Here is a 56,884-nt window from a genome sequence, read left to right on the forward strand (position 1 = left end):
GCTCACTGCCGCGCGCATAACTCCCAAAACTTGGCATGAGTTCCTCGACGACTTCGTCCATGACGCCGATCTCGTCGCCCGCATCAAGGCCCAATCGCCGCGGTAGCAACCGGCCGGTTACCGCTCTCCGGCGGCCTCGGTGGCGGATACAACTTCGCTCGCGCAGCGATGGGCAGCCAGCAGGCCTACAATCGCTACCTGATCGGCGGTGCCAGTGGTGCGGAATACGCAGCCCTCCGGGCGCGGCAGTTCTTTGGTGTACAGCAGATGCCCGCGAGGCAAGGCATGGGGCAGACGAGTTCCACAAGCGGCACAGGATCCACTGACACAGGGTCAAAAATGCTGGCACAGCTGGCGAGACTGGGACGACTTGGGCGACGGTGACGGCCCTAAACGACCATTCAAACTGGAGACTCTGTGTACCTTCTTCCGACACAGATTGTACATGTTTGAAAACGGTGCCAAAGCTTTTGAAATCATTTCCAAATCACTCAGAAAGTGCATCTGAGCGTTTTTTTCTCCCTGGCGGTTCCGGGATTTGGTCCTGCTCACTTCCTTCTATGATCCATTTTGCCCATTGCTTTAGTGCGTTTCCGGTCCGTGCTTTGGATGCGTCAGTCCAGTTCAACTTGAACTCCTCAGAAACGAACTCACCCAGCTCTGGACCAGAAATATCCCCCCTTCTTCTCAACGCCTCTATAGACTTGTTTATCGCAACTTCATTCTTCGCTGAACTCCAGACTGCCTCAGGAATGCCGCCGAACTTTCCAAGAGCTTCGGAATTTATTTTTGCAGCATTATTTTCCACCTCAACGAGGTTGAATCTCTTTAGCACCGAAACTGAGTTTCGATATCCTAATTTATTTGAATTTTCGACATCAGTATTCTTCTGTAGTACCTCGAAGGCATCGCAGACACTTGCAGGGGATGCCATAGCAGAGAACACTTCACTAGACCGTGAACGCCTCGACACCTTCGAAATAACACTCCCTGAATCTTGAACAGTAAATCTTGGCCCTGAACGGGCCAAGAAACCTACTTGAACAAGAATGTTTGCGAACCGGTTGGTGTAAATTTCCCAAGTCTTCTCAGTGAACTTCTCGCTAGGAAGGCAGTCCTTAAGTGTACTGGTGATTTCCGATCTAGAAATTGTTTGACCGGCATGGTTCCGATAAAGGTCAATCTTCAGAGAGTGTTTGTCGACCTTTACTCTGATTCGCGACAAAACACCTCTAACTGCTCCATCGGCCATGTCACGATGCAGCTTAAAAGATGTCCCCTGCCTTTCAGCCACCCCGAACAGCACCAAGTCGGCACCAATATTCCAGACAGTTCGTTCATTCAGATTTGTTTTCTCAGCAATACACTCGGAAGTTTGAAACCCGTCCTTGTTCAGCACCTCACCAACTTTTAACATAGCATTGATATCGGAAGAAGGGATGTAGTTGAATGGAACAACTGGTACGTTTCCAGACAGAAGATAGTCCCGGAAGATATCCCAGTATACGTTTAGACGATCACCACTTCTCACAATCAATCTTTTTGCAACTAGATTATTTACTGTTGCCACCCCTGAGATTTCTATTATCTCACTCCAGTCGGCTGGCGCTTTGCCTGCGATGAGCTTTAGACTTGAGGCTTCGCTTGGATTGAGTGTTTGGAGATCACTTTCAAATAAGTTCCTGACATCCAATTCGAGGAGAGTTGAGTTTGCTCCGTATTGCTGATTTTGGTTGTTATAAAGATGAATGCATAGCTTCTTGAGAAGCCACGGGAAGCCTTGGCAGGAATGGGAGATTTGATGCCTGATTTCTGCAGTTAGCTTAAAATCGGCCTGCTTTTCAAATGCTGTGATGGCTTTAGAAATTTCACCCTTGTTGAAGCTTGTTAGCTTGTACTCCCTTCTGTGATCAGACAACTCATGCCATATATGATAGGCGGGATGGTCGTGTTGTGTTGTACTGTCAGTCTTCCACGCAAAGCCCAATCCGATGGCCCCCTTGAAGGAGGCTATATCAATCATAAGATCTCTTGCAGCGGTAAAGACACTGAATAATTCGGGCTTCGAATAAAGCTCTTCGAACTGGTCGAAAATGAGGCAAATAAACTTACCTTCATTTTTTACACTTTCCAAGTAGTCCGATATGCTTGAAGAGGATAAGGGCGTGCTTGGATTTGTTAGTTGAATATCTATCTTCTTGCCAAAGCCTGCCTTTTGCGCCTGCTCTAAGCACTTGATCACGGACGCCGAGATATAGGCGGGGCTTCGAGCGCCTCTCATGTCTATCGCAAAGGTAAATAGTTTTTTCTTGTAATGCTTATTCTTGGTTCGATCCCGAACTTTGGCAACTAGCGAGCTTTTTCCCAAACCCGAATTCCCTGTAATAGCAAATATTCTGGTGGAATCTGTTGTCGTGCGAGCATTCTCTAAAAAATTAAGTATGTGTTTTTGTGTGTCATCTCGACCAATGAAGTCTTGTGGTCTGGCAGGGCGATAATCATCCCACGATTCACCAGTTTGCACCTCAACAACGTTTGGCGGCGTGTTGTCAGCTGAGCTTTTCGTTTCAGGCGGAATGTTCGCGCCAACTGTAACATCATAGTCACATAGGACGCTCTCCAAAGTGGCTATATTATTGAGGGTATCGATGTCTGAAATCCGTTGACCAGTCTTTGTGCTGAAGAAGATAACCCCGTGAGGAGCGCCTCCTAAAAGGGTATAGGCAGCCCAAAAACGTCCGAACGGAGAGAGTACAAGCGTCCATTCTCCTACAGATTCACTCGATCCCGCGAAATCTTCTGCCGATTCGATGGGTGGTTCACATATAACCGATGCCTTCTTAAGTGCTTTAACGATAAGCTCTGGTGTATAAAAGCTTAGTCGAGAAGCTTTCTCGGCGGGCTTCTTTTTCCACATTTCAGCGAAGCCCTTAGCCTCCTTTCCAAATTCAGCTGTGGAAACAAGCCATCCTTCAGCGTAGTCATATGCGTCAACCGTTCCATTAAGTTGACGAAGTATCGGCGCCCCGATATTTCCAGCTTGTGCCTTGCACTCGACGTAAATTTCTTTTCCGCTGACCTCATGCTTACAAAGAAGATCAAGTTCAGCTCCGGTAACGCGAATTTCTTCAATAACTTTGAAGCTTTGAGCCGAAAGAAGATCGGTTGCTAAACTCTCCAGTAAGTCGCCCTTCGCCTTGGTGCTGTCGTCCGCTCTACAAGCAACTTCGATTTTCATACTTCGCCTCTGTAGTTTGACGTGGCAACTTGCCGATATTGTTAAATGTGCCTCCAATTATGACCACAGCAACTCGGGAATTACCATGGGTGAGACCACGCGCTACAAAGCATTCGTCGGGACACGCCGCAGCAAATTCACACTTTTCGCCCTGCCTTACAGACAAGCCATGCCTCGCCACCCTATCGAGCAACCAGCTTTTCGCCATACCCCTCCTGCAGCATCGCTTCCATTTCATCCAATCCATCGACGGCGGAGCGCATCTGCGCCTCATCAACGACGTTCACAGCTTTAGCATCCACGACCTGACTCCCAAAATCCATCTCCATCTGTCGTTGTTCTTCGGCGATAACGGCTTGAACGACAGGCGCGGTCTTCTTTGGAACGCCGTTGGTTTGCGCTGACGGTTGACCGGCTGCAACCTGGCGTGCGCTCTCCACAACTACGTCAGTTTCAGATCCGTGTCCTCCACCCGTCGAAGGCGGAGTCATCGGCATGGCGCGCACACTCAGCGGCAGCGTGCCTTGCGATCCCCCTCCTCCCGGCTTCGGAAACGGCAACTCCCCCGTCTGTGCCGCGTGGATTGCCTTGAACAGCTGATCATCAAAATACTGGATCCGCTTCGCACGAATAGGCATTTGTGCATCGATCACCATGACGATTTCATCGAGGGGCAGACGGCGCGCTTCATCTTCTGGCAACAAAGAGCTTTCTTCGGTCCGCGTGGATTGGCTGCGACCCTCGAAGGGGTTTTTCCCGATGGACTGGGAGCGCGTGATGACGGTCTTCGTGGTCTTGCCGACCGCCTTGCTCAGCTCCTCGACGGTCTTCTCATCCGACGGCGTCAGGTAGAGTTTCACGCCCGCGTTGCCCTGCAGCGCACGGCGGGTGTTCTCGCCGTAGATTTCATCGAGGGCGGGGATGGTCTGGGTGACCACGGCGAGGTGACCACGATAGGTGCGCAGAGTCTCAATGCTCTCGACCACGATGGGCATTTTGCCGAGGCGATTGAACTCGTCTAGCATGATCATCACGGGCCAAGGCTCGTCAGGCCCGGGATCTTTTTCCTGCATGGCGGAGAGGAGATCAGAGAAGAAGAGGCGGATCAGTGGCGCCAGCGGCTTCACCATCAGCGGCTGGACGACGAGATAGACCGAAAAGGGCTTCTTGCGGATCGTCCGGAAATCAAAGTCCGAGACTGCCGTCGCTTCATCGATAGCCGGGTTCTGCCATTGGTCCAGCCCCGAGGTCATCAGGAGCGAGACGTAAGAGGTCAGCGTGTCGTTGTTGGTCGAGGCCAGCCGCGTGAAGATCAGCTTGGCGGCCCTGTTATCGACCTCATGGCCGCGCGCGAAATACTCCTTCTGCTTATTCCCGCCCGAGGCCGCGATGCGGTAGATCTCGCCCAAGGTCGGACGCTTGCGCTGGAACGCCAGCAGGCCTGCCGCCACGAAGAGATCGATCCCGCCCTTGAGGAGGCCCTGCACCCGGTCGTTGTCGCTTTGCAGAAAAAGCGTCGCCAGGAGCTGCAATTCCATTTGCTGGCGCGCGGGATCTTTCAGTTGATAGATGCGCAAGAGCGGGTTGTAGCGATGCGTGCGCTTGCCCTCCCAATCGGTGGGGGCAAACCGATAGACCTTGTCGCCTTGGGCTGCGCGGTGCCGGGCCGTGGCCTCAAAACACTCGCCCTTCACATCGAGCGTCACGGCGGAGCCTTGCCAGGTCAGCAGGTTCGGAATGACAAAGCCCGTGGTCTTGCCGCGCCCGGTGGGGGCCACGATCAGCGCATGGGGGAAGACCTTGGAGCAGATGTAGTTGGCGCGGGAGCCCGGCGGCCCCAGCTTGCCGAGGATGAACCCGGTGCCCGGCGCCCCGAAGAAGCCATTGGCCTTCATCTCGCGCGCACTTTGCCAATGGGTCTGGCCAAAGCGTGTGAGGGCCGAGCCCGACAAGGCGAGGCTCAGCATCAGGCCGGCGGCGGCGAAGCTGCCGATGATCAGGTGAATAAGTTGCGCGTCCTCCGGGCGGCGATCGAGGATCGCCAGATAGTTCTGCGCGATATAGGCAAAGTCGATCTCGGCCCCGAAGCCGAGATCCTGGTAGGTCAGCACCGCCGAGGCGATGGTATAGCCCATGGCCGCGGTCACCAGCGTCACCAGGAAGGCACCAGTGGCGATCCGGGCCTTGCCCATCGCGGCACTCAATGGACCTGGCCCCGCTCGGTCTCGCCATCCACGTCCGTCGCGCGGTGCCGTTCGTACTCGGTGTCGGCAAGATCATCGACCACCTGGCGCAAGGCCTCCGTGTTGGCCGTTGCTGCATCCGATTGCAGATAGACCTTGGCGACATAGAGCCGGTCGAGGCGGTCCTCGAGAACCTTGTCCAGCGCATCGGCATCGCCGGATGTGAGCCGCTCAAGTTGACGGTCATCAAGCACCCGCGCGATCTCGGTTCGGAAAGCGTCCCGCTCCGCTGCAGTCTCGAAAGGCGCGGACAACTCCCCCGCCCGCTCATGCTCCAGGACACGCGCAATCTCGTCTGCGAGGCGTTCGGTACGGTCAGACTGCGGCGCAGTTTCACCGCGGGCTGCGACGAGTGCGTCGCGCGTGCCAGACCCAAGCCCGTCGCGCATCTCGGTTTCGCGGCGGACCTGATTGATGACCTCCGTGTCGCGGATCTCGACGACGGCCGCGTAGGTCGCGCCGAGCCCGCGGGCGAGGTGGAACGGCATGTCCGGATAGCGCGCGCGCAAGTCATCCGTGACAGCATCTGCAACGGGCGTGCGGACGTCGCGTCCCTCCATGATCCGGTCGACTTCGCGGGTGATCTCGCTGGCGCGGGCCGCATCGGTGACGGTCTCCCTGTAGGGCTCAGACCGGTCAATCACATCGCCAGGACGTGCGAGCAGGTCTGGGTGTGCTTCGAGATACGCGCGTTGCTCCGTCTCGATCCGGCGCTCCGCCCGTGAGACAACCTCCCAGTCCCGGTCCTCGATCTGCTGCGCGGTCAGGCCGTCTGCGCGCATCTCCTGACGGATTGTCCCTTCCATGGCCCGGACCGCGCCCTCATGATAATGGAACCGCTCGCTGTCCGGTTCCGCTTCCATGACACCATCCCGGCGCAGCACGTTTTCCCGTTCCAGAAGCGTGCCGAGCGCGACATGCACATCGTTGAGAATGTCGCGCGCCTGTTCCAGATCGGCGCGGCGTTCAAGGTTCAGATCCCGCGCCTCAGCCACTTTGGAGAGATCATTGGCGATCCATTGATGCTCGAGCGCTGCATTTGAGGCGCCCGTCTCGATCCGGGCCACCACTTCCGATGTGCTGATCCCGGTGCCCCGTAGTGCCGCGTCAATGCGCGATCTCAGATCGGGCTCTGCCAGACGCTCGCGCTGGCTGGCGTCAATATTGGCTTCGGAATAGATCCCGCCCTCCGAGGGGGTCTCTGACAGCGCGGATGATCGCAAACCGAGAGGCTGCATGTGCTGGACCTGCGTCTGGATCTCGATGAGACGTTTTTCCAGCACGGGACGTTCCGCGTCAGACTTCTCGGCGATCATGCCCTGCACCCGCGCGAGCTTTTCCGCATAGAGGCTTCTCAGATCCTCAAAACTCTGATCCTCGGCCATATACACATCTCCTGTTCGGTCCACCTGCCCGCCGCGCGCCAGCACCTCGCCCGCGCGGAAGAGTGCCGCGGCGATGTCTTCCCGGGCCTCCCGGGAGGCCTCCGCGGCAAGCGAATGGTAGACGGTTCTGGTGTTGGCGATCTCCGCCAGCGTCCGGGTCAGGTCCTGCCCCACGCGTTCACGCTCGCGGGGCGCGCGACCCTCTTCTTTCGCCGCATAAACTTCGCTGGTGCGGGCTGGGTAATGCACGACCCCACGATCCACCCGGCGCGTGGCTTCCAGCCGCACGCCGTACTTCTCCGCCTCCTCGACCATGGCGAGGCGGAAATCGTCGTAGTTGAAGCGGTGGTTGCGCCCCAGAAAGAAGAACTCGCCTTCCTGCGAGCGGCGGTTCAGCACCAGATGCGCATGGGGGTGATCGCGGTCCTCATGCACCGCGATGATGTAGTCGAAATGGCCCGCGTCGGTCTGGAAGAACCGCTCGGCCACGTCCGTCGCGATGTCGCGCACATCCTCCCCACGCGTGCCCACGGGGAAGGACATGAGCATGTGGGTGGTCTGTCCGAGCTTGGGCTTGAAGCCCGCATCCCACCGCTTGGCAAAGCGCTCGGTCAGGTCCTTGATGTCACCCGCCTCGAGCTTCGCCTTGCCATCCAGGAACCCGCTGGAGTCGACGATATGCGTGGACTTGGTGGTAAGGTAGTCGAGCTGGTTTGAGAGCTGCGATTTGGTATGCGTACCCCCGCCCCGGATCGCCTTGAAGACCGCCGGCCGATGCCCCGCTGCCGCGCGCACAAGCTGGCTCTGCTTGGCGACATGCAACCCCTGCATCGAGCCCCGGATGCGGCTCCAGCCATCCCGGAAGACCTCGCCTGTAACGGCGTCCACGGCATCATTCAGCCGCATGGGCAAACTCCCTCAGCGCGGCCGTGGCCTGCAGCTGCATCGCGTCCCGACGGCGGCGCACAAGCAGATCGATCTCGTCAGCGGAATCCAGAATGAACCGCGCCAGCCCGCGCATCTGGGCAAGGCGCAATTCGGTGAACTCCGAGCCGGCCCCCTGCCCTTGCCGATTGGCCTGCGTCATCTGCTTGGCAATCTGCGCGACCCCATTGCCGACCTCGTGCAGCGAGGCGCGGTAGCGCGCCATCTCGGCTGCCATCTGCGCGTCCGGAACGAACACCCCGCCTGCCGCCTGAATGAGCCGCCGCAGCCCCTCGGCCCTGCTTTCGATCCCCGCCTTCGCCAGCACCTCGTCGAGCGCCGCAAGCTCCGCAGCCGTGACCTTCACACTGACCGCTGAGACCGGAATTGCGGCATCCGTCTGGCGCTCGACATCGGCTTTGAGCGTGTACTGAATCGCCCGCACCGACACGCCAAACCGTTCCGCCAGCACTGAAGTGGAAACGCCTTCCGCAGCTTCGCGAACGATCTCCATGCGGTCCGCATCTGTGAGACGTTTTGAGCGAGACATGCGAAGAAAGACCCCCTATTTCCTGCCACCTTCCACCAAGGCTGCCCCTACCTTACGATAATATACCTATCTGTCAATTATATACTTACGTCGCATTCAGGCTCAGGCAGCCTTGGTGTCCGCTTCACGCCGCGGCCCGCAGGGACGCGGCTCTGCCGCCCTCACCACCGGGCGACACTTGTCCTAGGGGTCCCGTCCACCAGCCCCGCCCGAGGCTCTGGCCGAACACCCATGTGTTCGGACGGAACCGCGGGCGGGCGCAAACCCCACCGACAGGGCGGACAGGCAGGGTCAAGGAGGGCCAGATTTGGGTCCCCAAATCTCTGCCGCAAAAACCGGGAGGCCCTGGCCGATAGGTTTTTGTGGATGGCCCCCTTGAGGCTGACTGGCCGGTCTGTCGCGGCCTGATCCTTCCGGGGGAGTGCGTCCGTTGAACGCGCAGGGACCGGCATCCCTGGAACAGGGATCGGGCCGCCCCAAGATCGTCCTGGGGCGGCCCATCCTCGTCAGAGGATTTAGTCCTGGGGATCTTTCGCGCTCGGTGGGAACATCACCAGCTCCGAGACCGCGACCGGGAAGTCGAGCTTGAGGCTGAAGAACTCCGATCCATCCCCGTTGCGGGTGTTGCGGAACATCGCACCCACGCGCTGAAAACGGGTGCGCTCCTGGCCATCGGTATCGGTGAACTTGACGGGGACGGTGGCGACGTAGTGGTTGGTCATTTGGGTTACTCCTTGTTGCGATGGGGATCACCCGGCACGGGGGCAAGAGGCCCGGTCGCAAGCGCAAATGCGGAGGGTCCGCGGCCAGCCGTGGAAGCCGTATTTGTGCTTGCCGAAGCGTGAGCTGAGGGCACGGACGGGCCGACCCCGTGCGATCCACATGCATAGCAAAAAGGAGTGACCCGGATGACCTCTGCCATCACGCGGCCGCCACGATCCGCGTCCGCGTCCCGCCGAGCCTGGCCGAGGTGCTCACGGAGCCCGCCCGCGTGGATGCGATGTTCCGAAACACGCCCTGAGGGACCTGCATGTCTTCAGCCTCAAGTGGGACGTCTCGACCCCTCGCGTCTTGCGCTGCTGACGATGTGCGTGAGGTGCGCACCATCCCCAGCCCGTACCGATGCGGATGGACCGCTCTCTGACGGACTGGGTAGAGGGATAACGGTGCTGGCCGCCGCAGACTGCCGATCACGCGTGACCGACCGCACGCGCCATGAGACATGACGAAAGGGCCGCGCCAAGCGCGACCCCCTCTCTTCAATCCTGCGCAGTCTTCTTCGCCGGGTCCGCAACCCGCATGACCGTCAGGCCTTTCGCTTCCGCCTTCTGCCCGAGGTTCAGCGCGACCCCGTTGCCTCCGAAGAGAACAACCCCCGTCGCCGCGAACTTGTCGTCCAGCATTTCGTCGTTGCACTTGAACGGTGCCGCCCGCCCGTGCGCGGACCAGCGCGGATCGAAGCGCGCCTGTGCTATCCCGCGTGCCCGGGCCCACCGAGCCGCAATCATCTCCGCCCCGTGCTTGCCACCCTTGTGGCAGAGGAAGATCTCCTGGTTACGGTTCTGCTTGATCCGTTCGCGAACCTTGTCGAGCGTGTTGAAGATCACATCGACATCGGTCCAGTCGGTGGCGCCTGAGACGATCAGGGGAACCCCCTCGACTTTCGATTTCTCGGCAGTCTCGCGGTCGTGCTGCTCCAGGAGCTGCCGCGCCTCGAAGACCGCCCCGGTCTCTTGCGCCCGGACGCTTGCGCGCGACCCGGCTGCCGGGATGAAGGCGTGGCCCGTCTCGATCTCGTAGCATTCTGCCGCTGCCTCGCTCATCACCTCGATGGCGCTGACAATCTCGCGCAGCTGCAGAAAGCGCGCCTGCGCCTCTTCGAGCGCGGTCTCGGCGATCTCCGATCCGTCGTGAGATTTTGCCAGCGCACCGATCTTGTCGGCGGTGCGGTCGACCTCCTTGCCAAGCGCCACCTTGCGGCGCTGCAGGATCGTGGCGAGCCCATGGGCCAGCGGTTCGATTTCGGCTTCAAGCCCGGTCCCGCGCAGCTGACCGAGCAAAGCCTCGAAGCTTTCGCGGATAATGTGGTCGGTCAGGATGTGATCTTCCGGGATCGGCAGCTGCGCGTCCTTCTCGGTCAGTCCGAAAAGCTCGATGGTCTCGTAGGTGTTTGCGGTGTCGTAAGCCATGTCTGGTCTCCAGTGTTCGGTTATAGAGCCACCACGTGAGTGTGGGGGCATGGCCGAATGCCTGGTTTCCGAATCTGCCCGGGTCAGGGACGGCGCAGCCGCCGGCTTGCCGGGCGCAAAAGTTTTCCGTGCGCAACACCCGACACACGCACACCCTCACGCACTGGACCGCCCCGCGCCACGGGCTCCGCCCTCGCCGAAAAGTTTTGCGATCCTTGACGCGGGCTGATTTGGGGGCCATCCGGAGGATATGCTTCCGCACTCATGTGTGTGTGTTTTGACGGTAGGTTTGCCCGACCCGAGCAGGCAAACGGCCCGACCGGACGCGGGAGACGGATGGAGCGGCGGGATCGTTTTGGCCTCAGGCCAAAACAGACCAGAGCGCAATCCGGCGGAGCGGCCGGGGAGGGACGTGCTCGCGAGGCGGGCAAACCGGGATGCCAGGCGCAACGCCGCGGTGAGGCCGGATGGCCGAATGCGCGACGGCCCGAAGGGCCGTTCTCCCCTGCGACACGCGAAGCCGAGCTGGGGAGGCCGCAAGGCTTATGCCAAGGTTGATGTGCAGGCGACTACGCGGTGATGCGGGCGCAGGTCATGTGGGTAGTCTGGCCTCACCAAGCGGCTCAGGAAACACTAGTGGGGCATGGCGATGAAGCCGCGAACACCCGCCAGCAAGATGATTTGCGTGCAGCGCGCAGATAGTTTGCGACCAATTGATTTTGAGGGTGCGTATTCCGCACGGCTTCTGGTCTGATTTTTAGGTCTCCTGCACCTGATCGAGTGCTTCGCCATGCACCACCAGATCAAAGCCTTCTTCGGCAGTCGGCGATGCGAAGTGACTGGAAAACTCGTGGAACTGTGCCTCCGTGACCGCGAAGGGGTGGTCTCCCGCCGCGTTGCGCGCGCGCAGCCGAGCCAAGCAGACTTCGTCTGGCACGTCAAACACATGAAGCTGGTGCGCGGCTTCAGTGCCGGCGATGATCTCCCTCATCCAGGCGCGTTGCGCGGCGGTGTTTGCCGGGAAGTCGAGGACGACCGACACACCCGCGTTCAGCAAGGCGACCACATGAGGCCCCATGACACTTTGGAGCTTCGATGAGCACCGCACGTAATCCTTCAACGAATGCAGCTCATCTGCGAAGAGCGCATCGAGCCAGGAGTCCTCAGCGACAACAACCGTTCCGGGCGTGGCCCCAAGCTGGGCGGCCATGGTGGACTTCCCGGATGCGATCTTACCGCACAGCATGTGCAGCGTCGGAGATTCAGACAACATTGTTATGTCTCCCTCATTACGGATGAAAAGATTTCAGGATTGGCCTGTAGCGGGATCTGATGCCAAAGTATTGGCCTCGTCCGCCAAGGCATTGACAGATCATGCCACCGCATTCCTTTCTTGGTGGCTGTTCCTTTGAAAAAGCAGCCGGATGCAGAACGCCGTCTCGGCGAGGATCGTCAGTAGATACGCCGGTACGAATGCCTGGGACCATTCAGGGGAGAAGAAGCGCAGGCCGCTGCCGATCAGATAGACGAGCCCGGCGATCGCCAGGCCGGCCCCCAAGGCCTTCGCAAAATGACCTGATCGCCAGACAAGCAGACCCATGATCAAGCTGTTGACGCCAAAGAAAACGAGGCCGAGATCATAGCCATGACCGTGCAGATCGAGGAGCACCAGCGCAAGCGCGTTGGCATCGGCAAGCTCGTTGGGGCCAGAAATCAGAAGCCACGCGGCTTGCAGGACCATGAGGTTCGCGGCGATCAGCACGGTCTGGATCAGTCGGAACACCATCGCGGACAGTGCAAGCCCCGGCGACGCGGCCCGAAAGATCAGATAAAGCAGTATGGCGAGTCCGGCATCGCAAAGCGCCATCACCAGATCGGCGGCGATGGCCAGCCGGAACTGACCCGGGGCGGCCAGGATCGCCGCCGCGGTGCCTGCCGCATCGCCAAGGGCGATCAACGGGCCACGCAGGCCCAGCTCGGCCCCTATGCCTGCGACGATGATGAGCAGGTACAGCATGCCTGCAAGGCGGGCTTGGCGGGCAAACTCGGGCGTCAGTGCGGGATCGGTCATCAGGGCCTCCTTCCGGCGCGATTGGCCATGACATACCGGAACGGATTCGCACCGAACATTGCCAGAAACGCACCGGTGCGGTTCATGATCGTTCCGCCAGCTGGGGCGGGACCCGCCTCTGGCTTTGCCGACGCTTGCGTCGTCGGGCGGTTCGCCCGTTGACCTGCCCAGACCGAGCCGAGGACGATCAGCGCGCCGAGTCCCTGCAGCAGGGACAGCGACTGGCCCAGCACCACCCAGCCAAGGATCACCGCCGTCACCGGGCTCATCATGCCCAGCATCGAGACCGCGCCTGGCTCGATCCGGGCGACGCCCCGGAACCAGAGCGCATAGGTGGCCGCAGCGCCGATAAGGCCGAGCCAGACCAGCCCGGCCAGGTTCGTCGCCGTGAGCGGCGGCAGGGCGGGTTCCATGACTAGCGCCAACGGCAACAGGATCAAACCCCCGGCAGTCAGCTGCCACGCGGTGAAGCTGAGAGCGGATACCGGCGGCTGCCATCTCCGGCTGAGAACCGTGCCCGCCGCCATGGATGCCGCGCCACCGAGCCCAGCGGCGATGCCGACGGGGTCCAGTGCGGCGTCGGGACCGTTCAGCAGCAGCGCCACGCCCAGAACGCCGGTGGCCGCCGCTGCAACCGCACCCGCCCGGATCGGCGTGCCGAGCCACCCACGCGCCATGAGGATCACCATCATCGCCTGCAGAGAACCGAGTGTGGCCGCTACCCCGCCGGGAAGCCTGTAGGCGGCCACGAACAGCAGCGCCCAGAACAGCGCGAAGTTGAAACTGCCGAGCAGGAAGATGCGACCGAGCCAGGCACGGGGTGGGAGGCAACGCGTGACAGCAAGCAGCAGCAGTCCGGCTGGCAAGGCCCTAAGCGCGGCAAGGGTCACGGGATATGCCGCAGGCAGCGCCTCGGTCGTGACGAGATAGGTGCTGCCCCAGACCGCCGGGGCGAGCGCTGTGAGAAGGATGTCGGTGGTGCGGGACATGGCTGTATCTCCTGGCGGGGGCTTACCAAAGCGGATGGAAGGGCAAGCGCGGACGGTCCGGCCAGGGATCAAGGCCGATGTCGCGCATCAGGTGAGGCGGCAGGTCGCGCGGAACGCCGCGCGGGATGCGGTGCCGGTGCCGGGCTGCAGTGCGGAGGAATGAGAGGGTCATGGCATTTCCTTTCAGGCGACGAGGCGGAGGGCGGCGCGCAGTTGCGCGGCCAGATCCTCGCGCGGTCCGTTGACGAGCCGGGCGCCGGTCTCGCGGACGATGAGGGTTGGAATGGACCGGACCTGGAGGGCACGGGCGTGTTGCCGGTCGGTCTCGACGGCACGAAGGGTTTCCGGGTCCTCGAAAACATCGACGAAGGCCGCAGCTTCGAAGCCCAACTCCCGGGCGGCGTGCAGCACCGTTGCTGGGTCAGCGACGTTCCGCGCCTCCATCAGATGCGCGCGCTGCAGGCGGTCGAACATGTCCCAGTGGGCGGCCTGTCCGCCAAGCCGCTCCGCCGCCTTGCACCCCAGCGCCGCGGTCATGCCGTGGGGATAATCGAACGGCGCTGCGCGCATCGCGTCGATATCGACCAGCTCCGGCCGGTCGCTGACCTCGCGGCAGACCGCCCAGTGCCCGAGGATAGTCTCGCGGGCGTCCTCGGGCGTGCCCCAGCGGGTGGCCATCTCGGCGCGACTGGCTTGCAGGACGAAGGTGCGGTGCCGGATGTCGAGGTCGAATTCGGCGGCAAGCGCCCGCATCCGCGACGAGATGTTGAAACACCAGCAACAGACGACATCGTGGAAAAAGTCGACGGTGAGGGAAGCCATCACGCGGCCTCCTCTGACAGGTTGCCCCCAGCCAGCCGCGCGGCGATCCGGGCCACATGCGCGCCCTGAAAACGCGCGCCGGCGAGGTCGGTCTCTGTCGGTTCGCGCGAGCCGTCTGCGCCTGCAATCGTGCCCGCCCCATAGGGCGCACCGCCGACGATCCCTTCGGCCGTCGTCTGACCGGCGAAGGTGTAGGGCATTCCGGCAATAAGCATCCCGAAATGCTGGAGCGGGATCTGAGTGGAAAGCAGCGTCGCCTCGTGCCCGCCATGCTGCGAGCCGGTGGAGGCGAAGACGGCGGCGACCTTGCCGACCAGAGCATTCCGTGCCCAGAGGCCACCAGCCTGGTCGAGGAAGGATTTCATCTGCCCGGCCATCATGCCGAAGAGCGTCGGCGTGCCGAAGATGATGGCGTCATAGGCCTCCAGATCGGCCGGCGCAGCCACGGGCGTGTCATCTGGGGCGAAGCCGACCTTTTGTCGGATTTCCTCGGGAACAGTTTCAGGCACGCGACGCATGTCGACATGGGTACCGGGCACGCTGCGTGCGCCTTCGACTTCGGCCTGCGCAAGGGCGCGGACATGGCCATAGCTGGAATAGTAAAGAACAAGAACGCGGGTCATGGGATCCTCTCAGTGCATTGGGTTTCGATGCCTGAGAGGATGGGGGATCGGTCGGGCCGCAATAACCCGCTGACTGTCACTTCATTCTTTACGCCAGTTGAAGAATGTCAGGACCGGAGCGTCGCGCGCAGGTGGTCGAGGAAGGCCGTGACCTTCGCGTCCATCCCCAGCCGCGAGGCCGTCACGGCGAAGATCTCCGGCGCGGGAAGCTCCCAGTTGGGCAGGACGCGCACCAGCGCGCCCCGCGCCTCGGCCTCGTTTGAGACGAAGTCCGGCAAGGTGCCGATGCCCTGGCCCGCGATCAGCAGATCGCGCAGGACGAGGCTGTTGCCGACACGAACCGGCGGATCGACGTCGATCGTGACCGTGCCGGAAGGGCCTGTCAGCGCCCATGTGGTCAGGTGGTCCGCAAGCAGGAAGCCGATCACCCGGTGCCGGGCGATGTCCTGCGGGACAACCGGCACGCCCGCCCGTTCCAGATAGGCGGGTGCCGCGAAGATCCGCTGCCGCATCGTCCCGACCCTGCGCGCCACCAGCGCCGAGTCCGGCATGGCAGGCCGGATGCGGATCGAGACATCGAACCCGCCCTCGACCATGTCCACCACCCGGTCGTCCATGGACAGCGTCAGACGCAGATCGGGATAGGCGTCGAGAAACCCGGGCAGGATCGGCGCGATCACGGTCTGCCCGAACGAGCTGGAGGCGTTGACCTTGAGGTGCCCCCGCACCGCCCCGGCACCATCGCGGATGCGCGTCTCGACCCCGGCAACGGCATCCAGAATGCCTGTCGCCTCGTCGTAGTAGAGCCGCCCGGCATCAGTGAGCGACATGGAGCGGGTCGTTCGGGTGAGCAGCGTCGTGCCAAGACTCTCTTCGAGCAGCTTGATCTCGCGGCTCAGAAGCGCAGGCGACACGCCAAGATCCTCCGCCGCACGCGCGAAGCTGCCGCGTTCGACGATGCGGCGGAAGGCGTGCATGACGGAAAGCTTGTCCATTCTTCTCGGTCGTTCCTCGCGTGAGCGCCCCTTGCGGGTCGCATGTACCTCGACCCTATCACGGGCACGGCAAGGCGCGAACGGATTGCGTTCGCGCCCGCCGATGGACCGTGACCTCCGCCTAAGCCGCCTGCCGAACCGCAAGCCAGTCCAGGATCGCCCGAGTGGTCTCGTTGGGCTTCTCCTGCTGGATCCAGTGGCCGCTGTCGAGGCTGAGCACCTCCACATTCGGGACGAAATCCGCGATGGTTTCAGACGGCGGAATCATGTCTCGCGTTCCGTAGATCATGAGTGCCGGCTGCCGGACGATGGGGTCCACTTCCGCCAGAATGTGCCAGTTGCGATCCATGTTCCTGTACCAATTGATGCTTGCCGTGAACCCGGTTGCCTCGAAGGCCGCGATGAACACGGCAAGATCCGCGTCGCTCATCACGGGATCACCTGCGGGGGCTGCGGCCGTGGCGAGGTTGATCATCATCATGCCCGGCTCGGGCGGCGCAGGCGGCAGGTTCTTGCGGAACAGGTTGCGTAGGAAGCAATCGGTGTGGCCATCCAGCACAGCGTCCGCGACACCGGGCTGACGGTTGAAGTGGACGAAATAGTTGTCGGGCCCAAATACGCTTTCCATGAACTCGATCCATGGGACTGGGGTGCGAGGCTGGTAGGGCAGCGCCAGGTTGATGATCCGGGTCACACGAGCCGGATTCAGGAGTGCCATGCTCCAGACGACGTTTGCGCCCCAGTCATGACCAACGAAGGTGGCCGCTTCGTACCCGAAGTGGTCGAGAAGCGCTGCGAGATCGCCCGTCAGATGAGCGATGTCGTAGTCTTCCACCTTAGTCGGGCGTGACGAGTTCCCGTAGCCCCTTTGGTTTGGAGCGATGACGTGGTAACCCGCCGCCGCCAGCGCCGGTATCTGGTGGCGCCACGAATAGGCATGCTCGGGCCATCCGTGGCACAGCACGATCGGGTTTCCTCGATTCTCTCGACCGGCCTCGAAGACCTCAAGGTGGGAATTGCCCAGCGAAACGAGCGTGGGCGCGGGGAAATCAGCGTTTCGGTTCATGGCAGTCTATCCTTTGTTAATTGCCTCGACGCTCGCCTATCTCAAAAAGGTTTCAAATCCTGACACCTTTGTATGGTATTAAGCCTCCATGAAGAGCCGTAGCCGACAAGACGCCATCGTGCGGACCCTGCGCCGTAACGGAACAAGCACAATCGACGCGCTGGTCCGAGAGGTCAGTGCGTCGCGCAGCACGATCATGCGAGACCTGTCGGCGCTGCGCGACGAGGGCTATGTGATCCACGCCGAACAGGGCCGCGGCGGCGGATTGTACCTCGATCCGGGCTCGGTGCAGACCACGGTCCGGCTTTCGGTCGCGGAGGTGTTCGCGCTCATCATCGGCGTCTCAAGCATGCGCGCCGCCCGGACGCTTCCGTTCGCAAGCCTTGCCGATGCCGGGCTTGCCAAGATCGAGAAGGCCTTGCCATCCGACAAGCTCCGAGATCTGCGCCGCCTCCTCGATTGTCTCTATGTCGGGCCCCTGGCTCCCCAAGTCGACACGTCGAACCTTGGAGATATGGAGGCCGCCCTGTTGCCCGCATTCGAGCAGTCGTTTCTCGAGCGCTTGTGCCTGAGGTTCCGCTATCGCGACGCCAAAGGGACCGAGACCGAAAGGCAGGTCGAGCCGCAGGCCATGCTGATCCTACCGCCACTGTGGTACCTGGTCGCCTGGGATCCGATGCGCGAGGATTTCCGGCATTTCCGCATGGACCGGATCAGTCGGCCCGAAGTGGTCGAAGGCACGGCATTTCGAACGAGGCGCGTCCAGTTTGATGATGGCGTGGAACCCGTTCGATACGCCTAGCGGCGGTCAGTTGGCGGCGAGGGCAGCGGAGGTCAAACGACGACGACGTTCCCGCGCTTGTGTCCCGTTTCCATGTGGCGGTGCGCATCAATCAGATCGGTCAGGGGATAGATCCGGTCGAGCACGGGCGACAAGGTTCCGGCCTCAAGCATTGCCAGAAGATGTACCAGGTGGGCGCGCAGGATCTCCGGCGACTGCAGGCCCGCAGCGGCGAACAAGGCGCGGCGATGGCCGATCAGGCGGCTTTGCAACATCGCGCCCAGAAGCGGCAGCGTCAGCACGGGGCAGACATAGCGCCCGTTATTCGTCAGCCGGGCCTTGGCTGTTCCGAAGGTACTGATGCCGAGCGTGTCGAAAATCACATCGTAGCGCTCTGGCAGAGTGGTGAAATCTTCTTGGGTGTAGTCGATGATCCGGTCCGCACCCAGTCCCGCGACAAAGGCGGTGTTCCGCGTGCTGCAGGTTGCAGCAACATGGGATCTGGCCGCCTTGGCGATCTGCACCGCCGCAGTGCCGAGGCTGCCTGATCCGCCAAGGATCAGCACGCGCTGCCCCGGCCGCACCTGCGCGACCTCATGCAGAAAATGATACGATGTCAGCGGACCGTCGCACATCACGGCGGCGTCCTCATGCGCCAGCGCGCGGGGCTTCTTCATCAGCACGCTCGCTTCATCAAGACAGATGTGGCTGGCATTGGCCCCGAACTTCATCCCCGCCTCGCCGAAGACGGCGTCGCCCACGGCAAACCGGCCAACCTTGTGTCCGATTGCGATCACCTCACCCGAAAGCCCGGTACCGGACAGGTTCTGGCGCGGTCGGCGCAGGCCGAGGAACGGCCGCGCAAACAGCGGCCGTCCGGCGCGCATCATGCCATCGGCCCGGGTCACCGCCGAGGCGCGGATGCGGATCAGGATTTCCGTGGGGCCGGGCGTCGGCATCGCCCGGGTCACGGGGTTCAAGACCTCGGGGGCGCCATAGCGTTCGATGCTCCATGCGGTGAGGGTAGCAGTCATGGGGTTCTCCTTTCGGTGTGAGTGCCCCCAATCTATCGGGTCGAATTTCCACCAAATATTGCCATTTTTGGCCCGGCGTGGTTCATAATCGTTCCATATGGTGGATTGGAAATCTCTTCCGGCCTTTCTGGCCGTTGCGCGGGCGGGATCGCTGCGCGGGGCTGCCGAGCAGTTGGACGGCACCCATGCAACGGTGCGTCGGCAGGTCGAGGGGCTGGAAGCGCAACTGGGTGTCCAACTGTTCCGGCGCAGTGCAGGGGGGCTGGAGCTGTCGGCGGCGGGCCGCAAGCTGCTTCCTCAGGCGCTAGAGGCGGAAGCGTCCCTGCGTCAGGGGTTCAACGCCGTTCGTGGGCTCGACAGCGAGGCGGCGGGCCGCATCCGACTGTCGGCCGACCCGATGACGGCACATTTCCTGCTGGCGCCGGTTATGGGCGAGTTCCTGTCGCTCTATCCCGACATCCACATCGACATGAAACTGTCCTACGCTATCGACTCGATCGAAAGGCTGGAAACCGACATATCGATCCGCCATGTGCGCGACCTCACCGGCGACGCCGTGGGGCGCAAGCTGTTTCCGTTGTCGCTGGGCGTCTTCGCCTCGCGTAGCTACATCGACAGGCATCTGCACGATGCCGGGCCGCGTGGCGAGGGACTGACCTGGCTTGGCTACGGCGAGGTGCCGGAGTTGCAGGCGATGATCGCGGCCTCGCCTTTTCCACATGCGAAGGTGCGCCATGCCATCGCCGATCCGGCGATGCACATGCATCTCGCCAGGGCCGGGGCAGGAATGACCTTTCTGGCGGCCTGGGTGCAAAGCGTCTTTCCCGAGTTGCAGCGGGTGCCGGGAACCGACCTCGACCAGAGCCGCTCGACCTGGGTGCTGATGCACGGCGATCTGCGCCGGGTGCATCGGGTCAGGCTCTTTGTCGATTTTCTCTACGAAAGCCTGCTCGAGCGACGCGCTGACTTCATCGGCTGATTGTCACTTCAGCCTTGATGCGCGTTTGGCCGCGAAGATTACATCTCCGGAATTGCTGCATATTGTATCCTGACCGAGCGCCTAACTTGAGCTTCTTCTTTCAACTCTTTCAATAATTTATGGCGGAGAGGGTTCTACGTCAGGCCCATTTCCTCCAGTATTTGGACTTATCAGGGGGTGCAATTTGCCCTGACCATCTTCGCAAAGCTGCCGTTAATGATTCATGGTATGAGCGAACGCTAAGGGCCGAGTGTAGGGCTTCAGTCCAGATCGACACCGCCGAGGCGCGGCACATGGAGATGCGTTCGTACAAGAAATGCGGCGGCCGCGCCGGCCAAAGCGCCGAACAGATGAGCCTCCCAAGAGACGCCGGGTTGGCCCGGAAGAACGCCCCAGAGAATGGAGCTATAGAGGACACCGACCACCAGTGCCGCGCCCAGCGTGATCAATGAGCGATCCACGAAGCCGCGCGCGACGAGGAAGCCAAACCAGCCGAAGACGAGCCCTGACGCACCGATATGGATGGCGGAGCTTCCGAACAGCCAGACGAGTCCGCCGCCGAGGCCGATCACCACTGCGTTCACCGGCAGCAAGGCCCTCGTGGTCGTGGCCACCAGCAGCCCACCCATCACCAGGAGCGGCGGCGTATTGGCCATCAGGTGCGCGAAACTTCCATGCAGGAGGGGCATGGCGATGACGCCATCCAATCCGCTGACGTGCCGGGGGATCAGGCCGAAGGCCGGGTTCAAGCCGTAACCAATGATCCAATTGACGAGGTGAATCGCCCAGAGCAGTGCGACAAAGGCGACAAGCGCTGCGGCGCGCCGGAAGAAGGCGCGCATGTGATCCCGGTTCATCATGTTGGCGACAGTAGACGTCACCACAGCACCTTCAACGGCTTCCGCACGCTGCACAGGGTGCCACCTCCGGGAAAGGGGGTTTGAGGCGGCCAACTTGGTCAAGGCCCAAGGCAAGAGAACGGCCTCGATCTTACACGGTGTTCCCCGGACGAAAGGGCTGCGGTTCACGCTCGGGGCGCTTCAGGGCTTCGGCGAATTTGCGGGCATTGTCATCGATCGTGCTGTGCCAAAGCTTCGAGACGAAGGCCCGGGCGTCTTGGACTGTCATGTCTTTCAGCGAAGAGGACAACGCCATGAAAAGCTCATCCTCGCTAATCGCGGCGGCGCGGTGCATGGCATCCGCGTAAAATGACGGGTCGTTGAGAACCTGCTCGCGCAGCGGCATCCGCGCGAGGTTCTCCTCCGGGATCGCCATGAAGATCGTGTCCTGAACTTCGGTCAGATAAGCGCGGCGCGATGTGGACACCGGCTTTCCCGCCGCCTTGGCCTCCAGAAATGCCTGCCTTGTCCTGTCGAGCTTTGCCCTTGCATGGGTCATGATGACGGCGCGCTGTCGGGCGGGTAGCGCAAATCCGGTGCAGCGCTCGATATGGGCGAGGAGATCTGCAACCTCTGCCTCAACATCAAGGTTGTCAAACCATAGAACCGTCCCTGATCTAGCCGCCACGCGCCCGCCCTCAATATTGCGTTAATATATTATTGTATCGCATTTGCACCTGATCGCAAGCGGGTGGCGTCCTTCACGCCAACGGACATGGGAAAAGGGGAACCGTGGTCCCACGGCTCCCCTTTCGGTTCAGGTCTTCTCCCCCTCGCGCGCCGATTAGGCGACCAGCGACAGCCCCGCGCCTGCGTCCTGCGGCTGCTCACCGCTGTCGATGAACGGGATGATCGAGAAGGTCTGCCCGCCGCGCTGCTCTTCGTTCTGCACGGCGTTGACGCGCAGGTCGCCATCGGGCGTGTTGATCAGCAGCGACAGGTAGTCATTGCCCGTGCGGCTGCTTTTCGCCATCCACGCCGAGCCGACGCGGATCGGTGTGCCCCGGGGCGAGCTGACCTCGATCCGGTAATCGGGGTGGGTTTCCTCGGATTTGTAGCTGTTCTCGATCAGCATGAACTCCAGATCGAACATCATGTTGGCGATGTAGCCCGTGAAGGCGTTGTCGGCGTCCATGGCGGTGAGCTCGCCCGAGATCGAGCCGGATTTCATCAGGCCGTTCGAGACCAGCGGGATGATCTCGAACGCGCCGCTCTGCGCCGCACGCGCCTCTTTCGTCTGCACCGCGTTGACCCGGAACGGGCCGAGGCCGACATCGATCTGCATCGAGATGTAGCGGTTTCCGCTGCTATTGCCGGTTTCGTTCCAGGCCGTGCCGATGCGCACCTTGCGGCCTGATTTGTTGACTGCCGTCACGTCAAAATCCGGGCTGCGCGCGGACATCTTCGGGCGGATTTCAAGCTGGATGGCGATATCGAAGCGCGTCGAATGGATCATGCCGGTGTACGGAGCGGCTGCGGTCTCGACATTGCGAGTGAGGGTTCCTGCGAACATGGGATGGTTCCTTTTGGATTGGCCGGTGTCTGACGTCCTTGCCAGCGCATCCGGGATTGCTTTCTCGACCCCTTGAGGGATCACAAATTAGAAAGCCTGCTTTCCTTTCAGCCCCGCCCGCGGGTCAGGCCTGCCGTCCGAGTGGGAAAGCCCCCGCGCCTCCGGGTGCTACGCCCCTGCCCGTCTGGTCTTGATTGACTGCCCGGATTTTCCGCGCCGTCCTCGGATCGCGCGATGAAGAACTCCGCCTCTTTTCCGTTCAACCCGTGCCCGCCCCGGTCGGTCAGACCGATGCAGCTACCGTTCGGCACATAGGTGATGAGGTACTGACCGAGCCGGTCCTTATGGACAACGTAGCCGGTATTGGCCCAATGCACGGTCTGGCCGGCATCGACGGCCGCCTTGATGTCTTCGAGTGTCATGCGAGCCTCCTTACGAAGAATGGTGGGGAAACGACGCAAGAAGTCCGATCTTCCGACCGGGCTTCCATGCAAGATTTGTTTGGCAAACGGCCGAGTGCTGTCAGGCAACTTGCGTGGCTTGCGTCGCGTGCGCCGCCATCCAATCCTTCAGACCAAGAACCGTTCTTCCGGCGGCGACTTCAGATGCCCAGGCGACCCTTGGGTCGCCGCAGGGCTCATCGCCGGAATGCCGGTCGATGTGGCCATTGGCCATCCATGGCTCAGGCTGTATCCGTCGCAGCCAGTCCGCCATGCTCGGGATACGGCCCTGACAGTCTTCGCGGACATGCTGCTCGCCGATCCAGCGCACGGGGATTTCTCGACCAGCGCTATTGGTCAGGGTCAGGCCGAAGACACGTTCGGCTTCAAACAGGCCAAGGGCGTGATGGCGCAAAGCTCTGTGCGTGAAGAGCGCGAGGTGCTCTTTCGAGGCGTCAAACCAATCGTGCACAGACTGATAGTCAGACGGCACCCCGCCGAATTTCCGGGCAGAGCTTTCAGCATGATGAAGCGGATGGGCCATCTCAAAGACCATCGACATAGCTGTGCGAGCATTCGACATAGCGGTCCGCGTGATCGAGGATGATGCTGTCGTTGCGCAAGTCCCAGGTCAGCGTGCCGTAGCCGCCCTCGTTGTTTTCGAACCCCGGGTGATGGTGATAGGCGAGCGACCAGGCGAAGTCGCCCACCTCGGTGGCAAGCGGTTCCGGCAGGTGGACCTCTGCAGGCCGCACCGTCACATCCTCGACATTGCCGGAGTCGCCATAGCCTTCGTATTCGGCAGTGACCTCGCTGATGCCAAGCGCACGTAGTTGCGCGAGCAGCTCCGTTCGGGATACCTTCAAGGTGGTTTCGCGCTCTGCACGCCACTGAGCCGCCATTGCGGCATAGTCGATCTGGGGATTGGTCATGGGTCTGTCCTCTTGTCTGAATTTGGGGGGCCGGGCGTGGCACTGGTCAGAGCGCGCCCGGAAAGCGCAGACCGGCCAAACCCCGATCCGCGACGCTCGACCAGAAGCCCGCTTTGACTTTTCAGGCGGCTTGTTCTGCAGCTCTAGCGGCTCGCTGCCCCACGATCCGGGCCAGAATGCTTCCCGTGTCGATCCCGTCCCCATGCGGCAGGAACACCCGCAGCTGGAAGGCGATGATCTCCGTGAAGCAGCCGAGGGCCTTGAGACCTTCAATCATGCCCCGATCCGCACCGCCCAGCTCGAGACGCATCTCGCCTGCGACCCGGCGACGGGTCAGGGTCAGACCCCGGCCCAGATCGACAGGCGCGGTGGTGCCGAGGGCGGCGGTCAACATCTCCTGCGGTGTTTGCGGGTTGGAGACGAGGAAGCGGGCGCGCAGCGCGGCCGCCCCTTCCTCGCTCAGCGTGCGCCCGATCATCGCGGTCGCCCCGTCGGGCGTGACCCGGTAGATGCGCTCATTGGTGGTCGGAATGTCCTTCCAGATCGGCAACAAGAGCCCGGTCAGCAGGTAGAGCTTGGTCGTGGTGGTTTTTGGCAGGGACGCAGCCTCGGCATCCCAAAGCCTTGCAAACTCGGGCCTTCCGATCTCTTCCCAGGCCGAGGACTCAAACCGTGCCTCTTCGAGGTAGCTCGACCCGTTTGGACGCACCGCCTTGCGCATCAGCGTGACAATGTCCTCGTCATACATCTGCATGGGCCGCGCCGAGATGAGCGCCGCGCGACCCGAGGCGCGATTGACCATCGGCAGCTTGTCGGGGTTGCGCGACAGGGCGTCATCCGCCGACAGCACGTGGACCGGGTCCGTCACCTCAAGTCCGATGATCCGCGTCACGGCGCCAGATTTCGGGCAGGTCCAGAGATCCTCGGTGGAGACCTGTTCGATCTTCTCGCCGCGCAGGGTTTCCACGCCGAGATCGAGCGTGCCCGCCGCGCGCGCCCGCTCAGACTGATCGGCAATCCGCCTCATGAACTCGGCAAAGAGCGCGTTCTGCATGTGGATGGGCAGGGCCAGAACCCGGTTGAGAAACCGCTGGATCGGGGGAAGCTCTTCAAGGAGCACCCCGTCCTTGTCGATCAGCCGTAGGGCCGTCCAGTCGGTGAAGCTCTCGTAGCTCATCGCCTCAGCGCGCCCGGCGGCAAGATCGGCGAAATACCCACGTAGTGCGGCCCGCGCGATCGGGCTTTCGAGATTGTCCTCCTCGCGGAACATGCCTTGCGAGCCGGTCTCGCGCTGGCCCTTCGTCAAGGCCCCCAGCTGGTCGAGGCGTTTGGCTATAGTTGAGGTGAAACGCTTTTCGCCATGCACATCTGAGGTGCAGACCCGGAAGAAGGGCGCGCTTACCTGGGCCGAGCGATGCGTACGGCCCAGCCCCTGGATGGCCGCATCGGCGCGCCAGCCGGGCTCCAGCAGGTAGTGCCGCCGCCGTTTCTGGTTCTTCGCCGTTTGCGCCGCGTGATAGGACCGGCCCGTACCGCCCGCGTCGGAGAAGATCAGGATATCCTTTTCGCCGTCCATGAAGGCTTGGGTCTCGGACGAATTGCTGCTGGCGCTGCGCTTCTCGATGAAGAGATGGCCATCCTCGGCCTTGAGTGGCCGGATGAACCGCCCCGTGACTTCTGCCACGGCCTCATCGCCAAATGCCCAGAGGATCTGATCGAGCGCCGAGGGGATCGGCGCCAGCGTCATCAATTCCATCATGGCCGCGTCACGCAAAGCGAGCGCCTCGCGCGAGACAACGAGCGCGCCGGTCTCATCCCGCAAAGGTTCCGCCACCATGTTGCCGTCGATCTCGACCAGCTTTTGCGCATGAATCGGGAAGGCCTGTTCGAGGTATCCCAGAACATAATCGCGCGGCGTCAAGGCACCCTCGACGAGTTCATCCTCCGGGTCCATTGTCTCAAGTCGTCGTTTCAGCAGGCTCTCACCCGTCGAGACCACCTGGATGACGCAAGCCTTGCCCGCCGCCAGATCGTCCTTGATTGCGCGGATGATGGTCGGGGCTTTCATGCCCATCAGGAGATGGTTGAAGAAGCGCTGTTTCGTGCTCTCGAAGCGGGACTTGGCCGAGGCGCGTGCGGCCGAGGCATTAGTCTCTCCCGAGGCGTCGTTGACGCCGGTCGCTGTCAGCGCGGCCTCGAGATTGTGGTGGATCGTCCGAAACGAAGCCGCGTATGCGTCGTAGATCTCGATCTGGGCCGAAGTGAGCGCGTGTTCGAGCACGTCATACTCCACGCCATCAAAGCTGAGGGCGCGCGCCGTGTAGAGGCCGAGCGTCTTGAGATCGCGGGCGACCACCTCCATGGCGGCAACGCCGCCGGCTTCCATCGCCGACACAAAGCTCTCGCGGCTCGGGAAGGGATATTCGGGGCCCTGCCCCCAGAGCCCCAGCCGCGCGGCATAGGCGAGGTTGTGCACGCTCGTGGCACCCGTGGCCGAGATGTAGAAGACGCGAGCGCGGGGTGCTGCCAGTTGCAGCCGCAGGCCAGCAAGGCCCTGCTGGGAGGGTTTGACCCCCCTGCCCTGCTCGGACCCGGCCGCGTTCTGCATGGCATGGGCCTCATCAAAGGCCAGTACGCCGTCGAAGTCTTCGCCCATCCAGTCGAGGATCTGGCTCAGCCGTGTGGTGCCGCATTTGCCCGCGGACCGCAGCGTGGCGTAGGTCACGAAGAGGATCCCGTTGCCCATCGGTATGGGCTGGTCGGGTTTCCATTTGGAAAGCGGCTGGATATCGGCAGGCGAGCCGCCGAGATCAGTCCAGTCGCGGATCGCGTCCTCGATGAGCGTGGCGGATTTGGAGACCCAGATCGCCTTCCTGCGCCCGGCCAGCCAGTTGACAAGGATGAGCCCCGCGCATTCGCGCCCCTTGCCGCAACCGGTGCCGTCGCCGAGGAAATAGCCAAGGCGATAGGCCCGTGCATTAGGGTCATCATCGGCGCGCGTCAGCTTGGTCTGGTCGTCATCGATGGTGAACCGCCCCGGCAGGTCGCGCCCATGGGCATCATGCGCCATGATGATGGTCTCGAGCTGCGCCTCGGAGAGATGTCCCTCCTCGATCAACCGGGCGGGCAAGCGCAAGTCATCACTGCCCGTGTTTGAGGGCATGGGCGGGGCAACCGAGGCCATGGCGATGCTCTCGACGAGCGGCGTGGGATGTTCCTGCGCATCCGCGATCTCGATCCGCTGAGGACGGTAGCGCGCATAGATGTCCGAGATGGGCGTGTTGTCGCGCGGGGTCTCAAAGCTTGTGAAGCAGAGCGGACGGACGGCATTGGCGCGGGGTTTGGAGGCGGCAACAGGCGCAGCGACGGTCTTGCGCGGGGCAGATGATGGAACGGTCGGCCGAGCATGAGGGATCGCTTCAGCCCGTTGGGCAGGGCGCATCTCGGTCCGGGTTGCGGCTACGGCATCGACATATGCCAAGGCTTCATCCAGATCCCGCACACTGGCGCGGATCATCTCGCCGTCCTCCTGCACCTTGTCGAAGACCATGAGCTGGGTTTCCACAGTTGTGCCGAGCTTGCGATAGACCTGCCCCGGCATCGTCAGCGCCAATCGCGGCGTCAGGAGAGCGCAGGCGCGTGACCAATGCGCGGCATCGCGTTCGGGCGTGAATCCCGGCGGCATGATCGCCACCAGCCGCCCACCGGGTGCCAGACGCTTGGCAGCCGCGACGAGATGTTTGGCGGCGATGTGTTTGTCCCGGGAGCGGTCGACCGAGGAGGCGAAGGGCGGATTCATCACCACGACTTCGGGTAGAAGCGGCGACTGCAGCAGATCGTCGATATGCTCGCCGTCATGGCCCGTCACCTCGCCGCCGAAAACCGCGCGCAGGAGGCGCTGGCGAAAGGGGTCGATCTCGTTGAGCAAAAGCGCGGCACCAGTCCGGGCGGCGAAAGCGGCCAGTGCACCGGTGCCCGCCGAGGGCTCCAGCACGGTCTCGCCCTTGCGGATCGCTGCGGCCCGCACCGCCATGGTCGCGAAAGTCAGCGGCGTGGAAAACTGCTGAAGCCGGATCTGCTGCTCTGACCGGCGCGTTTCCGTCAGCAGCCGCGAGGCAAGCAGCCTTGCAGCGGCGCTGTCACCTGCCACGCCGTCCCCACGCAGCAGCACCTGGACAGCCGCGGCCTGCATCAGGTCATATGCCATGCGCCAGTCCCAGGCACCGCCGGCATCGCTGCCAAGAAACGTCTCGCGCATGACGCGCGCGAGCGCTGAGCTGCGCAGGGGTTGGTGGTGGATCTCTGTGCCGATAAGCGCTAGCGCAGAGGCGAGATCGGCTTCGGAGATTGCGAGAGCCGGGTTGGCCGTTCTGGGTTTGGACATGGGGATTTTCCTTTGGATCAGGGTCTGAGTTCCAAAGGACAAAAAGCCCGCTTTTGCTTTTCAGGGGATCCGGCCCGAAAGCTATTAAGAAGGGCGGGCCGTCAACGCGGTCCGCCCTCCTCAGCAACAAAGAGAAAGCCACGCAGCAAAACAGCTGAACTTATTGATCAAAAAGCCGACATTGAGGCAGCGCGCGGCGATCGACAGCTAGGAGCAAAAACTTCCGGATGCTGGAAGCGCAGCATTTCGCATACGCAGAAAATTCAAGTTGTTGCGAACGGCCCATTCCGGCCATTGGCCAACGAAGCAAAGTGCTGCGGTTGCAGCCCAAATAGCGGCCGTTCGCAGACCACACCATTCAAAGTTCCAAGAAATTGAAAGGCGCAGTTTTCTTCGATTTTATGACCTAAGCCGGTACTACAAATCCAAGATGAGCTACTATAGTGACGGCACTTCTATGAACAGACGCTGAGCGCTTGGCGATCTGTCGTCGCTGACTTTGAAAAAACCAATCTGGAGAACGTGTCTAATGGCTGGGAGCGGGCAGCACTTCATTCCGCGACATTTCTTGAAACCTTTCGTCATTCAGGATGGGTCTGACAAGCTGTGGATGTATCGTCGTAACCTTGACCATCCTGTTCCGGTTGACCGTGGTGATGCGGCTAAACAGAAGCATTTCTATTCGAAACCGTCAGAGGATGGGACGCCAACGCTTGACGATCTCATCACGGATTACGAAACGCACGTGTTCAAGATGGTTGACGTGCTGCGCGCCCTTAACATCGGTGAGGAGGCAGACCCACTAATGGTTGGCGAAGTCGCCACCCACTTGTCCATTCGCTCCGCGCATTCGAGAACGTTCATAATGGAGGGGGCGGCGAGTATGGCGCAAGCCATAGGTAAGCTAGTCGAAAACCCTGCTGAGGTTTTCGGGATCGGAAGACTATCAGCCAACTGTATCCCCAATAAACTTCAAGACATCATTTTGGACGGCATCACAAAAAATGGATATGATGTGTTGTCTGGCGTCAGCAAGGAAACACTTGCCCGTGTGCTCTATTTTCATTTCCGAGAGAACGGAGCCTCAATGCTTGAAGAGGCGCAAAGCACTGTTCTGCCGCTCGTCGATCAGTTCTTGGGAAACACGAAGGCCTTAGCCACATCGGCACACATTGAAGCTCTGTCCAGAACGCTCGCGCCTGACGGCATCATCGAAAAACTCGCCGGATTGCAATGGACGGTAGAACCACACAAAATGGTGCCGGCAATCCTTCCGGACTGCGTATGTATTTCTTTCGATGAAGATGAAGGCTGGCAGCCACTTTTTCTGGGTGGAAAGAAACTGAGATATGTAGTTCTACCCGTTGCGCCGGATCGGATACTGGTGGGCACCCGCGCGGGTGCCGATGCTTTTGCTGTCGAGGGCATCAATGACATCGCAACGACCGTATGCCTTGATTTTTTTCTATCGAGTCAACGTAGCGATGCCTTGGCATTTCACCACGAAGGTTTAGGTGAACAGGTTCGCAGCAAGATCACAGGACTAATCGACGACGCTCTGGCAGGTGTTTCCCTCGACCTTCTTCCGCCAAGCGAAAACGCAGCCAACCAGAAGTCAATCTTCGACCTGGAACAAGACGACAATGCGGACCATAATCTGAGTTTTTCCATCGCGCTCAAAGACGCTGGCGATGAGGACTTTGCAAGACAGCTGGGCGACAATCTAAGCAAGTTGATCATACGACTGGTACCGACACAAACGTTCTGCCGATTTGACGGATTCACAGTTGCTCATGACTATGAATCCGCCCTGAATGAGGTGGATCGCGGCTTTGACACGGCACCGATCAAATCCACGCCGCCCGAATTCGGTCTTGGCGTCGCAATGCCGCTTTGGGTGATGCGCGACGGTGTGATGAAGACACATTTCGTCTTGCGCGATAGTCTGGCTGCACAACTTATGTTTGGCGAAGAATCCGAGCGGCTCGAAGCCGAAGACCTGTTAGCGCAAATGATTGCTGGCACTTATTTGGAATCGTTGATTTTCGGCAGGTTCCCGGAAGCAGCAAAGTTCGTTGCTTCCGATGGCGTTGAGCAATTGCTGAGCCAGCGTTCTTACAATGCGTTCAGCGCTTATTTCTGCGCTCGAGTCTGCGCGCGCGACAACGTGAGAACTAATGCCGCTGAAGAACACCTCGTCGGTCAACTAGACCTGGCTCATCAAAGTATTGTTGCGAAACGCCAAGCCTATCGTGTGGATGGGAATTTGGACGAGTTCCTCGAATACACTTTTGAAGCGCTAAGCCTTCTTCTAAAAGCATGTGCCCGATTGATCGGCACTTATCATTCGTTTGAGCAACCACCAGAGTTGCCGGGTGATCTGTGTGAAAAGCTCAAAGAACTTGAGATTATCGACTGGTTCGATCTGTTTGCGAAGGACCTGAGCGGGTTCATGGAGAGCTTGGAGGAATGGGGCCGATTTGAAGACATTCTGTTCACCAACCGGCATCTAGAACGCTTACTCCTCCGTTATGGTATCCTCCTGGATGCGCATGAAGCGGAGGGTGTGTACGCCCACATTCCTTTTGGTTCCGATGAAGCCTATTTGTTGGAGCTTGAAGCCAAGAATTCGCACTAGTGAGGCTGCAGCCCCATGGCATCCAGAAAAGAACTAAAGTCAGCGTTACGCGGGCTCTGTGCTGCACGCTGGACATCTTCAAGGGCTATTTGCTTTCGAAGCTCCTGAGCAGGAAATCCTTTTTTGTATTGAGGCCAAACTGCCAGGAGACGGGTGAGAGCGATCGCTGCAGTGGGTGGTTCATCGTTGGCATGACCAACAAAGTGCCTGAGCAAGAATGCTTCGAAGCAGCAATTCTGTCTCAGCAGGACGAAGTTGTGCCGCTCCACCAACCCGTCAATCTGGGCATCACGACCGGGATTATTCCCGAGTAGGTCTGTATCCAGCATCAGAAAACGTACGCTGTAGGCTGGTCTAGACCCTCTTTCGCCTTGTGCGGCCATTTCAATTGCGCGCTCCACAATGGCGAGAGGATCGCCCGCACGCGGTACCACTTTTGATTCGGCGTGAACGGCACAGCCTTGCTCGTCAGCAAAACGTTGCAGTAGCGCTGCGTAGCCCTGTTCGCTCTCGCCCTCACAACCGACAAATAAGCGCCGGCGCCGTCTAACTTTTTGCCTTCGCACCATTAGCCAAGCACCGGTACGGCACCGTACTCGCCGCCCATATATTTGCCGTAAAAGTTCTCGTTTCGACGTACCCGCTCAACATCGGCCAGGTTGAATACCGTTGTGTTGCCCTCATCATCCTTCTCGCAGAAAAACACCTCCTCTTTGGTGAGTTCCGTAAGGAGGCTTGCAGAATGGCAAGTCGTCCACAGTTGCGCCCCATGCGGATTGCGATTTGGGTCGCCAAACCAACGCAGTATCTCTGGTAGGATGAGAGGATGGATTGTCGTATCCAGCTCATCAATTATTGCCACGCCGCCTCGATCCAGTGCCATCAAAATGTAGGGGAAGATTTTGATGAACTGCTGAGTACCATGACTTTCGCGGTTCAGCGAAATTATCTGATCCAAACCCGAGTGCCGAAAGAGCATCATCGGCTCGCTCGAAGATGAGTCGATTCCAATCTCATCAATCCCAAGATCAATGCGCCTTGCAATCCCTTGAAGCTCATCAAGTGCGTTGGGATTGTTATGGTACCATTTAGTCATCGTCCTTACATCATCTTCAACCCGGTCGATGAAGATGTTCGAGACCACGGATAACGCCGCTTCGACAAACGCGGTGGCGATCGCGTGGTTCAACTGCGCCAACGTCGCGATCACGCTAGCCCTGGGTCGAAGAACTTCCTTCAGGGCTTTCTCGGTGCCAGAAGTTAGGAAACCTTTTTCCGCCTTTACCGCATTGCTTTCGTTCCGTTCAAACAGTGTTCTAAACTTACCTTTCCCACGGGGCTGGTAGCACATTTTTTCTAGAAGTACTTCGTCAGCACGGCTATTGCCGCGAGGTGATAGCACGACTTCGTAAGTGTAGGGGCACTGATCACTGTCTTCGGATATGGAAAGTGGGTTAACTGGTCCCGCAAATGAGAATGCCAATCTGGTGGTTTTCTTAATCCGCTCATCGCTGCCAAACTTTTCGTAGGGAAGGCTGAGGTCTGAACGGTGGCCGAAGCTATGCGCGACAAACCATGACCCGAACGCTATCGACCGTAATATGTTCGATTTTCCAGCTGCATTTGGACCAAAAAGTGCAACGACCTTCGGGGCTCTCTCATCAGCGCCCTTGTAAATCGGGGATAGTCGCCCCAGCGGATCGTCAACTGACTTCCGGGCGCGAAGGTCGAGAACTTGGCGTTCTCCAACTGAGAAGAAGTTCTCAATTTCGACACTGTAAAGCATAAGATCACTCCGTTAGGGTCCACATATGGCGCCTATCATAGCAAATTCAACAAAGAATTGCTAAATACTAAATTATAAGCCATAAATTAAGGCGTATTCGGCGGAGAAGCAATGTTGGGGCCTAGTTTGGTCTGGACTCTTTGCGGTCATCGGATGCGTTGCCCGGATATCATCATCCGTCACAGATGGTGGAGGCGTCGAGGGCAAGCTACAGTTCTGGCAGAGCGACAGCAGTTTCAATGAATGGACCGGACTCACAATGGCGTACTATGAAGAGGATTTCAAAGAGGTTGCTCATTGCGGTGCCAACACGACCATCAATATCTCTTGCGATGATGAAGGACGGAAGGGCGCAGCATTTGGAATTGTTGGACGTAGTCCGGGGCCAATGACTGCCGTTGGAGTCTACATCTTGCTCCCCCATGGGATCCCAGTGTCTGACTTCAAATTGGGAGGAATCGGCCAACCGTTTGATCCACCGCCCCCGGAGGGCTGTGTTCCCGCAATCCTTGGGTCTGACTCACTAGGCTGCTGGGGTCATCAATGCCCACAATGTGGTGGCTATTTCCGCAATGGAAACCACGCGGCCATTTATCCCCAGACCTGCCCCTACTGCGGCTTGAGGACAGCGGCATTTCAATTTCTCACACCAGCACAAAGGATGTTCCTTGCTCACCTTGCTGAGAGGTTAGAGGAAGAACTTGCTGCACCCGATAAAAAGGGGACAGAGCGGCAAGTAGAAATCGACATGGAAAGCCTCGTTAAGCAGGCAGATGATGAACCAAAGCCGGACTTCTACTATGCGTCACAGACACAACAAACGCGATACAAGTGCAAACACTGTGGCGAGTTTAACGATATCAGAGGCCTCTATGGATACTGCGCTGCCTGTGGACGGCGGAATAACGTCCAAATGCTCTCGGGTCGGCTTGAGGAAATCCGGCAGTCATTAAATGACGGACAAGCACAACCAGAGGTAGCCGTAAGCCAAAGCGTATCAGCATTCGATGCAGCGTGCCGTGACATCGTTAATCAACTCATACGCCGAACTCCGATGAAAGTCGCACGGAAAGAAGCGCTTTCTAGGTTGATCTTTCATGACATTGAGTCCGAAACCTTCAAACGTTTGAAAGACTTTTTCGATCTGAATCCACTCAAAGGGATTGCGGACAAAGATGCTCGGTTCATCCGGCTCATGATGGAGCGCAGGCACGTTTTTGAACACAATGCTGGCGTCATCGACCGTAGATACGTTGAGCGTAGCGGCGACGAAGAGGCTGTGGAGGGGAACCTATTGCGTGAGAACCGCGAAAATGCGCATCGCTTAATAGGCTTACTTGCACGAATGGCAAGCAATATCGACACGGATTTCCACGAGATATTCACTCCGACTGAGTGGCCAATCAAGTATTTCAAAGAACGGCAGGAAAGGGCGTCAGGGTAGCTGCGCGCAGGAACTTGAGTAGTTTCACCGAAACAGAACTGAGAAATTCCATTCGGAAAGCTGAAGGCCAACCAAGGTCCGCTTTGAAAATGTCCCATGAGCCCTCTCGCACCTGCCGCGAATGACCGCTTCCCGCCCTTCGTGCTAATACTGATCTGGTCGCGTTCTGTTTTTCGTGCTTGCAACGAAAGGCAACTCTGTCCGCACCTTACCAGTTCATATACGTTGCAGCGAACGGCAAATGTACGGATACGGTGGGACTTCTGAGAATTTCATCTACCAGCCACATGACACACCAATGTCGCCTATTTCACTTGGCCCAAGGGTGACGGAGATTGAAACGCATAATGCCCCCCTTACTGGCAGCCTTAGCGTGGGACTCCGCCCCTTCCGGCATTCGGCCCCACTTACCGATCTGGCGCCGCTTCAAGGGACGTCTCGAACCGCTTGTCCGCCGCCGCCGCTTCTTTCAAGAGCGCGTCGAAATTGTCAGGTGGGTTGCCATCTTCCAGCATCCCTTTGAACGTCGCATAGGCATCCGTCTTGCTGCCATAGGCGCGCAGGGTCTTGTCGTCGTTCACCCAGGCCACCACGATGACCTTCGCATCGCTGTTGAACCGGTAGAACAACCGGTACTGCTGGAAGAATTTCGCCCGGAACCAGTGCTTGCGGTGATCGCCGAGTGTGCCGCCTTGCCGGAAGGCGGCGGCACCCGGATCTGTCGGTATGGCCTCGGTGACCAGCTTGAAAATGGCGGCCAGCCGTTTCGTGGAATTTTTCTTACGCCAGGTCTTTGGATCGCGTACCTTACGCGCTTCAACCTCCTCGATCAGCCCTTCGAGCTGGTCCAGAAAGAGCGGATGCGCATAGATCGACCATCCGTTTACGACAAGGGGCGCTTGGGCGGGCACGCTATCGCCGCTCATTCATCCTCGAGCGATAGCGGCGCATCGAGATCGACGTCAACGTCGCCGACCAGTGCTGCAAGACGGTCATGCAAAGCCCCATCGAACGCCCGAATGCGGTCCGGATGCGCCTTGATATCGGCCTCGACAAAATCGAGAAAGGCTCCGAGCACGGGATCTTCCTCGTCGCTGCGCACGGGCTCGATATAGACCCTGCCACTCGGCTCGGTGCAGTAACGAATCTGGTCGCCCTTGCCCAGCTTGAGCTGTTTGCGCACACCCGCCGGCACGGTCGTCTGATACCGATCCGTGAGTTTCGAGACATCTTGTGCGAGGGCTGTCATGGCAGTCTCCTGAAAGAATGGGGGTCTTTGCTGCTTGCGATAGGTAATGCATTTGCATTGCCATGTCAAGATAAGCCGCAGGATCTGCTGTCGCCGGGCAGGCCGATGAACCGTCCGGCGCAGGACCTAATGTCGCCCCGCGAGATACTCCGCCAGCACCGGGCTGGCAGCACCTTTTGCGGAACTGAGCAGCTCCGAGCCCGCAAGCGAGGCCTTCGACAGGCGTACGAGCCCACCGGTTTCCTCGATGCGGTAGCAGCGGCGTTTTTGCCGACCCCGCCTGTAGTGGGTCGCGGTGACGATCTGGCAGGTGCTGCCATCGGTGAGCGTCACGGGCGCGGCGAGCCTGATCTTGTCGCCTTCCTCGTAGTCCGGAATCGAAGCCCAGTCCCGGCAGCGCTGGCGCCAGGCATGGGCATAGCTCTCTGGGTCCTTCAATTCCGAGAGCAGCGCCAGAAGGCTGAGCGGAGCGCGCGACTCGACGGGGCCAGCGCTTTCCTCCATGTCCTTGTAGCCCCAGCAGCCGTCATCGTATCGGGTGAGGAAGACAGCCCCAAAAGTGATCGACCCATCCGCATCGGTCACATAGGTCGTGTCCTCGACGTGGGTGCCGTCGAGATTGGTGACCCTTGCCGCCGCATACCAGGTGGAGCCCACCTTGCAGGCTTTGACCAGTTCCGTCTTGCGCCTTTCGCCCTCGAAGGTGCACAGCCGAGCAATCTCCGCTTTCTCATCCGCGTAGGTCTGGACGCGGCCGTCGGTGTAGAAGAGCCAACCCATCACGCCGCCCTCCGGTCATCGATTTCCATCAGCGCATCGAGCGGCACGCGGTAGGGCTGCATGGCGTCGAAATCCTCGCAATTGCCGCAGTTCTGCACGATCGCGAAGGTGTCGCAGGCATCCTTGAGGATGACCCGGAAGGTGCCGCCGAGGCCCGAGGGCACCTCGTAGGTCCCACCGATGAGATAGTCCGAGGCTCGGCGCACGAAGACGCGGATGCTGTGGCCATCAGTGGCAAGCCGGATCGCCCCCTGCCCCCGGTCGATGAGCACCTGCACGTCGTCCAGGATGTCGGTGTAGAACTGGCCGGTCAGATCGCGAAACGCCATGCGGCGCTGCGCCATCCAGTCGGTGTCCCGAAACGGGTTCATGCCGTCGGCGAAGGCGAAGGAGGGATCGGCCTGTTCGGTGGTGACGATACGGGTGGTCGTGCCATCGATGCCGTTCGAGCGCAGATGCACGCCATTGCCGACGATGAGGATCAGGGCCGGCCTGTCCACGGGACCGTTCCAGTTGGGCAGGAAGGTTTTGCAGGCGCGCGCATGGGCGATCTGCGCCGCGACAGCGGACGCAGAGAACTTGAGAATAGCCATGAGGATGTCTTTCGGTTGGGTGTGGGAGGGTCGACCCGCGCGGGGAATGCCTCGCGCGGGTCGCGTAAGGACTCAGGCCGCTTGCGCGACCTCGCTGTCAGGCTCGGGAGTTTCCGCAGCGGGCTCCGCCTCATCACAGGCGACACCGGCGGTCTGCATCATGGGCGGGCACCAGGCGGCCACGGCAGCGCGCTGCGCGTCCGTGAGCGTGGCGAAGGGCTCGGCGAAGAGCTTGTCACAAAAGGCGACGATCTCCTTCTTGCTCGACGAGGCCAGCGTCACCGCCTCCTGGGCGAGACCCAGATCCTCGCCGAGGATCTTCAGGAGCCAAGCCTTCTTGAAGCGGTTGAAGAGCGCCGCATTCGGCGTCCAGTGGGCGCGGATGTCGGGCATGATCTCGATCTCGAACGCATGCATCAGGCTGTCGCGCTGGCGGTCCCGCGCGAAGCAGGACTGCGTGGTGCTGGCCGTGGCATAGGCCACGAGCTTGGCCTTCTCGCCGGCCTCCAGCGCGCGAAACGCCGCGAACTGATCAGCGGGCGCGCGGGCGTCATCTAGCCAGGACAGATCAAGCGCCTCATGCGCCGCCGCCACCTGCTCGAGCGAGGTCTCGTCGATTTCGTCCATCTTGGCATGGCTGCGGTATTCCTTGCGGGCATCGATCTTGATTGCCTGCGTGACACTCATGCCGCTGGCCAGAACGTCACTGACCAGCTTGAAGAGCGTCAGATCAAGCGTGGATTCCGGATGCAGCGCCATCGCGGCCCCGAGCGCCATGGCCCGCTCGGTCTTGAGGTCCTCGGCCAGTGAGGCCGGGTAGGTGATTTCGCCGGCGTCTGGGGCCTCCTCCCCGGTCGGGCTAGCCGAGGAGCCGCGCGCGCCCTCCTTTTTGACGGTGTCTTCCGGGCGGACGAGGCCAACATGGAGGGTCACCTGCCCGCCCGACCAGGACGCGATTACCCCAGACCGCGCGAGGTCCTCGGCGCTGTAGGCCTCCTGCAGATCGCGGGCTTCCTCTTCCAGAGCGTCAACGCGCTCGTAAAGGGCATTGTAGGCACCGTCCTCGAGCCCCTCATCCTCCATCTCGAGCTGCAATTTCTCGAGTTCGGCGCTGATCTCATCGATGCGCTTCTGGGTGGCCTCATCCGGCTCGATCGGGCCGGGATAGACGCGGCCATAGTCGGCCATGGTCGCGTAATCATAGCGCACCATCGCATCGGCCCAGGCAAAGCCCAGCTTTATGCGGGCCTCTTCGGCGGCGGCACCGAGCTTCTCGAGCAGGATGGTTTCGACCAGCGCTGCATCCTCCAGCACGGAATGCTCTTCCAGAAGGTCAGCCGCGACGGCGCCGCCGCGAGCCTCGTAGTCCGCGCGCACGAAAGCCCCGATATCATCGCTGACCTGCACACCGCGGGATTTGAGCGCCTGACGGACGGTATAGGCCTGCAGATAGCCGCCGTCTTTTGTGAGCGCCTCGAAGACCTCGCGCTGCGCCTCCTGGCTCGGGTGCTCGGCAAAGGCTTTCATCGTGTCGAGCGTGATCACCTTGCCCCGGGCCGCGGCGCGGATGTCGGGGTGGATCAGGCCATAGCGCAACCGGCCTTTCACGGCCGCCACCGTGGCGCCGAATGTTTTGGCGATCGTCTCGGGCGTCTGGCCGTCGACCTCCATCATCCGGGCGAAGGCCTCGAACTCGTCGATTGCGTTCATCGGCGCCTGAGTAATGTTCTCGGCGAGCGACAGCGCCGTGGTGACGTCGCACTCCTCCGGCACAAGGCGGCAGTCCACCTTGGTCTTCGCCGTGAAGCCCTTGATGGCCTTGTCAGCGACCAGCTCCTTCAGCGCGGCATGCCGCCGGCCACCGGCCAGCACGGCGTATTTGCCGTCGAACTTCTGGACCAGGATCGGCTGCAAGAGGCCCAGAACGGCGATGCTGGCCTTCAGATGCGCGATGTTCTCGGGATCATAGGTTTCCGGCGAGTTGCTGCGCACATTGGCGGGATGCGGGACCAGATCGCCGATGGCGACGGTGAGAGGGGCAAAGCTTGTGGTCATGGGATATCCTTCCAGGTGGGTGAGGTGTGGCCCGCGCGCGCTTGCGCGTGACCAATCCCCGGCTTCAGGGATCACCACGACAAAAGGCCCACTCTCCCTTTGAGGGGCCAGTGGGCCTTCATTGCTTGACGTGTAAGGTTTGGGGGGTGTCCCCTCGCCTACCAGTCGCGCGCCAGCATGATGGTCAGCACGCGCATGGTGGTGGCGGGATTGTCCGGGGTCTCAGCCCCGTAGCGGAAATCCGAGTCTGCCTCATAGAGATCGATTTTCCAGAACACGGTCTCGCCACGGATCTCGATCGCCCCGAAATCGTGCCATCCTTCTGGGTCATTCTCAGGCTCGAACGTGGCAAACTCACCGGTTGCCTTCACCGCCTCGGCCATGAAGCCATCGCCGGCCTCCATAAGCGAGCGGGTGACATGCATCCGGCCCTGGATGGGCTGCGCGGGCGGCACTCCAAGGCACGCGAGCTTGCGAAACGCGTCGTTCTGCGCCGCGATCACACTCGGATCCGGACGGTCTGGCTGGGGTTGAACATTCATGGACATGGGGATCTCCTTTGAGAGGTTTGAAACACCCTTCTCAAAGCCCGCTTTTTCTTTTCCGCTTGGCGGATGAACCGAGGCCGAAGGTGCCCTACCCGAACATTCCCTTGGGTCTGTAATTCGGGTTGGGGATGGTTTCGATCCAGCCGCCCTGGTCCTTGATGCTCTCGAGTGCCGCCGAGAGCGGGTAAGCGCCCTCGGACGGGCTCCACCAATAGGCACCGAGCTTGAAGGTGATGATCTTGCGGCGGCCGTCGTTGAAGCAGGCCACCCGCAGCGTTTTGGGTTCCTTACGTGACATGGGTGTCTCCGTTCTCCGTGTGGTCAGGCGGCCTCGGCACTGCGCCCTGCCCTGCCCACCTCCGATCTGGCGATCAGATAGTCGCAGGCGCGCTGCGCGTCCGCGGCGTGCCGGAAGATCGCGCCCTTGTCCGACCGAAGAACGCGCAACCAGTTGTGGAGGTAGGCGGCATTCATCTCGAGCGTATGCGCCGTGAAGCCGAGCGTCTGACCCAGGAACACCGAGCTCAATTCCGCGACGATTTCCTCGCGCGCATAGGACGTGTTGCCAAACTTCGAGAACCCGAAATCACGGTTCAGTCGATGGGGGGCTTTCGTGGCATGGGCCAGCTCATGCGCCCAGACCCCGTAGAAATTGCGCGGGTCCTGAAACCGTGTGATGGATGGCATGTAGACCTTGTCCACGGGGGGCAAATAGTACGCCTCCGTGCCCGTGAAGACGGTTGTGATGTCGATGGCATCGAAAAACGCCTGCATGTGCGGGATCGGCTCGGACGGCGGATGCTTGGGCGCGGGCTCTGGGTCAGGGTAGAAGCTGTCGGGCAAGCCCTCGATCTGGCAGGCATTGAACACACGGTAGGATTTCTGGAAGCGGAAGATACGGGCTTCCTCGGAGTGATCATCCCCGTCGCTGTGAACATGCTCATCGCCGGCGTCTCTCCGGCTTTGACCGTAGTAAACGACGACAGAGGACTTCTCGCCCTTGCGGACCTTTGCGTCCAACGCATTGGCCTGCGGCAGCGTCATCCAGAAGGGAGAGCTGTGGCCCGCCATCACGGTCCGCATCGTCAGCAGGAAGTTGTTCACTCCCTGGTAGGGTTCTCCGCCCACGCGCAGGGGACGAGAGCTGCCACCTGCGGTCCAGGGCTTGCGCCACGGCAGGACGCCGCGCTCGATGATGCGGATGATTTCGTTTGTGATGACCTCTGAGGCATCGAATTTGGGCGTACGGGATCGGGCCATGGTTGGCCTCCTTTTCGAGTTTTGGTGAGAGGGAGTGGTGACTAGGTTGACCGACAGGGGCGCGGATCGTTGGCGATCCTGGCACCGAGGGCTTCGACCATGTGGATGTAGGTGGTCAGCGACACGGACTTGCCGGGACCCGAAGAGTCAGGGTCGACCGATCCGTTCCGCGCAACCCGCGGCAGGTTCGCGAAGGCGATGACATCGGTGACGGGTCGGATATCGATGAACGGCGTGCCACGTGCGACCGCAAAAGCGGCCAAGGGAAAGCGCTCGATCGGTGCGAAACTCGACACGGTGGTCAAGCCGAGGTGGATGAATGTCCCGCCCTCTCCGCAGATCACATGGGCATTCGGCAGCTTCGCCGCCTGCCTGAGATAGCCGAGATCACGCAGGACGGTCTGGCGTTCGAGCCGCTGTGCCAGCAACGTCTGGCCAGTTCGGCGCAGATCTCTATGCCGCCACCAGGAGGCGGCGGTCGCGCGCAACACGCGCAAGACACCTGTTTGCATGGGAATGCCCTTCATCAGGAACGGCAGACCGGAACCCGGCCCGGACCCATCTGAGGGACCCCGAAGGCCCTCATCCATCAGTCACAAAACCCGAAGGACACTTTCACTCTTTAGGGATCTGATGCCGGAGATTGTTAAATGCGAAGCTCATGAGAACGCAGAATCCTGCACTTTCCGGCATCAGACCCCAATGAGGAACAGGATCAGGCCCGGGCACCCTCTTTCGGGCATCCTCAGGCCTGACCTCCCCCGGCCCTCCTCTTCCTCTCAAACCCCATGATTTCCGCAGGTGGCTTGATTTTGTTCCTGTTATGTTCTATTTTAAGGACCACGCTAAGAAGGGAGATCCCCGATGGAAAGCACCACTTACGCCCTGCCCGCGACGCCCAAGCAGATCGCCTATGCGCGCGCGCTGGCCTTGCGCACCCAGACGCTTTTGCCGTGGGAGGTTCAGCAAGATCGGCGGTCCCTGAGCGCCTGGATCGACGCACAAGCCAAGTTGAACCCGGGCGCGCAGGACAGCCGCCCGACATCGAAGCAGGTCGCCTTCGCCGAGCGTCTCGCCCGGATCAAACGCCGCGCCGTCCCGGATGAGTGTTTCCGCGACAAGGGGCTGATGTCAAAATGGATCGATGGGAACAAATGAAGCTGGGTAGCCCCTGCGGTGATTGAGACTACTTAAGCCGATCAACAATCGATGCCCCGCCCGACCTGGCAAGCGCGATCAGGCTGGACTGGATTTTGGATGTGAAGACGGAACTGAACGTGCCGATGGGCGTGCGGTCCTCCCAGACATAGGACCGCTCCAGAATATCGGTGTTGATCTCGTCCAGCATGACCCATTTGCGGACATGGGTTTCTGACCCCACGCGCTGCGACTCGATCTGTGGCACCTCGATGATCAGCACGATGTTGACGAGCGTTGCCGCAACAAGCAGCCGGAGCGGGGTTCGGGTACACCCCATTGACTCTAGCCTACGGCGACCCCGAACAGCGCACCGACCCCGGCTGTCGCCGCCATTGCAAGCGCTCCCCATAGCGTGACCCGCGTGGCCCCACGGACGACGCCTGCGCCGCCGGCCGAAGCGCCCAATCCGCCAAGAACCGCAAGGCCAAGGATCGTCGATCCCGCCACCAGGGGAGCGATCTGCGCCTCCGAGACCAGCAGCACGACGATCAGGGGCAGCACCGCCCCAACGGCGAAGGTCAGTGCGGACACCAGAGCCGCCTGGATAGGGCGGGCGGTAAAGGTTTCCGAAATGCCGAGCTCGTCGCGCGCATGCGATCCGAGCGCGTCGCGTTCAGTCAGTTGCACGGCAACCTTTTTCGCCAGGTCGCGGTCCAGCCCCCTTTCAACATAAATCAGGGTTAGTTCCTCGAGCTCGGCCTCGGGCGTTTCCTCGAGTTCACGGCTCTCTCGGGCGAGGTCCGCCTGTTCGGCGTCAGTTTGCGAGCTGACCGAGACATACTCCCCCGCCGCCATCGACATCGCACCAGCCATAAGCCCGGCCAGCCCGGCGATCATGACCTCGGGCTTGCCGGAGCCTGCGGCCGCGACGCCGACGACGAGGCTTGCGGTCGAGACAAGACCATCGTTGGCTCCGAGAACGGCGGCCCGCAACCAGCCGATGCGATGCACCATATGGATTTCAGAATGTGATAGACGGCTCATGGCGTGGCTCCTTGAACGATGTCACCTTGCTCTGACGTGATGGCCTGTGGTTTGCCCGTAGCTGGCTCCTGCGGCGCGATGCGCAGCGCGCGCAGGGCGTTCAGGATCACGGCAACGTCGATCACTTCTTGCAGGAGCGCGCCCTGGACCGGCGTGAGGTAGCCGAAAGCGGCCGCGATCATGCCCATGACAGACAGGCCGATCCCGGCGACAACGCTTTCGACCGCTATCCGCCGCGAGGCCCGCGCGATCTCGATGCCGGGCCCCAGCCGGTCGATCCGGTCGACGAGCAGCACCACGTCGGCGGCCTCGGCCGAGGCCGCGGCGCCCCGTGCCCCCATTGCCACGCCTACATCGGCTGCGGCCAGGGCGGGCGCGTCGTTGACACCATCACCCACCATCATCACCGGCCCGTGTTTATGCTCGGAAAGCACCAGTAACACCTTTTGATCCGGCGTCAGACCGGCCCGCAGCCCGTCGAGGCCCAGCCCCTCGGTCACGCGCTCGGCCACGTCCGCGCGGTCGCCAGTAGCCAGAAGGATGCGCGCGATCCCTTGACGGCGCAGACCGTCCAGCATGGCACCCGCTCCCTCGCGCAGCGGGTCGGACATGACGAGGTGCCCGGCCATGTGACCGTCAACTGCCACTGCGACAAGGACCGATCCGGCGCCCTTGGCGGGGTGATCGCCCACCATCCGCCCGACACGGGACGCCACGAAGCCGTCGCCGCCGACGATCACCTCGCGGTCCTCCACACGACCCAAGACCCCTTCGCCCGGGATCTCAGCCACTTCTGTCGGAACGGGCAGTGTGAAGGCCCGCGCCTTTGCGGCAGCGACGATGGCCTGCGCCACAGGGTGTTTCGATGCCTGATCGAGCGCGGCGGCAAGGCGGAGGATGTCGTCCTCGGTCATGCCATCGTGGCTGTCGATCGAGATGATCTGCGGACGGCCATCTGTCAGCGTCCCCGTCTTGTCGAGGATCAGCGTACGGATGCGCGCCATTGTCTCGAGCGGCCCTGCGCCCTTGATCAAAACGCCAAAATGCGCCGCACGCGAGAGACCCGCGACCAGTGCGACCGGCACGGCAAGGATCAGCGGACAGGGCGTGGCGACCACCAGCACGGCGACCGCGCGGATCGGATCGCCTGTGAACCACCAGGCCGCGAAGGCGATACTGACGGTGACGACCAGAAAGCCCAGCGACCAGCGGTCGGCCAGCCGGGACATCGGCGCTTTGGACGCCTGCGCTTCCTCCACTAGACGAACGATCCCGGCATAGGTGCTGTCCTTGGCCTCGCGCGTCGCCGTCAGGTCGAAGGCCTCGCCCGCGTTGGTCGATCCGCTCATGGCGTCGGCCCCGCGCGCCAGCCGGACTGGCAGGGACTCACCCGTCAGCGCCGCGGTGTCGAGGAAGGCGGTGTCGGACGCCACCGTGCCGTCCACGGGAACGACATCACCCTGCCGGATCAGCAGGCGATCGCCCGGTGCGATCTCCTCGAGAGGCACATCCTCAAGACCGCCGTTCCGGTGCCGCGTCGCGGTCCGGGGTACGCGGGATAAAAGATCCTTCATCGAACGACGTGCACGGCCCTCAGCGAAGGCTTCGAGGAAAGTGCCTCCAGAATACATGACTGCGACGACAGCCGCAGCCAAGGTCTCGCCGAAGACAAGCGCCGCCGACATCGACAGCGCGGCAACGATATCGAGGCCCACCTCGCCGCGCCCAATGCTGCGGACGATTTCGACCACAAGCGCTGCCAGCGCGGGAACAACTCCTGCAATCCAGATCAGGGTCGCGATCTCTGGTTGGCCCGCAAGGTAGAATGCGAGTCCCACGATCAGCCCGGTTGCGGCCATCAGCAGGAGTGCGGTCTTGAAGCGATCGGTACGGGTCTGTTCCATGCGGCTCATCTTCCCCCGGCTGAGGCGATTGCCGCTGGTTCTTCGGAAAAAAGACGCCCGACTCCCACGCCCATTGCATTGCCTTCATCATCGCACAGAAGAAACAGGGCGTCGAGTCCACGTTGTCTTGCGAGGTCCGCACCCCTCTCCGCACCGAGCACCATCAGCGCCGTCGCCCAAGCATCGGCCTCGGCACAGGTGCGGGCCACGACGGTGACGGAGGCGGGCGGCGCGATCAGCGGCGCGCCACGTCTCGGATCCATGGTATGCGACAGGCGGCACCCCTGAACCTCCACCCAATGGCGGTAGTCACCGGATGTCGCGACGGCGGCGTCCTGCAGCGCCAGAACCGATTGCGGCGTCCGGCGATCAGGGTCCGGCGCTTCTACCGCGATGATCCATGCCTCGCCATCGGGGCGCAGGCCCATGGCACGCATCTCACCGTCGATGCCGACAAGGGCGTCGGCAATCCCATGATCGCGCAAGGTCTCGGCGAGCTGGTCGACGCCATAGCCCTTGGCGATGCCGTTCAGATCCAGCGCAATGGGCGCGGTCTTGCGCAACTGCATCCCCTCGATCTCCAGCACCTCCTGCGCCGGGCGGCGGGGGGCGTCCATCGCGGCGCGGATACCCTCGGGCGCGGCGGCCCCGGGCCCGAAGCCCCAGGCCGTCACCGCATCGCCCATTCCGATATCGAAGGCCCCGCCCGAGGCGCGCCCGATCTCGAGCCCGAGGCGCAGGACCGCCCGCAGTTGCTCCGGCACCACCACCCAATCGCCCACCGGCGCCGCGTTGATCCGCATGAGCGCGCTCTCCGCGTTCCACGTCGACATCTGCGTGTCCACCTCGTCGACAACCGCCTGAAGGGCGGCACGGATTGCATCCGTGTCGCGGCCCCGATCCGCGAAGAACAGGGCCGACCAGCGCGTGCCCATGGTGGGGCCGTTCAGGACGATGCGCGCGCGCTCAGTAGACATCTTCGACATACCGCCCCTCCGCCTTCAGAACTGCGGGCGTCAACCCGAATGGTGAGAGAATTTCGGCCAGCGCATCGGTCACACCCATGGCCATGTCGCGCCCGCCGCAGACCATCACGCGGGCCCCGTTGCGAAGCAAACGCGCAACTTCGGTGGCCTCTCCACGCAGCGCGTCCTGCACGTAATGCGGAAGCGTCCCGCGCGAGACGGCCGTGACAAGCCGGGTCAACCGCCCCTCTGCCTGCCAGCCGGCCATCTCCTCGCCATAGAAGAAATCGCTGTCCGCATGCCGCATGCCGAAGAACAGGTGCACGGGCCTGTGCCGCGCATTGCCGCGGATGAAGCCCGCCAGCGGCCCGATGCCGGTGCCCGCCCCGATCAGGATCAGCGGGGTGCGACCGCGACCGGCGTGAAAGCCGGGATTGCGCCGCAGAAAGGCCCGGACCGTATCGCCCGGTTCCAGCGCGGTCAGCTGGCCCGAGGCCAGACCGCCCGGATGCTTGCGCACCACGATCTCGACGAACCCGTCGCGCCGGCCCGAGGCCAGCGAATAGAGGCGCGGCACCGGGCTGCCCTGCGGCAGGACGCCGATCAGGTCGCCCGCCTGGAACCGTGCGAAGCCCGTGCCCGTCAGCCGCTGCCACGGCGTTGCGCGCGGCAGGGCGAAGCGCAGGATCGCGGCCCCCGCCTGCATCTCGGCCCCGTAGTTGCGCCGCGAGACGAGGGTCAATGTTTCGGTGCGCGGCGAGACGGGCTGGTGAAAAAGCTCGAGAGAGATGCTAAGCGCCTCGCCAAGAGCGCGGCCCCAGCGCGCGAAATCCTGTGGCGATTGGCGGTCGATCGTGTCCAGCGGCATGAGTTCGGCCCAGCCCTTCGCCTGCGCCGCTGCCGCAACGGCGTTGGCGAAGGCGCAATAGGCCGGAAAGCTGCGGTCGCCGAAGCCGAGCACGGCCATCTGGATATCAGGCACAGGGGCCGACGCGTTCAGCCGGTCGAGAAAGCCCTTCGCCGAGGACGGAGCGGCACCATCGCCATAGGTCGCGGCGAGCAGGATGATGCGCTCGGCACGGGCGTAGCGCTCTGGCGCGAAGCCCGACATCGGGCCAACATGGACGCCCTGCCCCGCTGCCGTCAGCGCGGCATGCAGGGTCGCGGCGAAGCCCCAGGTGCTGCCACCCTCGCTGCCGACAAGAATGATCGTCTCGGCACGGCCCGCGGGCTGGTTGCCCCGGATGCGCGGCCGCCCGCGCCGCCCGGCAAGCCAGATCAAGACGCCGGTCACGCCCATCGCCGGCACTCCGAGCGCCATCATCCCGAGCACAAGGCCGAGCGTCGCGGCCCCCTGCCCCGTGTGCAGCATGTAAATGGTTTCCGAGACGCGCTCCCACCCGGTCAGGTCGGCCCATGCCACGAGCGCGCCGGTTCCCTGGTCAAGATAGCCGGTGCCCCGGTCGGTCTTCAGTGTGAACACGTCCGTCGCGTCGCCGGGATAGGGAAAGCTCAGTTCGCGCAGCTCGGCGACGGGGGCCTGCAGCAGCGTGGCCATCTGATCGAGAGCGAACCCAATTTCTCCGCTCACTTCGGTGGGATCAGCCGGCAGGACGCTACCGTCCGGCAGAAGATCGAAGGTGGAGGCTGTCATCCAGAGGGCGGTGGTGGAGGACAGAACGAGGCCGATGACGGCGATCCGGGCGATCTCGACATGCAGCCTGCCCGCGAACGGACCGCGCAAGGACGCGAACCAGTGCCGCCATCCGCCCGCCCGTCGCGCGACCAGCATAGCACCCGAGAGCGAGAGGACCAGCATCGCCGCGGCCCCGGCGGCCATGGCGATACGCCCGCCATCTCCGAGGAAGAGCGAGCGATGAAAGTTGGTGAGCCAGCGAAGGGCCTGGTTCGGGTCGGCCGAGGCCACGCCCGCGCCCGTCGCCGGGTCGATCACGGCAGCACCCGGCGCGCCCTGATCGAACCAATAGGCGGTGATCCGACCGGAGGGCGACCGCCGGATCTGCTCGACGCCCGGATAGACGACCTGGATGCGGTCCGCGAGGGTGGCGACTGTCAGGCCAGTCTCCACCTGCGGCGCGGTGATGCGCTCGACTGCCGGAAAGACCGAGAGCGCAGCGCCGCTCAGGCTCAGGATCGTGACGAGCGCGAGTGCCAGAAGACCCGGCCAGCGATGGAGTATACGGATCATGGCCCTGCCCCTCACATGTCGTAGGAGAAGTTGGCGATGTAGCGCCGCCCGGTCACCGGAGTGCCCGCGCCCGCCGTCGTCAGCGGCACGGCCACCTCGTTCGGGCTGTCGCGCATATCCTCGACCGCCGCGTCGATGTGCAGCGTGTAGCCCGCATCGAACAGCGCATCGGCCAGATCAAGCGTGATTTCGAGACTGCGGCCCGCGCCGACGCTGGCGCCGGTGATGCCGTTTACCTCCGCGGTATCGCCGCCCGTGGCACGGTACCAGTCGCTAAGATGCTCGTAGTACTTGGACTTGTCGCCGGCCATCCAGAGACTGCCGACATAGGCGCCCGAGGCGTCGGTTACGTAAAGCGCGAGGTAAGCGCCGTCGCCGCCATAGTTGTTAAGGGTGGTTGTGAGCGTCACGGGCCGTGCCATAGCGAGGCCGGGAAGCGTGAGTGCGGTGGTAAGCGCGAGCGTTGCGAGAAGTGATTTCATGGGAATGATCCTTGTTCAGGGTGCTTCGGAGCTGTTCAGTTCACCTGAACCTGCGGAGGGGCGCCGTTTCCGAAGAGGCCGTTCTGCGGAGGAGCGACCGTTCCAGCGGGCGCGGGATTGCGGGCGCCACCGCGGTCGTCGTCATCATCCTCGTAGTCCATCTCGACGATCTGCAGCGTCGCCGGATCGAGCTTCACCTCGATCTCGCGACCATCCTGGTCTCGGCCTTCGATTTCGTAGCAGCCGTCGTCGATCTCGAAGTCGCGCACCGTCCAACCGTTCTGTTCGGCCATCTGCATGGCGGCCTCGCGCGGCTGCCACTGGTCACGGGGCGCATTGCAATCATCGTCGTCGGCCAGCGCAGCGCCGGCGGGCAAAAGTGCGATCAGGGCAAGGGCGGTCAGGGTCTTTTTCATGGCAAGGGGTCCTTTCGTTTGATGAGACCAATCTGGCACCCCGACCTGAGGGCATCCTGACGCCCCAGCGATTCCTGCTTCAGCTTGCCGTCAGGAAAATGGCCCCGCCGATGAGGGCGGGGCCAAAAAAAGATGCGAGCGCAGGCTACAGGGCTGGCATGGCTATGCGCCCTGCCCCGCGTTCAGGTGAATTCGAACTGCTCGAAGCGGACACGGCGAGGCGTTTGGCCTTGTGCTTTCAAGCCCTTGAGAATCCCGTCCTTCAGACCGGTTGGGCCGCAGAACCACAAATCGGCTTGCCGGATCGCGAAAGGGACCGCGCCAATCAGGCGCTCGGCCGTGAGCCTGCCATCGCGCGTCGTAACGACCACCTCGAAACTGAACCTCGGGTTGCGGGCAGCCGCAGCGCGCAGCGTCTCTACCCCAATCGCCTCCTCTTGTGTCCGAACGCAGTGGATGAGGTGAATGTCGCGGCTATCCGCTTCGCTCAGGCTTTCGGCCCAGGCGAGGAACGGCGTGATACCGATGCCGCCCGCCAGCCATATCTGGCGCGCACCGCCCTTGCGGAAATTGAACCGTCCATATGGCCCTTCGACCTGCACGCGCGTTCCGGTCCGCAAGATGGCGAGCAGGCTTCGTGTCCAGCCACCCAAGCCCCGGATGGAGAACGTCAGGGTGCCGTCAGGGCGCGGGGCGCTGGCGATCGTGAAGGGGTGCGGCTCGGACAGTCCTGCCTCTGGCGCGCGGAAGAAGGCGAATTGCCCCGGCCGCCACCGCATTGCCCGCCCCTCGGGGCGGAGGGTTAGCGTGGTGGTGTCCTTGGTCTGGCTGATCTCTGTGACGGTGAATTCTCTACGCCGCAGGTACGGGGCGACCAGCTCGGTGAATATCCACGCTATCACTCCCGCGATGCCAAATGTGTTTAGAAGCACCGAGAGCGATGGATCTACCTCTGTCGGCAGGTCGACGAAGAACTGGTGAAAGACCACGATTGCAAAAAGGGCCCCCATGAAACGATGGCTGAACCGCCAGATCTGATAGGGGATTTCCAGTGGGGTGAAGGGCAATCTCCGGAACCAGCTGACAGCAACCAGGGCGAGAAGCGCGTTGAAGGCAAGTTCGCCCGCCTCTTCACCAAGTTCACCAAGAGAGGTTTCACGCACCAAACGCTCGAAATCCGGCTCGATCTGCTGGTGCAGGATCATCAGGACCATTGCGGAAATACCAAGCCACTTGTGGAAACGGTACATGCGATCGAGACCGCCGAACAATGGTTCCACCAGCGGCGGCCGTGCGGCGAGGATCAGGGTCTGTGCCATCGCGACAACTGCCGCGGCCCCGACGGCAATGCCAAGTGCTGCATCCGCGCCATAGGGCGCATAGGTGTTGAACCCGATCAGTGCCGCCAGCAGGCATGGCAACGCAACCAGCACCGGGCCCGTCAGAGCTAGAGGAGAGTTTAGGGAAAGCCGGGAGAGTGGCGGCAGGCCCGGCACCGGGACATTACCGTCGCGACGCGCTGCATCAGTCATCGTCGCGTCTCTCGTGATCCCGCTCGCGGCGATCATCCTCGTCGTCCTCGTATTCGAACTCGATTATCTCCAGCGTGGCCGGGTGGACAGTCACCTCGATCGCACGCCCCTCGGCATCCCTCCCATCGATCTCGTAGCAGCCGTCATCGATCTTGATCCGGCGCACCGTCCAACCATTTTCCTCAGCCAGCATGGCAACAGCATCGCGCGGCTGCCAGTCGGCCATCGGCACGAAGCAATCGTCGTCAGCCAGCGCCGCGCCGACCGGAAAGACCGCGAGAAAGCCGATAATTGTCAATGTCTTCTTCATGGGGCACACTCCTAGTGGCTCGCCTCTTGATGCCATTCATGCGCCGCGAAGCTGACGGCAGCCTGAAGGGGCTCGACCCACAAGCTTCAGCTTCGTGTCAGCCAGACGGATCATGGAGGGACATCAGGAAAGGACGGGTACGACCATGCGCATATTGCTGATCGAGGACGACACGACTCTTGGCGCTGCCGTGCGCGACCAGATCGCAGCTGATGGCCAGTCAGTAGACTGGGTCACGCGGCTAGACGCGGCGGCAGACGCGATGAGCGCAACCTCCTACGACCTGCTCCTGCTCGACCTCATGCTGCCAGACGGACGTGGTATCGGGTTCCTCAAGGGCCTCAGGACGCGTGGAGACGTGACGCCGGTCATCATCCTGACGGCGCTCGACCAGGTGTCCGATAGGATCGAAGGCCTCAATGCGGGCGCTGACGACTATCTTGTGAAGCCCTTCGACCTGTCGGAACTGTCGGCACGGATCGGATCGGTCGCGCGGCGCTACAGCGGCAACCCCAACCCGATCCTGACCCACGGACCGCTCGACATCGACCTTGCCGCGCGCAGCGTCCATCGGGATGGCAGACATGTGCCGCTGACGGCGCGGGAATGGGCGCTCTTCGAGGCCTTCCTGGCGCGTCCCGGGCAGCTCCTGTCCAAGGCGCAGTTGGAGGAGAAGCTCTACGCTTTCGACGCCGAAGTCGAGAGCAACACCATCGAGGTGCACGTGAGCCGCCTGCGCAAGAAACTGGGGAGCGCCATCATCGAGACCGAGCGCGGCATGGGTTACCGGCTGGGCAAGCCATGATGTGGCCATCCAGCCTTCAGGTACGGCTCGGCTTGTCACTCGGCCTTGTGCTGACGATCCTCTGGCTCGCCGCCGCCACGGTTACCGCGGTGATCGTTCGGGGCGAGATGGATGAGGTCTTCGACAGCGCCCTACGCGAAACCGCCGAGCGCATCCTGCCGCTGGCCGTGACCGACATCGTCGGGCGAGAAGATCAGGGTGTGACGCAGCGCCTCGCGCCGATCCGGGAGCATGACGAGTTCTTCACCTACATCGTACGCGATGCCGAGGGACGCATTTTGCTGCAATCCCATGCGGCGGACCCTGCCGTGTTTCCTCCATACGATGGTCCGGGATTTGGGCAGAACGCCACACATCGCCTCTACAGCGACGCGGCGCTCCAGGGGACGATCAGCATCACCGTGGCCGAACCGTTGGCGCATCGCGCTTCGGTTGCTCGGGAAATCCAGATGAGCCTTGGCCTGCCGCTGCTGGTTGTGCTGCCGTTGGCGCTCGCGTCGATTATTCTCGCTGTGCGCTTTAGCCTCGCCCCTCTCCATCGGTTCCGTACGCGGCTTGAAGCGCGCGGCGTGCGCGACCTGTCAGAAGTACCCGCGGCCGACCTGCCGACGGAAATCGGCCCGCTGGCTGCAACCTTGAACAGCCTTTTGGCTCGGTTGCGCGACGCGTTCGAGGCTGAGCGAAGTTTTGCAGCCAATGCGGCTCATGAACTAAGGACACCATTGGCGGGCGCTATCGCCCAGGCGCAGCGACTGCGGTCAGAGACCAAAGATCCGACCATCGACGCGCGCGCCGCCGAGATCGAGGCGACGCTCAAGCGTCTCGCTCGGCTGTCCGAACGTCTCCTGCAGCTTGCGCGGGCGGAAGGCGGTAGACTTCGGATGGACCAGAGCGCTGATGTCAGAACCATCACTCGGGTCGTGGTGGAAGATATTGCGCGCAGCACAGAGAACGGGCGCCTTATGTTGAACTTGCCGGACACGCCTGTCTTGTCTGATATCGACCCCGACGCATTGGGAATTCTGTGCCGGAATCTGGTGGAAAACGCCCTACGCCACGGGGCGCAGAATGCCCCAGTCGAGGTTACACTCACGAGCGACGGGCAGTTGATCGTGGCGAACGAGGGCCCCGCGGTAGCAACCCAAACACTCGAACGCCTGACAGGGCGCTTCGAGAGGGCAGATGCAAAAACTGATGGTAGCGGGCTTGGCCTCGCTATCGTCTCAGCCATCGCAGAACGGATCGAAACCTCTCTCTTGCTCCAGTCACCACGTCCCGGTGAAACTTCTGGATTTCAGGCATCCGTCAGATTGCCAACGGATGCTCCAAATGCCCATGTGAAAGATCGGGAGCATTGGCCTTGAAGTCTCACGTCGCAGCGCCCCGAGGGGTGCGGTGTCGATGATGGTTGTTGTAGACATGATTCTTCATTCTGAATGCGAGTAATCGCACTCATCCCATTGATATTATTACACTATAGGGTGATTGGGGGCGGAATCTCCGCCCCCCGCTGGATCACGTTATTCCGAGGCCAGCATCGACGCGCCTTCAGCAGGCAGGTCATCCGTCAGAAATGCAGGAAGGTCAGCTTCACTGACGCTGTCAGCCGCTTCGGCATCCGCCCCCTGCCCTTCGGCATGGTCCTCATCGTCCAGCGCCACGAGATCGTTCCGGCGCATGACGCTCGTCGACCAGCTTTGCCACCACGCTGTCCTTCAGATCGCTCGCCTGCGCCGGCATGTAGATGTGACGCACTGAGGCTTCGAGACAGCTTCCCGAAGCAGAGGAAGTGCGGAAGGTGTCCGTCACAATCTTCAGCAGCAGCAGAATCAACGCCACGTCGGGCGAGCGCCCGATCGCTTCACGCAGCGCCAGCGTCCGGTGTGCCGTCAACTCGATTACGAGCCGCTCGGGCAGTGGCTTCAGCGCTCCGTCATCCTCATCCTCCGGGAAGTCAGCTCCGATAGGCTGGCCACCCGACATAATGATGGTTCCGCCAGGAGCGGCACTGCCATGGCCATCGGTGAGATCACGATCAGCACCCTGCCCCGCCACCGCAGGATCAGTATCATCCTGGACCGCTGCCTCCTCAACAGGCTCATCCTCTGACCGCACATAGCCGCGATAGACGGCCAGCGCGCCGTAGCGGTCGAGCGTGACGAACGCCCCTGCCCGCCCGATCTCCTCCGCGTCGAAGATCAACGGCCGGGTCTCGATCCTTTCCATCTCCGCTTCCAATACGCCAAGCCGCGTGTCGACCTTGTCGGGGATCTCATCCTGACCCGCGTATTCCTCTTCCAGCGCCCGATACTCGGCGAGCAGCTTGGCATGGGCCGCACCTTCCTCATCCGTCATCGGTGCCGGATCGCCGGATAGGGACCGCAGCCTGTAGCTGTAGCCGTAGGGCAGGTCAAGCGCGACTTCGATCCACTTCCAGCCCTCAACCGCAACCGTCTCAGCCTCGGCCTGGAGTTTTTCCGTCACCAGCCGATCGAGCAGGGCAGGGTCCTCGAGCCAGCCATCGTCATCGCCCTGAAAGAGGTCATGCAGCATCGTGCCGCCCGCCTCTTCGTAGGCCTCAACACCCACAAAGACCGCGCGCCGGTCGGACGCTCGGACCGAGGTCTCGGTCAGCATGCGCCGGATCTGGAATGGCTCCTTGTTCCAGGATGAATGGATCACATCCCAGACCTGAACCTGACGCGCGTGATCGGGGTTCACGGTGAAGGCCATGAGCTGCTCCAGCGTCATGCCATCCTCGGCATAGACCTCAAGCAGGGCAGGGGCGACGGAAGCGAGTTTCAGGCGCTACTTCACGATCTGTGGCGTCACGAAGAAGGCGGCAGCAATCTCTGCATCGCTCTGGCCCTTATCCCGCAGCGCCACAAACGCGCGGAACTGGTCGAGCGGGTGCAGGGCGACGCGATGCATGTTTTCTGCAAGGGAATCATCCTCGGCCAGGATGTCGGACGCAGCATCGCGCACGATGCAGGGAATGGGCGTGGTCTTTGCCAAACACTTATGCTTCACCAGCAGGGACAATGCTTGGAACCGACGGCCACCGGCCGGGATCTCGACTTGCCGGTCTCGGTGCCATCGTCAGCCAACACGGGCCGCACGCTCAGGCTCTGCAAGAGGCCGCGGCGGGCGCTGTCTTCGGCCAGTTCCTTGACGGACACGCCAGCCTTGATGCGCCGCACGTTGGACTGACTCAACACCAGTTTGTCAAAAGGGATATCCCGGGACGGGGACAGGGTGATTTTCTGGACAGCTTTCGTCATCAGATCTTCTCCACGACGGGCGCCGGAAGCCACTCTCCCGATCTCATTTCCCGTCACCCTCAAACCAACACTCCTTTGCCTCTCGATGATCGTATGGTTGCCAAGAGGCGACTTAACAGCTGTTAAGTCATGCCAACTGAGCACCGCGGCGTTGAAACTTAACAGCTGTTAAGCCGCACTTCGCCGACCGATCAAAGCCATGACCATCGGACCGCAAGAGAATTCGCCCGCCGCGGCCTTGGACGTCAGCGCCCGCAAGTATCCACCCGGTGATCTGATGTCAGAGAAACGTTCCAGCATGGCCACGACGACGATCGAGGCTTGCTCTGGTCCCATGCAGCGTTGCGCTTCTTCCCACGCAGAAACACTGATCCCCATGGCCGGCCTTACATGACAAGCCGCGTCGAAAAGTTGGTGCCAGTGTCGAATGTCGCCCTGATAGAAAGTCTTGAGCGAGGGACAGCCGGCGATTACCAGGTGGAGAGGGATTTTCGGCACCCGCCTCGTGTCAGGCTCTTCAAGGTCAGCCACGGGCTCACCCGTATCATCATCAGGCGCGCGTCCCGCCGCCCCGCCTTTTTCTAAGGCAGGTTCAAGATCTATAGATTCTTTATTTGAATTATGATGGTGACGCTCACATTGGGCATCATTGGTGTTCATTTCTTCTGTTTCAGGACCGTCAATCACATTACGCGCCTGGTCAAGAAGGGTCTCCAGTTCAGTCCGAAATGCCGACAGATCCTCAAGCGAGAGTTTGCGGCGAAGAGCGCGGGCGGTGAGGGCTGCCTTGTCGCGGAGCTGGTCCCACAGGCCAAGCCCGGGCTGGATCTCCTCGCCGAACTCCGCCAGAGCGGCCAAGTCGCGACGCATAAGGCTCACTACCTCCCTCAGTCGCCGCACACGGTCCTCGGCCTCACGCACAGCCTCTGCAGCCCGTGCAATATCCTCGGCCCGGCAATAGAGCGGGGAGAGATCAAAGCCGAAGGCCACCCGATCTTCGCCACGCTTGCGCACATACCGCTTCCCATTGGGGCTATCGCGCCGCATGAGCAAGCGTGCCTCTACCAACCGGGCGAGGTGACGGCGCATCGTCGAGCAAGGCATGCCGTTCAGCCGCTCGCAGATCGCCTTGTTGGATGGGAAGACGACCATTTCGGTGTTCCCGCCAAGCGCATCGTCCGGAAAGAAGCTGAGAAGCCCCTGAAGAACGGTCAGATCGCGCTCGGAAACCCCAAAGGCCGCCTGTGCCTTGGACAGCTCGCGGAGGAGCTCCCACTTGTTGACGGGCCTGCCGGGAACAGACGCCTCAGGACGCTCGACCACGCGCAGATGGGCGTGCGATATCGGCCGCATAAACGGCGAAATCGGTGTGTAATCCATGATGTCATTCACGAAGGCAAAATTTCCCTGGCCCGCGAATCGCTTTGCGCTTGCGGGAAAGGGGCCAGATCGCTACATTCAGAGGTGCGAAAACTGAAGTTTTGTAGCGGGCTGGTCCCGTGCGAAACCTAAGAAAGGTCTCGTGAAGCTTGCTTCTCGGGGCCTTTTTCTTTTCTGCCTGTCTCGTGCCTCCTTTTTGATTGTTGCTCTTCCTCAGTCTTCCGAACGCTTCCAGCGCTCGTGAAGCTCGGCGATCAGCTGCGGGGCGTTGCCCTCAAGCCAGCTGACAAAATCGCTCTCCTCGGCCTTCAACTCGAGCTTGAGTTGCTTTCCACGACGTCCGGTCGTGACAGTGGCGGCACCGACCCCCGGAATCACCGTGCCGGGCCGCCCGCGAGGGCGAGACGAGGATGTGGTCTGTTCGGGCTTCCCTGCAGCAGAGAGGACGGCCAAAAATGCATGATCGGATTTCTCGTCAATACCGCCTTGGTAGGATGTTTTGGCCTCACCCGCCAAAGCTGCAAGCAGTTCGCGATCGGCATCCGTAGCCCCCAGCAACTTCTTGAGCTCTTCCCACCTGGGCCGACCAATGCCCGGAGCGGCACCGATGGCGAGGACCAGGTCCTCCCCAACGGTGCGGACCACGCTTAACAGCTGCGACACTCCTGCCTCGGTCAGATTGAGAACCTCGGCGACACCCTTGTTAGTGCGTTCGGATGCGCTCAGATGGTCACCGTCGAGCAAGGCTGCGGCAACAAGCGCTCGTTCGATGAAGCTTAGATCCCGCCGCTCTTGGTTCTCTAACAGCTGATCACGAAGTGCCTGATCGCCCTCCATCTCTGTGACAATGGCGCGGACCTTGATCCCAAGTTCTCTGCAAGCTTCCAGTCGACGACGGCCATAGATCAGGCTGTAGCGATCACCATCAAGCGGCCGGACGAGGATTGGTACTCGCTGTCCGTTCTTGGAAATTGACGCCTTGAGGCCCGCAGTCTCAATCTGCAGC

At 61.5% G+C, this 56,884-nt stretch carries 50 protein-coding genes and 3 pseudogenes (1 of these 53 cut by a window edge); 8 read left to right on the plus strand and 45 right to left on the minus strand.

The annotated features are described in order from the left end of the window. Positions 1-123: 123 nt before the first annotated feature. Positions 124-384: pseudogene (locus ACSR1C_RS16175) on the plus strand (TrbL/VirB6 family protein); the annotation flags it as partial. Positions 385-487: 103 nt separating this feature from the next. On the opposite strand, the gene ACSR1C_RS16180 reads toward ACSR1C_RS16175, so the two are convergent. From ACSR1C_RS16180 to ACSR1C_RS16240, 13 genes are all read right to left on the minus strand, one after another. Continuing rightward, positions 488-3,238: a restriction endonuclease gene (locus ACSR1C_RS16180; RefSeq protein WP_009503790.1), complete on the minus strand. Its 2,751-nt coding sequence runs from the start codon at positions 3,236-3,238 to the stop codon at positions 488-490. 182 nt (positions 3,239-3,420) lie between these two features. Next, positions 3,421-5,430, minus strand: coding sequence for a type IV secretory system conjugative DNA transfer family protein (locus ACSR1C_RS16185; RefSeq protein WP_009503789.1), 2,010 nt, complete (start codon positions 5,428-5,430; stop codon positions 3,421-3,423). An 8-nt stretch (positions 5,431-5,438) separates the two neighbouring features. Then, on the minus strand, positions 5,439-7,772 hold the full coding sequence (locus ACSR1C_RS16190; protein WP_460260416.1) for a relaxase/mobilization nuclease domain-containing protein: 2,334 nt from the start codon (positions 7,770-7,772) through the stop codon (positions 5,439-5,441). After that, positions 7,759-8,340 (minus strand): helix-turn-helix domain-containing protein, encoded by a 582-nt coding sequence (locus ACSR1C_RS16195; protein ID WP_034452008.1) that lies wholly within the window; start codon positions 8,338-8,340, stop codon positions 7,759-7,761. Before ACSR1C_RS16195 ends, ACSR1C_RS16190 begins: the two co-directional genes overlap by 14 nt. 515 nt (positions 8,341-8,855) lie before the next feature. Beyond that, the gene (locus ACSR1C_RS16200) at positions 8,856-9,062 is read right to left on the minus strand and encodes a hypothetical protein (protein ID WP_007120662.1); all 207 of its coding nucleotides are present in this window, start codon (positions 9,060-9,062) and stop codon (positions 8,856-8,858) included. A 537-nt stretch (positions 9,063-9,599) separates the two neighbouring features. Then, entirely contained in the window at positions 9,600-10,529 is a 930-nt protein-coding gene (locus ACSR1C_RS16205; RefSeq protein WP_009503786.1) for a DUF2493 domain-containing protein, read from the minus strand. A gap of 757 nt (positions 10,530-11,286) precedes the next feature. Then, entirely contained in the window at positions 11,287-11,802 is a 516-nt protein-coding gene (locus ACSR1C_RS16210; RefSeq protein ID WP_009503785.1) for a P-loop nucleotide/nucleoside kinase family protein, read from the minus strand. A gap of 99 nt (positions 11,803-11,901) precedes the next feature. Beyond that, positions 11,902-12,600 carry a DUF4386 domain-containing protein gene (locus ACSR1C_RS16215; protein WP_009503784.1) on the minus strand — a complete coding sequence of 233 codons (699 nt, stop codon included), beginning with the start codon at positions 12,598-12,600 and terminating at the stop codon, positions 11,902-11,904. Beyond that, a complete protein-coding gene (locus ACSR1C_RS16220; protein WP_009503783.1) occupies positions 12,600-13,589 on the minus strand; it encodes an EamA family transporter in 990 nt (329 codons plus the stop codon). The genes ACSR1C_RS16215 and ACSR1C_RS16220 overlap by 1 nt, the downstream gene beginning before the upstream one ends. 183 nt (positions 13,590-13,772) lie before the next feature. Beyond that, complete coding sequence (locus ACSR1C_RS16225; protein WP_009503781.1) at positions 13,773-14,411, minus strand: DsbA family oxidoreductase; 639 nt, start codon at positions 14,409-14,411, stop codon at positions 13,773-13,775. Further along, positions 14,411-15,034, minus strand: a complete 624-nt coding sequence (gene wrbA / locus ACSR1C_RS16230) for an NAD(P)H:quinone oxidoreductase (RefSeq protein WP_009503780.1) — start codon at positions 15,032-15,034, stop codon at positions 14,411-14,413. The genes ACSR1C_RS16225 and wrbA overlap by 1 nt, the downstream gene beginning before the upstream one ends. Positions 15,035-15,141: 107 nt before the next feature. Continuing rightward, positions 15,142-16,029, minus strand: a complete 888-nt coding sequence (locus ACSR1C_RS16235; protein WP_009503779.1) for a LysR family transcriptional regulator — start codon at positions 16,027-16,029, stop codon at positions 15,142-15,144. A gap of 121 nt (positions 16,030-16,150) precedes the next feature. Continuing rightward, positions 16,151-17,095, minus strand: coding sequence for an alpha/beta fold hydrolase (locus tag ACSR1C_RS16240; protein WP_009503778.1), 945 nt, complete (start codon positions 17,093-17,095; stop codon positions 16,151-16,153). Positions 17,096-17,183: 88 nt separating this feature from the next. Here ACSR1C_RS16240 and ACSR1C_RS16245 point away from each other — a divergent pair, with 88 nt between their 5' ends. Continuing rightward, positions 17,184-17,897 carry a WYL domain-containing protein gene (locus ACSR1C_RS16245; RefSeq protein ID WP_034452003.1) on the plus strand — a complete coding sequence of 238 codons (714 nt, stop codon included), beginning with the start codon at positions 17,184-17,186 and terminating at the stop codon, positions 17,895-17,897. Between the two features lie 32 nt (positions 17,898-17,929). Here ACSR1C_RS16245 and ACSR1C_RS16250 read toward each other — a convergent pair whose 3' ends face one another. Beyond that, entirely contained in the window at positions 17,930-18,910 is a 981-nt protein-coding gene (locus ACSR1C_RS16250; protein WP_009503776.1) for an NAD(P)-dependent alcohol dehydrogenase, read from the minus strand. A gap of 97 nt (positions 18,911-19,007) precedes the next feature. On the opposite strand from ACSR1C_RS16250, the gene ACSR1C_RS16255 reads away from it, so the two are divergent. Continuing rightward, positions 19,008-19,889, plus strand: coding sequence for a LysR family transcriptional regulator (locus tag ACSR1C_RS16255; RefSeq protein WP_009503775.1), 882 nt, complete (start codon positions 19,008-19,010; stop codon positions 19,887-19,889). Positions 19,890-20,149: 260 nt separating this feature from the next. Here ACSR1C_RS16255 and ACSR1C_RS16260 read toward each other — a convergent pair whose 3' ends face one another. From ACSR1C_RS16260 to ACSR1C_RS16290, 7 genes and pseudogenes are all read right to left on the minus strand, one after another. Next, a complete protein-coding gene (locus ACSR1C_RS16260) occupies positions 20,150-20,731 on the minus strand; it encodes a rhomboid family intramembrane serine protease (protein WP_009503774.1) in 582 nt (193 codons plus the stop codon). Between the two features lie 148 nt (positions 20,732-20,879). Then, a complete protein-coding gene (locus ACSR1C_RS16265) occupies positions 20,880-21,287 on the minus strand; it encodes a hypothetical protein (protein ID WP_009503773.1) in 408 nt (135 codons plus the stop codon). Positions 21,288-21,572: 285 nt separating this feature from the next. After that, positions 21,573-22,301 (minus strand): DUF736 family protein, encoded by a 729-nt coding sequence (locus ACSR1C_RS16270; protein ID WP_009503772.1) that lies wholly within the window; start codon positions 22,299-22,301, stop codon positions 21,573-21,575. A 124-nt stretch (positions 22,302-22,425) separates the two neighbouring features. Continuing rightward, positions 22,426-22,723, minus strand: a pseudogene (locus ACSR1C_RS16275) (hypothetical protein). 100 nt (positions 22,724-22,823) lie between these two features. Further along, entirely contained in the window at positions 22,824-23,285 is a 462-nt protein-coding gene (locus ACSR1C_RS16280; RefSeq protein ID WP_034452045.1) for a DUF6915 family protein, read from the minus strand. 1 nt (position 23,286) lies between these two features. Further along, positions 23,287-23,673 carry a DUF6878 family protein gene (locus tag ACSR1C_RS16285; RefSeq protein ID WP_009503769.1) on the minus strand — a complete coding sequence of 129 codons (387 nt, stop codon included), beginning with the start codon at positions 23,671-23,673 and terminating at the stop codon, positions 23,287-23,289. 121 nt (positions 23,674-23,794) lie between these two features. Next, on the minus strand, positions 23,795-28,057 hold the full coding sequence (locus tag ACSR1C_RS16290; protein WP_009503768.1) for a strawberry notch family protein: 4,263 nt from the start codon (positions 28,055-28,057) through the stop codon (positions 23,795-23,797). Between the two features lie 529 nt (positions 28,058-28,586). Here ACSR1C_RS16290 and ACSR1C_RS16295 point away from each other — a divergent pair. Then, entirely contained in the window at positions 28,587-30,695 is a 2,109-nt protein-coding gene (locus tag ACSR1C_RS16295; RefSeq protein ID WP_009503767.1) for a hypothetical protein, read from the plus strand. Here the strand turns inward: ACSR1C_RS16295 and ACSR1C_RS16300 are convergent. After that, positions 30,692-31,264, minus strand: coding sequence for an RloB domain-containing protein (locus ACSR1C_RS16300; protein WP_083840586.1), 573 nt, complete (start codon positions 31,262-31,264; stop codon positions 30,692-30,694). The genes ACSR1C_RS16295 and ACSR1C_RS16300 overlap by 4 nt on opposite strands. Then, positions 31,264-32,481, minus strand: coding sequence for an ATP-binding protein (locus tag ACSR1C_RS16305; protein WP_034452001.1), 1,218 nt, complete (start codon positions 32,479-32,481; stop codon positions 31,264-31,266). Before ACSR1C_RS16305 ends, ACSR1C_RS16300 begins: the two co-directional genes overlap by 1 nt. A 259-nt stretch (positions 32,482-32,740) precedes the next feature. Between ACSR1C_RS16305 and ACSR1C_RS16310 the strand changes: the two genes are divergently transcribed. Beyond that, positions 32,741-33,925: a hypothetical protein gene (locus ACSR1C_RS16310; RefSeq protein WP_152334940.1), complete on the plus strand. Its 1,185-nt coding sequence runs from the start codon at positions 32,741-32,743 to the stop codon at positions 33,923-33,925. Between the two features lie 407 nt (positions 33,926-34,332). On the opposite strand, the gene ACSR1C_RS16315 is transcribed toward ACSR1C_RS16310, so the two are convergent. The 9 genes from ACSR1C_RS16315 to ACSR1C_RS16355 form a co-directional block, all read right to left on the minus strand. Then, positions 34,333-34,851 carry a type II toxin-antitoxin system YhaV family toxin gene (locus ACSR1C_RS16315; protein ID WP_009503763.1) on the minus strand — a complete coding sequence of 173 codons (519 nt, stop codon included), beginning with the start codon at positions 34,849-34,851 and terminating at the stop codon, positions 34,333-34,335. Then, the gene (locus ACSR1C_RS16320) at positions 34,848-35,174 is read right to left on the minus strand and encodes a type II toxin-antitoxin system PrlF family antitoxin (protein WP_005668772.1); all 327 of its coding nucleotides are present in this window, start codon (positions 35,172-35,174) and stop codon (positions 34,848-34,850) included. The genes ACSR1C_RS16315 and ACSR1C_RS16320 overlap by 4 nt, the downstream gene beginning before the upstream one ends. Positions 35,175-35,300: 126 nt before the next feature. Continuing rightward, positions 35,301-35,954 carry a DUF6927 domain-containing protein gene (locus ACSR1C_RS16325; protein ID WP_009503762.1) on the minus strand — a complete coding sequence of 218 codons (654 nt, stop codon included), beginning with the start codon at positions 35,952-35,954 and terminating at the stop codon, positions 35,301-35,303. Continuing rightward, entirely contained in the window at positions 35,954-36,547 is a 594-nt protein-coding gene (locus tag ACSR1C_RS16330; RefSeq protein WP_009503761.1) for a hypothetical protein, read from the minus strand. Before ACSR1C_RS16330 ends, ACSR1C_RS16325 begins: the two co-directional genes overlap by 1 nt. Before the next feature lie 72 nt (positions 36,548-36,619). Next, positions 36,620-38,602 (minus strand): ParB/RepB/Spo0J family partition protein, encoded by a 1,983-nt coding sequence (locus ACSR1C_RS16335; protein WP_009503760.1) that lies wholly within the window; start codon positions 38,600-38,602, stop codon positions 36,620-36,622. A 158-nt stretch (positions 38,603-38,760) separates the two neighbouring features. Further along, positions 38,761-39,150 carry a DUF3768 domain-containing protein gene (locus tag ACSR1C_RS16340; RefSeq protein WP_009503759.1) on the minus strand — a complete coding sequence of 130 codons (390 nt, stop codon included), beginning with the start codon at positions 39,148-39,150 and terminating at the stop codon, positions 38,761-38,763. An 88-nt stretch (positions 39,151-39,238) separates the two neighbouring features. Beyond that, positions 39,239-39,448, minus strand: a complete 210-nt coding sequence (locus tag ACSR1C_RS16345) for a DUF6330 family protein (RefSeq protein ID WP_009503758.1) — start codon at positions 39,446-39,448, stop codon at positions 39,239-39,241. 23 nt (positions 39,449-39,471) lie between these two features. Beyond that, positions 39,472-40,410, minus strand: coding sequence for an ArdC family protein (locus ACSR1C_RS16350; RefSeq protein WP_460260417.1), 939 nt, complete (start codon positions 40,408-40,410; stop codon positions 39,472-39,474). A 41-nt stretch (positions 40,411-40,451) separates the two neighbouring features. Continuing rightward, positions 40,452-40,937 carry a hypothetical protein gene (locus ACSR1C_RS16355; protein ID WP_034452064.1) on the minus strand — a complete coding sequence of 162 codons (486 nt, stop codon included), beginning with the start codon at positions 40,935-40,937 and terminating at the stop codon, positions 40,452-40,454. 337 nt (positions 40,938-41,274) lie between these two features. On the opposite strand from ACSR1C_RS16355, the gene ACSR1C_RS16360 reads away from it, so the two are divergent. Further along, positions 41,275-41,568 carry a hypothetical protein gene (locus ACSR1C_RS16360; RefSeq protein ID WP_009503883.1) on the plus strand — a complete coding sequence of 98 codons (294 nt, stop codon included), beginning with the start codon at positions 41,275-41,277 and terminating at the stop codon, positions 41,566-41,568. Positions 41,569-41,596: 28 nt separating this feature from the next. On the opposite strand, the gene ACSR1C_RS16365 is transcribed toward ACSR1C_RS16360, so the two are convergent. From ACSR1C_RS16365 to ACSR1C_RS16405, 9 genes are all read right to left on the minus strand, one after another. Further along, positions 41,597-41,887 carry a hypothetical protein gene (locus ACSR1C_RS16365; protein WP_009503882.1) on the minus strand — a complete coding sequence of 97 codons (291 nt, stop codon included), beginning with the start codon at positions 41,885-41,887 and terminating at the stop codon, positions 41,597-41,599. 5 nt (positions 41,888-41,892) lie between these two features. Beyond that, the gene (locus tag ACSR1C_RS16370) at positions 41,893-42,594 is read right to left on the minus strand and encodes a VIT1/CCC1 transporter family protein (protein WP_009503881.1); all 702 of its coding nucleotides are present in this window, start codon (positions 42,592-42,594) and stop codon (positions 41,893-41,895) included. Then, the gene (locus ACSR1C_RS16375) at positions 42,591-44,498 is read right to left on the minus strand and encodes a heavy metal translocating P-type ATPase (RefSeq protein WP_009503880.1); all 1,908 of its coding nucleotides are present in this window, start codon (positions 44,496-44,498) and stop codon (positions 42,591-42,593) included. The genes ACSR1C_RS16370 and ACSR1C_RS16375 overlap by 4 nt, the downstream gene beginning before the upstream one ends. Before the next feature lie 5 nt (positions 44,499-44,503). Further along, positions 44,504-45,484, minus strand: coding sequence for an FAD:protein FMN transferase (locus ACSR1C_RS16380; protein ID WP_009503879.1), 981 nt, complete (start codon positions 45,482-45,484; stop codon positions 44,504-44,506). Beyond that, complete coding sequence (locus ACSR1C_RS16385) at positions 45,465-47,672, minus strand: PepSY domain-containing protein (RefSeq protein ID WP_009503878.1); 2,208 nt, start codon at positions 47,670-47,672, stop codon at positions 45,465-45,467. Before ACSR1C_RS16385 ends, ACSR1C_RS16380 begins: the two co-directional genes overlap by 20 nt. 11 nt (positions 47,673-47,683) lie before the next feature. Then, positions 47,684-48,154, minus strand: a complete 471-nt coding sequence (locus ACSR1C_RS16390; RefSeq protein ID WP_009503877.1) for a DUF2271 domain-containing protein — start codon at positions 48,152-48,154, stop codon at positions 47,684-47,686. A gap of 35 nt (positions 48,155-48,189) precedes the next feature. Next, positions 48,190-48,570: a PepSY domain-containing protein gene (locus tag ACSR1C_RS16395; protein ID WP_009503876.1), complete on the minus strand. Its 381-nt coding sequence runs from the start codon at positions 48,568-48,570 to the stop codon at positions 48,190-48,192. A gap of 182 nt (positions 48,571-48,752) precedes the next feature. After that, positions 48,753-50,138 carry a ferredoxin reductase family protein gene (locus tag ACSR1C_RS16400; RefSeq protein ID WP_009503875.1) on the minus strand — a complete coding sequence of 462 codons (1,386 nt, stop codon included), beginning with the start codon at positions 50,136-50,138 and terminating at the stop codon, positions 48,753-48,755. Then, complete coding sequence (locus ACSR1C_RS16405) at positions 50,095-50,412, minus strand: PepSY domain-containing protein (RefSeq protein WP_009503874.1); 318 nt, start codon at positions 50,410-50,412, stop codon at positions 50,095-50,097. The genes ACSR1C_RS16400 and ACSR1C_RS16405 overlap by 44 nt, the downstream gene beginning before the upstream one ends. Before the next feature lie 145 nt (positions 50,413-50,557). Here ACSR1C_RS16405 and ACSR1C_RS16410 point away from each other — a divergent pair, with 145 nt between their 5' ends. Then, complete coding sequence (locus ACSR1C_RS16410; RefSeq protein WP_009503873.1) at positions 50,558-51,217, plus strand: response regulator transcription factor; 660 nt, start codon at positions 50,558-50,560, stop codon at positions 51,215-51,217. After that, on the plus strand, positions 51,214-52,581 hold the full coding sequence (locus ACSR1C_RS16415; RefSeq protein ID WP_009503872.1) for a sensor histidine kinase: 1,368 nt from the start codon (positions 51,214-51,216) through the stop codon (positions 52,579-52,581). Before ACSR1C_RS16410 ends, ACSR1C_RS16415 begins: the two co-directional genes overlap by 4 nt. Before the next feature lie 156 nt (positions 52,582-52,737). Here ACSR1C_RS16415 and ACSR1C_RS16420 read toward each other — a convergent pair whose 3' ends face one another. From ACSR1C_RS16420 to repB, 4 genes and pseudogenes are all read right to left on the minus strand, one after another. Further along, complete coding sequence (locus tag ACSR1C_RS16420) at positions 52,738-52,878, minus strand: hypothetical protein (RefSeq protein WP_009503871.1); 141 nt, start codon at positions 52,876-52,878, stop codon at positions 52,738-52,740. A gap of 13 nt (positions 52,879-52,891) precedes the next feature. Then, positions 52,892-54,498: pseudogene (locus ACSR1C_RS16425) on the minus strand (ParB/RepB/Spo0J family partition protein); the annotation flags it as partial. Between the two features lie 168 nt (positions 54,499-54,666). Then, positions 54,667-55,878 (minus strand): plasmid replication protein RepC, encoded by a 1,212-nt coding sequence (repC, locus tag ACSR1C_RS16430; protein ID WP_009503869.1) that lies wholly within the window; start codon positions 55,876-55,878, stop codon positions 54,667-54,669. A 213-nt stretch (positions 55,879-56,091) separates the two neighbouring features. Continuing rightward, positions 56,092-56,884: the 3' portion of a plasmid partitioning protein RepB gene (gene repB, locus ACSR1C_RS16435; RefSeq protein WP_009503868.1), read on the minus strand. It continues 140 nt past the right edge of the window; the window shows 793 of its 933 coding nt (coding positions 141-933); its start codon lies off the right edge, out of view — the gene reads right to left on this strand; it ends in the stop codon at positions 56,092-56,094.

It is taken from the genome of Actibacterium sp. D185-2 (assembly GCF_054954595.1).

Coding starts and splice junctions, on each gene's coding strand:
- ACSR1C_RS16255 (WP_009503775.1), top strand. CDS start 19,008: ATGGTGGATTGGAAATCTCTTCCGGCCTTTCTGGCCGTTGCGCGGGCG.
- repC (WP_009503869.1), bottom strand. CDS start 55,878: ATGGATTACACACCGATTTCGCCGTTTATGCGGCCGATATCGCACGCC.
- ACSR1C_RS16210 (WP_009503785.1), bottom strand. CDS start 11,802: ATGTTGTCTGAATCTCCGACGCTGCACATGCTGTGCGGTAAGATCGCA.
- ACSR1C_RS16270 (WP_009503772.1), bottom strand. CDS start 22,301: ATGTTCGCAGGAACCCTCACTCGCAATGTCGAGACCGCAGCCGCTCCG.
- ACSR1C_RS16380 (WP_009503879.1), bottom strand. CDS start 45,484: ATGTCGAAGATGTCTACTGAGCGCGCGCGCATCGTCCTGAACGGCCCC.
- ACSR1C_RS16225 (WP_009503781.1), bottom strand. CDS start 14,411: ATGGCTTCCCTCACCGTCGACTTTTTCCACGATGTCGTCTGTTGCTGG.
- ACSR1C_RS16340 (WP_009503759.1), bottom strand. CDS start 39,150: ATGTCCATGAATGTTCAACCCCAGCCAGACCGTCCGGATCCGAGTGTG.
- ACSR1C_RS16265 (WP_009503773.1), bottom strand. CDS start 21,287: ATGACCCATGCAAGGGCAAAGCTCGACAGGACAAGGCAGGCATTTCTG.
- ACSR1C_RS16215 (WP_009503784.1), bottom strand. CDS start 12,600: ATGACCGATCCCGCACTGACGCCCGAGTTTGCCCGCCAAGCCCGCCTT.
- ACSR1C_RS16410 (WP_009503873.1), top strand. CDS start 50,558: ATGCGCATATTGCTGATCGAGGACGACACGACTCTTGGCGCTGCCGTG.
- ACSR1C_RS16405 (WP_009503874.1), bottom strand. CDS start 50,412: ATGAAGAAGACATTGACAATTATCGGCTTTCTCGCGGTCTTTCCGGTC.
- ACSR1C_RS16190 (WP_460260416.1), bottom strand. CDS start 7,772: ATGCGGCTGAATGATGCCGTGGACGCCGTTACAGGCGAGGTCTTCCGG.
- ACSR1C_RS16220 (WP_009503783.1), bottom strand. CDS start 13,589: ATGTCCCGCACCACCGACATCCTTCTCACAGCGCTCGCCCCGGCGGTC.
- ACSR1C_RS16400 (WP_009503875.1), bottom strand. CDS start 50,138: ATGATCGCCGCGAGCGGGATCACGAGAGACGCGACGATGACTGATGCA.
- ACSR1C_RS16285 (WP_009503769.1), bottom strand. CDS start 23,673: ATGACCAATCCCCAGATCGACTATGCCGCAATGGCGGCTCAGTGGCGT.
- ACSR1C_RS16290 (WP_009503768.1), bottom strand. CDS start 28,057: ATGTCCAAACCCAGAACGGCCAACCCGGCTCTCGCAATCTCCGAAGCC.
- ACSR1C_RS16280 (WP_034452045.1), bottom strand. CDS start 23,285: ATGGCCCATCCGCTTCATCATGCTGAAAGCTCTGCCCGGAAATTCGGC.
- ACSR1C_RS16235 (WP_009503779.1), bottom strand. CDS start 16,029: ATGGACAAGCTTTCCGTCATGCACGCCTTCCGCCGCATCGTCGAACGC.
- ACSR1C_RS16185 (WP_009503789.1), bottom strand. CDS start 5,430: ATGGGCAAGGCCCGGATCGCCACTGGTGCCTTCCTGGTGACGCTGGTG.
- ACSR1C_RS16355 (WP_034452064.1), bottom strand. CDS start 40,937: ATGAAGGGCATTCCCATGCAAACAGGTGTCTTGCGCGTGTTGCGCGCG.
- ACSR1C_RS16315 (WP_009503763.1), bottom strand. CDS start 34,851: ATGAGCGGCGATAGCGTGCCCGCCCAAGCGCCCCTTGTCGTAAACGGA.
- ACSR1C_RS16205 (WP_009503786.1), bottom strand. CDS start 10,529: ATGGCTTACGACACCGCAAACACCTACGAGACCATCGAGCTTTTCGGA.
- ACSR1C_RS16390 (WP_009503877.1), bottom strand. CDS start 48,154: ATGAAATCACTTCTCGCAACGCTCGCGCTTACCACCGCACTCACGCTT.
- ACSR1C_RS16195 (WP_034452008.1), bottom strand. CDS start 8,340: ATGTCTCGCTCAAAACGTCTCACAGATGCGGACCGCATGGAGATCGTT.
- ACSR1C_RS16415 (WP_009503872.1), top strand. CDS start 51,214: ATGATGTGGCCATCCAGCCTTCAGGTACGGCTCGGCTTGTCACTCGGC.
- ACSR1C_RS16330 (WP_009503761.1), bottom strand. CDS start 36,547: ATGGCTATTCTCAAGTTCTCTGCGTCCGCTGTCGCGGCGCAGATCGCC.
- ACSR1C_RS16320 (WP_005668772.1), bottom strand. CDS start 35,174: ATGACAGCCCTCGCACAAGATGTCTCGAAACTCACGGATCGGTATCAG.
- ACSR1C_RS16335 (WP_009503760.1), bottom strand. CDS start 38,602: ATGACCACAAGCTTTGCCCCTCTCACCGTCGCCATCGGCGATCTGGTC.
- ACSR1C_RS16395 (WP_009503876.1), bottom strand. CDS start 48,570: ATGAAAAAGACCCTGACCGCCCTTGCCCTGATCGCACTTTTGCCCGCC.
- ACSR1C_RS16325 (WP_009503762.1), bottom strand. CDS start 35,954: ATGGGTTGGCTCTTCTACACCGACGGCCGCGTCCAGACCTACGCGGAT.
- ACSR1C_RS16295 (WP_009503767.1), top strand. CDS start 28,587: ATGGCTGGGAGCGGGCAGCACTTCATTCCGCGACATTTCTTGAAACCT.
- ACSR1C_RS16345 (WP_009503758.1), bottom strand. CDS start 39,448: ATGTCACGTAAGGAACCCAAAACGCTGCGGGTGGCCTGCTTCAACGAC.
- ACSR1C_RS16350 (WP_460260417.1), bottom strand. CDS start 40,410: ATGGCCCGATCCCGTACGCCCAAATTCGATGCCTCAGAGGTCATCACA.
- ACSR1C_RS16385 (WP_009503878.1), bottom strand. CDS start 47,672: ATGATCCGTATACTCCATCGCTGGCCGGGTCTTCTGGCACTCGCGCTC.
- ACSR1C_RS16245 (WP_034452003.1), top strand. CDS start 17,184: ATGAAGAGCCGTAGCCGACAAGACGCCATCGTGCGGACCCTGCGCCGT.
- ACSR1C_RS16310 (WP_152334940.1), top strand. CDS start 32,741: ATGGCGTACTATGAAGAGGATTTCAAAGAGGTTGCTCATTGCGGTGCC.
- ACSR1C_RS16200 (WP_007120662.1), bottom strand. CDS start 9,062: ATGACCAACCACTACGTCGCCACCGTCCCCGTCAAGTTCACCGATACC.
- ACSR1C_RS16180 (WP_009503790.1), bottom strand. CDS start 3,238: ATGAAAATCGAAGTTGCTTGTAGAGCGGACGACAGCACCAAGGCGAAG.
- wrbA (WP_009503780.1), bottom strand. CDS start 15,034: ATGACCCGCGTTCTTGTTCTTTACTATTCCAGCTATGGCCATGTCCGC.
- ACSR1C_RS16305 (WP_034452001.1), bottom strand. CDS start 32,481: ATGCTTTACAGTGTCGAAATTGAGAACTTCTTCTCAGTTGGAGAACGC.
- ACSR1C_RS16240 (WP_009503778.1), bottom strand. CDS start 17,095: ATGAACCGAAACGCTGATTTCCCCGCGCCCACGCTCGTTTCGCTGGGC.
- ACSR1C_RS16375 (WP_009503880.1), bottom strand. CDS start 44,498: ATGGAACAGACCCGTACCGATCGCTTCAAGACCGCACTCCTGCTGATG.
- ACSR1C_RS16370 (WP_009503881.1), bottom strand. CDS start 42,594: ATGAGCCGTCTATCACATTCTGAAATCCATATGGTGCATCGCATCGGC.
- ACSR1C_RS16260 (WP_009503774.1), bottom strand. CDS start 20,731: ATGCGCGCCTTCTTCCGGCGCGCCGCAGCGCTTGTCGCCTTTGTCGCA.
- ACSR1C_RS16250 (WP_009503776.1), bottom strand. CDS start 18,910: ATGACTGCTACCCTCACCGCATGGAGCATCGAACGCTATGGCGCCCCC.
- ACSR1C_RS16365 (WP_009503882.1), bottom strand. CDS start 41,887: ATGGGGTGTACCCGAACCCCGCTCCGGCTGCTTGTTGCGGCAACGCTC.
- ACSR1C_RS16300 (WP_083840586.1), bottom strand. CDS start 31,264: ATGGTGCGAAGGCAAAAAGTTAGACGGCGCCGGCGCTTATTTGTCGGT.
- ACSR1C_RS16360 (WP_009503883.1), top strand. CDS start 41,275: ATGGAAAGCACCACTTACGCCCTGCCCGCGACGCCCAAGCAGATCGCC.